The sequence below is a fragment of the Burkholderia sp. D-99 genome, from assembly GCF_011605345.1.
Taxonomy (GTDB): Bacteria; Pseudomonadota; Gammaproteobacteria; order Burkholderiales; family Burkholderiaceae; genus Burkholderia.
This window is the reverse complement of the sequence record NZ_JAAOXM010000012.1, coordinates 170,402-227,369: the sequence shown is the minus strand read 5'-3', so window position 1 is coordinate 227,369 and position 56,968 is coordinate 170,402. Positions and strand designations below refer to the sequence as shown.

Below are 56,968 nucleotides of genomic sequence, written 5' to 3'. Positions count from 1 at the left end.
CCCTCCGGCCGCGCCCCGCACGGCCGGCGTCGCACGCCCACCTTTCCGCCAGCGAGCCGTAATGGCCGGTAAACCGGCCGCTCGCGCCGGTAACACATTCCTGTCGCCGCGCACCGTACCCTTGGGGCTGCGCAGCTTCCCCGCCGTCAGTTACCATTTGTCCGCCAGCGGCACGACGACCGCATCGCGCGACGCCGCTCGCCAGACCTCGCGCCCAGACAGGAAAATCACCATGCCGTACGCCTCCCTCCCGCGCGCCCTTCGCCCGCTGAGCGCCGCCGTCGCCGTCGCGACGGCCGTGCTGCTCGCCGGCTGCGCCGTCGGGCCCGACTATCATCGGCCCGACACGTCGATCCCCGCCGCGTACAAGGAAGCGCCGGCCGGCTGGAAGGTCGCGCAACCCGCCGACCGCACCGATCGCGGCCCGTGGTGGACGGTCTACAACGATCCGCAGCTCGATGCGCTGATCGGCAAGCTCAACGCCTCGAACCAGACCATCGCGCAATCGGCGGCCGCATACCGGCAGGCGCGTGCGCTCGTTACCGAGGCACGTGCCGCGTATTTCCCGACTGTCGGCTTCACGGGTTCGGCCACGCGCTCGCGCTCCGCGGTGTCGTCGGCGGCCGCCAGCAGCGGCATCAATAGCGGCCCGATCAGCACGAACTACAACATCGGCCTCGACGCGTCGTGGGAACCCGACCTGTGGGGCAAGGTGAGCCGGACCGTCAGCGCGCAGCGCGCCGGCGAAGCGGCCGCCGCGGCCGATCTCGCGAACGCGCGGCTGTCGCAGCAGGCGCTGCTCGCGCAAACCTATTTCCAGCTGCGCACGTCCGATGCGCTGCAGAAGCTGCTCGACGACACCGTGAAGTCGTACCAGCAGTCGCTGACGCTCACGCAGAACCAGTACGCGCAGGGCGTCGCCGCGCGCGCGGACGTGATCCAGGCGCAGACGCAACTGCAGAGCGCGCATGCGTCCGCGATCGACAATGGCGTCGCACGCGCGCAGTACGAGCATGCGATCGCGACGTTGATCGGCGAACCGGCGTCGACCTTCTCGCTGCCGCCGAATCCGCTCGCGGCCGAGCCGCCGATCACGCCGGTCGACGTGCCGTCCGCAATCCTCGAACGCCGGCCCGACATCGCGGCGGCCGAACGGCGTGCGGCGTCCGCAAACGAGCAGATCGGCGTCGCGATCTCGGCGTTCTTCCCAACCCTCACGCTGTCTGCCACGGGTGGCTTCCAGAGCTCGGTGTGGTCGCAGCTGTTCACGCTGCCGGCGCGTTTCTGGACGGTCGGCCCGCAGCTCGCGGCCACGCTGTTCGACGCAGGGTTGCGCGCCGCGCAGACCGACGCCGCGCGTGCGACCTACGACCAGGACGTCGCCGCGTACCGCCTCGCGGTACTCACCGCGTTCCAGGACGTCGAGGACAACCTCGCGTCGCAACGCATCCTCGCGCAGGAAATCGACGTGCAGCGGCAGGCCGTCGACAGCGCCGAGCACGCGCTCGCGATCGTCACGAACCAGTACAAGGCCGGCACGGTCGCCTACCTGAACGTGCTGACCGCGCAGACCACCGCGTTCACCGCGCAGCAGAAACTCTCGACGATCGCCGGACAGCGGATGGTGTCGTCGGTCGGGCTCGTGAAGGCGCTCGGCGGCGGCTGGAATGTCTCGGAGATGGCGCGCGAGAACGGCGACATGGCGGCGCCGGCACCTGTGCCGGCGTCCGGTGCGGCCGCGCCGGCGGCCACCGCACCGTCGGTCGCCACACCGCTCGCGCAGAAGTAGGAAGGGCGGGGCGACGCGCGCGTCAGCGCTGCGCGTCGCCGAAGATCAGCGAAACCTCGTTGTTCCCGATCGGGTGGCCGAGCAGGTTCAGGAGCCCCGCGAGGTTCGCCTGCTGCTCGGGCGCCGAATGCGCGGTGCCGCGGAACGATCCCTGGCTGGGGCCGAAGTTGCCGTGGCCGTCGAGAAACAACGGGCCCTGCGTGGTCGACAGGTCGAGATCGGCGCCGGCCCCCTTCGCCTGCAACACCGCGCGGTACGAACCGAGCGGCTTCACGCGCGAGACACGCGAACTCATCGAATCGATCGTCACCGTCAGCTGGCCGAACGCGTTGTTGCCGATCAGGCGCCAGTCGCTCCAGCCGAGCCGCACGTCGCCTTGCAGGTCGAGCGTGTTGAACGGCGTGCCGAGCCCCGCGAGCAGCGACGCGGGCACGGCCATCGTGCCCGCCGACAACACCGCGCCGCGCCACGTCGCATCGAGCGTGACCGCATCCGGCATCGCTTCGGTCTGCCGCATGCGCATCCGCACGCGCCCGGTCAGGAGCGGCCAGAAGCCCGTGGTCCATTCGACCCGGCCCGGCAGCAGCGTCGCCGCGCTCTGGTCGGCCCCCGGCGCGAGCATCAGCGTGCCCGAACCGTGCCATAACGATCCATCCGGATCGACGAGATTCACATGCCCGCCGGTCGCGCGCGCGAACTGCGGCGCGATCCACGCGGCCGGCGCGAGCGCGACGAGCGTCACCGCCGTCGCCAGTCCGCCCGCCAGTACCCACGGCAATGCGGTGGCGAGCCGCTTCATCCCCGGCCTCATCGGCCGACCGCCACTTGCGTCATCCACTGCGTCATTTCTGCGTTGACGGTTGCATCACGGCCGTCAGGTCGACCTGGCCGTCGTCCTTCAGCGCAGTTGCATGCGCCTCGCCGACCTGCACCTTGAACTGCCGGCGCGCATCGTCGAGCCACTGCGTCCACGCCGGGAACGACACGTTCTTCATCTGGACCTGCACGCCGTTGCCGACGATCTGTACCTGCGCACCCTGCATTCCGTGATCGGACAGCGACGCGGTCAGCGCGTCCTTCAGTGCGAGGCCGGTCGGCGCCACGCCCTGCGCGGCGACCGTCAGCGACTTCGCCTCGTTCGCCTGCGCGGTCATCTGCGCAAGCTCGAGGCGCATCGTCGGCAGTTCGCGCTGGATCCGCGCGCGGCCTTCCTGCGCGGGCGACCACAGCACCGAATATGCGATCGCGACCGCCAGCACGGCGCTGCCCCAGCCGAGCAGCATTTTTTCGCGTGGCGAGCGCTCGCCCCAGAACTGGGCCAGCGTCTGGTTCAGCTGGTTGAGTTGTTCCGTTTTCATGAGCGGCTCCGGATCGTCCATTTGCCCGTGTTGCTGTCGACTTCGCCGGACAGTCCGTTACGCGCGAGGCGCTGCGTGAAATCGGGATCGACCTTGACCTCCGGCTTGAAGGCGACGTCGAGCCGCCGGTCGTGATAGTCGAGCGACGCGATGCCGTTCAGCGGCAGCGCGCCCATCGAACGCGACAGCCCGCTCGACAGCGCGAGGAAATCGTTCGGCGACAGCTCGCCGGCCGCCAGGCGCAACTGGTCGAGCTGGCGCTGCATCTGCGCGGGCGGATCGAGCACCGTCGTCGTCTTCGGGAACGCGGACAGCAGCGTCTCGGTGATCTGCGCCGACAGCGCATCGCGCTCGCGCGACAGCTTCCACCAGTGCAGGTTCATCCCGATCACCGCCACGCCGAGCGTCACCGCGGCGAGTGCGAGCGGCACGCGCAGGCGCTTCACCGTCGCGCGGTCGAAGCGCCACGGCTGCGATTCGAATTCGAACTGGCACAGGTCGAACTTCTCGGTCAGCGCGCGCCGCGCGAACGCGTCGAACGACAGCGGCACGGCACCCGGCAGCAGCGGGCCGTCGGCGCGGCCGACCGACGCGAGCCGCGGCTCCGCGCCCGGTTCGCCGAGTTCGTACAGCTCGACGTCGCCACCGCCCGCGAGCGCAGCCAGCGTGCCGGCCGCGCGCGACGCGGGTGCCGCGAAGCCTTCGCCGAGCGCACCGCGCGCGACCGCGAGTTCGAGGCGCGGCGCACCGGCCGCCGCCGGCAGCGCGCCGGCCTCGACGAGCACCGGTTCGACCGATGCCGCGAGGCCGAGTACCGCGGCCACCGTCGTCGGGCGGGCCGGCGGCGCGTCGACGGCGTCCGCGGCAACCGCGGCCGCATCGACCTCGGTGTCGGCCGGCGCGGCGCTTGCGTGCGGCGCCGGCAGGCAGCGGGTCGCGGGCACCGCGCTCAGGTGCCGGTGGCCGGCCGCCGTGAACGCCTCGCAGATCGTGCGGAACCACGCGCGATCGACGACGGCCAGCACGCGGCGCCCGTCGGGCAGCGCGTCCGGATCGAGCGCGATATGACAGCCGAGCGGATCCTGGATCAGCTGATCCTCGACGATGTTGGGCAGCGCCTGGCGCAGCTTCGGTCCCTTGAGCGGCGGCACGGTCGCGGCCAGCAGCAGCACGTCGCGCGCGGCGACGATCAGCACCGTCGCATTCGCGCGCGGCAGCAGCGCGAGCGCGGCGCGGCCGGCGCGCTGCACATGGCCGGCCTTGTCGACGAGCGTGAACGGCAGCTCGGGCCACTGCCATTCCTGCAACGGCACGGCAGGCTCGCGCGGCGGCAAAGAAACAATCAACGTGCTCACAAGAGCTCCTCTCCCGATTGGCGTCGTTATAGCTGGTCGCGGATGCGCACGACCCGTGTCGAGTGCGTGGTCGGATCACGATACACGAGCGAAGTGCGATCGACCTCCGCGCGTTCGTGCTGGATCCGGCCATGCACGATGAAATAGCTCGAATTGACGTCGACGAGGCTCGAATCGAGCGTCACGTTCGGCGGCGCACCGGCGCCGCGCAGCGCGAGCTGCACGTCGGCGGTGTTGCGGAAAAACACGGTCTCGCGGCGCGACACGAGCGCCTGCGCGGACGACACGCTCATCCCCGGCATCAGCGCCGCGATCACCTCGGCCGGCGCGGTGTTCATGTTCACCGGCGTCGTGGTCGGCAGCACGGTGACGAACGGGCGCAGCCGCGCGACCATCTCGGGCGTCACGCCGTCGACGTCGAGCAGGCTGTCGACACCCGTCATCATCAGCGGCGCGGGCCCGCGATCGCCGCCCGTCATGCCCGGATCGTCGGTAAAGCCGCCGCCACCCTGCTGATCGGTCGTCACCGGCGCGGTGACTGGCGGCGCCGTGCCGCCACCCGGCAGCGTCGGCATCTGGAAACGCGTCGCCGAATTCAGCAGGCCCGCGCGCACCTGCAGTGCGATGCGCTTCGCGAACGCGCCGTCGTAGCCGAGCGTCGTCAACAGGCGCTGGAACGCCTGGACCTGCGTGACGTTCAATTGCAGCACGCCGGGCGCCGGCGACGCCACGAGGTTGCGCAGGTTGAACTTCGCCTGGGCGTCCTCGATCGAGCCGGAGATATAGGTGTCTTCGCCGCCGGTGTCGTTGGGCGCGCCGATCCGGCCGAGGAAATCCGACAGTTTCGTTTTCGCGATCGGCACGCCCCAGATGCCGCCGAGATACGTGATGCCGGGCGCCGTATCGCCTTCGGAACGCAGGATCATCCGCGTCCAGTCGAGCGCGCCGCGCGCAACCCACTGCGCCTGCGCGATCTCGCGCTGGTTCTCGATGCGGCGGATCTGCACCTGCTGGCGCCACAGCATTCCCGAGACGAGGATTGCCGACAGCGCGACGACGAGCAGCGCGGTGATGATCGCCGCGCCGCGCTGGCGGCCGCGCGCCCGTGCGTGACCGGCAGCACGGGCGGCAGGCAATGAACGGTGAGGGTGCGCGCGCATCGTCATTCCCCGACGAGGAAGATGCGCGTGACCGGCACGCGCAGCGACGTCGCACCGATGCTGACCTGCAGCCCCGTCACCGCACGGGTGGGCGGCGCGTTGCCGATCTGCGGCACCTTGAGCGCATCGTTGTTCTGCGCGAGCGCGTCGTCGGCCGTCTGCAGGTTGGTGGTCCAGCCCACGCGCGGCACGTACAGCTTCGCGTCGATCGCGCCGACGCCGCCCATCAGCGCGACCCAGCTCCAGCCTTCGACGCTGCTGTCCTTCAGCGTGCTGCGCAGCCGGTTCGCGTCGTCGATCGGGGGCGACGCATAGCGCACGACGCGCCCGCCGGCGATCCGGTAGCGGACCACCTGCAGCCGCGGCGCGACGCCCGGCACCTCGAGTTCGCGGACGATCTGCAGCGTATTGCCGGCAACGCCGATCGCCGGCTGGCCGGCCTCGTCGTCGGTCGCGGCGAGCCGCGCGTCGATGCGCATCTGGTCGAACATCTGCGCGAATACGCGCTCGTCTTCCATCGCGGCCGCGACCTTGTCGCGACCGCGCATGATCTGGTCGAGCCCGCGCCACGCGAGGATCGCGACCACCGCGAGGATCGCGATCGCGATCATCAGCTCGATCAGCGTGAAGCCGCGGGCGGGGCGGGCGAGCGGGCGTCGCATCGGCGCGTCAGAGCGGACGGCTGGTTTCATTCGCGACCACCGTCACCATCTGCGCGAGCACGCCGGTATGCCCCGGCATGCTCACCGAAATCCGGACGCGCCGGAACACCGGGTTGGGCGTGGTGCTCACGCGCTGCGTGCAGACGAGCTGCACGTTGCCTTGCGAGCAGTCGAAACTCTGTTCGCCGATCTCCGGCCACGCATGCGTGAGCCGCATCTGCGCGAGCGCGTTGTCGGCGCTCCAGCCGGCAAGCAGCCGGCGATGAAGATCGGAGGCGTTGGTCGCCATCGTACCGACCGCACGGATCGACGCGGCAAGCGCAACCGCGATGATCGCGAGCGCGACCAGCACCTCGATCATCGTGAAACCGCGCGCCGAAGCAAGCCCAGCTGGGGCGCGCGCCCCGACGAGGCCGGCCGCAGGCCGGGCGCCCGAGGACGCACTCCCGGGGCGCCCCGAAGGAAGCCCGCTCGGGGAATGACGCTGCGATGAAGCAACGGGGAAGGGCAGGCGACGACGCATCGTCATTGCACCTCGTAACGGCCGTTGCCGGTGCCGACGATCGTCGCGCTGCCGGCGGCCGAATGCAGCGTCACGCGCACCGGCGTGTCGATGCTCTCGGTGCCGAACACGACGCGGCTCGCGTGCGTGTCGGACCCCGGATAGTCGATGTCGGCACCCGTGACGCCACCGTCCCAGTCTCGCGGGCGCAACAGGTCGTCACGCAGCGTGCGCCAGCCGTCGGGCGAGCTCACGTCGAAACGGAAGCCGTGCGCGGTTGGTTGCCACGCGATCGGCCGGGCGCGCACCTGCGCTTCGTCGCCGGCGGTCTCGAACAGCAGCGCGATGCGCTGCGCTTCCTCGCGCAGGTCGGTGCGCGGATTGCGCGTGAGCGACAGCGACGCGAGCGACACGAGCAGCCCCGCGATCACGAGCACGACCAGCATTTCGAGCAGCGTGAAGCCGCGTGCGCGAAGACGCCGCGCACCGTGCTTCGCCCGCACGGACGAAGCCGCGCCGCGACGCACACGGCAATCGCGGCCGCAGCGGGAGGTCGTGCGAATGGCGAGCATGAAGAACGGGAACGGAGCGTCGATCCGATCAGCGGCGGCTTACTGCCACGAACCGATGTCGCTGTCGCTGCCTTCGCCGCCTTCCTTGCCGTCGGCGCCGTAGCTGAACACATCGATCTCGCCGTGCACGCCCGGGTTCAGGTACTTGTACCCGTTGCCCCACGGATCGTTCGGCAGGCGCTCGAGGTAGCCGCCGTCCTTCCAGTTATTCGGGATCGGATCGTTGGACGGCTTCTGGATCAGCGCGTTCAGGCCCTGCTCCTGGGTCGGATAGCGGCCGTTGTCGAGACGGTACAGCTTGAGCGCCTGCATGATCGTGCCGATGTCCTGCTTCGCGGCGATGCGGCGCGCCTCGTCCGGCCGGCTCATGATCTTCGGCACGATCAGCGCCGCCAGGATCCCGAGGATCGCGACCACCACCATGATCTCGATCAGCGTGAAACCGCGCTGACGACGCACGGCCGCGTTGCGGCGAGTGATCCACGTTTGCATGACTGACTACCTCTTTCCAAAAAATGTCGTTGGTTGAGTGACGCACCCGGCGCACCGGACGATTGCCTGACGGCAACCTTCCGGGCCCGCGGGCGCGGAGCACGCATTGTAAGGCGCGCATTGCCGAGGGCTTTCACCCAACGCAAATTTCATATACATCCGTACAATAGCGCGCATGAACGCGCTCTCGATCCGGATCCTTTCCCTAGCCCTCTTCGCGGGTTTGTGCGCGACGGCCACCTACTGGGTCGTCACGCTGTCCGCTCGCGAAGCGCCGCTGCCCGCCGCCGCCGCGCGGCTGCCGATCCGCACCGAGGACGCCGCGGCGCTCTTCGGCGGTCAGCTCGACAAGAATCCCGTGCAGGACATCCACCTGTTCGGCATTCTCTCGCTCGACCGCGGTGCCGCCGCGATCGTCGGCATCGGCGGCGAGCCGCCACGCGCGGTGTCGCTCGGCGCGGACGTCACGCCCGGCGCGAAGCTCGCCGAAGTCCGCCCCCGCTCGATCATCGTCGACCGCAACGGCGCCCGCGCCGAAATCCAGCTGCCGGCGAACACGCCGTCCCCCGCGATCTACATGCGCTGAACGGTAGCGGCCTGACCGACTGTCAGGCCGTTACTGCACCATGTTGTTCAGCTCGATGATCGGCAGCATCACGGCCAGCACGATCACGAGCACGATGCCGCCCATCGCCAGGATCAGGAGCGGCTCGAGCAGGCTTGTCAGGAACATCGTGCGACGCTCGAGCTCGCGCGCTTCGCCTTCGGCCGCGCGATCCAGCATCGTCGTCACGTCACCCGTCGCTTCGCCGGAACGGATCAGGTGCACGAGCACCGGCGGAAACGTCTTCACGTTGTTCAGCGCGCGCGACAGCGCGGAGCCTTCGCGCACGCGCACGATCGCGTCGTCGATGTTCGCGCGCATCGCGCGGTTCGACAGCGTCTCGCCGGCCGCCTGCAACGCGCGCAGGATCGGCACGCCCGCCGCGGTGAGAATGCCGAGCGTGCTCGCGAACCGCACCGTGTTGTAGCCGCGCACGAGCTTGCCCGCGAGCGGCGCGGTCAGCACCCAGCGATCGAAGCGCAGCCGTGGCCCGTCGCGCGACAGCGTCGCCTTCACGAACCACACGACGAGCGCGACCGCGATCAGGATCGCCCACCACCAGTGCCGCACGAAATCCGACAGCGCCATCATCACGATCGTCAGCACGGGCAGTTGCTGCTTCGTGCTCGCGAACACGTTGACGACCTGCGGCACGACATAACTCAGCAGGAACGTGACGATGCCGAACGCGATCAGCGTGACGATCCCCGGATACGTGAATGCCAGCAGGATCTTCTGCTTCAGCGCGTTGCTCTGCTCGATGTAGTCGGCCAGGCGCGACAGCACGATGCCGAGCTTGCCGGTGTGCTCGCCCGCCGCGACGAGCGCGCGGTAGATTTCCGGGAAGTCGCGCGGATGCTGGCCCAGCGCATTCGCAAGCGAATGGCCGCCCAGCACCTCGGCGCGGATCGCGGCCATCAGTTCGCGGATGTAGTCGCGCTCGGCCTGCTCGGTCAGCACGCCGAGCGCCTCGTCGAGCGGCAGCCCCGCGATCAGCAGGCTCGCAAGCTGGCGCGTCAGGATCGCCTGTTCGCGCTGCGACAGCTTGCGGCCGAACGCGAGCCGCTGCGACCGCGCCCCGCGCGTCGCGCTGGCGGCCGGCTCGACGACGAGCGGCGTAAGACCCTGCGTACGCAGCTGGCCGCGCGCGGCACGCGCGCTATCGGCATCGATGACGCCTTTCTGCGCGCGTCCCGCCGAATCGATTGCTTCGAAACGGAATGCCGGCATCGCGCTATGCGCCTCCCGTCACGCGCAACACTTCCTCGAGCGACGTTGCGCCGGACGCGAGCCAGCGCTCGGCGTCGTCGCGCAGCGTGCGCATCCCGTCCGCACGACCGGCGGCGAGAATCTCCGCGTCGGCCGCGTTGCGGTGGATCAGTGCGCGGATCGGCTCGTCGACCAGCAGCAGTTCGTATACACCGCGCCGGCCCGCGTAGCCCGAATGCCCGCACTTGTCGCAGCCCACCGGATGCCACACGGTGCGGCCTTCTTCCTGGCGTTCTTCCTTGCAGACGGAGCAGAGCTGCCGCACGAGCCGCTGCGCGAGCACGCCGAGCAAAGACGATGCGAGCAGGTAGGGCTCGACGCCCATGTCGGTCAGGCGCGTGACGGCCGATGCCGCATCGTTCGTGTGCAGCGTCGCGAGCACGAGGTGGCCCGTCAGCGACGCCTGCACCGCGATCTGCGCGGTTTCGAGGTCGCGGATTTCGCCGATCATGATCACGTCCGGATCCTGGCGCAGGATCGAGCGCAGCGCACGGGCAAAGGTCATCCCGATCCGCTCGTTCACCTGCGTCTGGCCGATGCCGCCGAGGTCGTATTCGATCGGGTCCTCGACGGTCATGATGTTGGTCGTCGCGGTTTCGAGCCGCGACATCGACGCATACAGCGTGGTCGTCTTGCCCGAACCGGTCGGGCCCGTGACGAGCACGATGCCGTGCGGGCGTGCGATCAGCTTGTCGAACTGCGCGAGCGTGTCGCGGCCCATCCCGAGCGCTTCGAGGTTCAGCCGCTGCGCATCCTTTTCCAGCAGACGCAGCACCGCACGCTCGCCGTGCCCGGTCGGCAGCGTCGACACGCGCACGTCGACCGGCCGGCCGCCGACTCGCAGCGTGATGCGGCCGTCCTGCGGCAGGCGCTTCTCCGCGATGTCGAGCTGCGCCATGATCTTGATCCGCGAGATCAGCGCACCGTGCAGCGCCTTCTTCGGCCGCACGACATCACGCAGGGTGCCGTCGACGCGAAAGCGCACGACCGACGCGTTCTCGAACGGCTCGATGTGAATGTCCGACGCCTGTTCGCGCGCCGCTTGCGTGAGCAGCGCGTTGATCATCCGGATGATCGGCGCATCGTCTTCCGATTCGAGCAGATCCTCGACTTCGGGGATGTCCTGCATCAGCCGCGACAGGTCGACTTCGCCTTCGACCTCACCGACCACCTGCGCCGCGCTGCCGTCGTGACGCGAGTACGCCTGGTTGATCGCCTGCGCGAGCTCGTCGGCCGGCACGCGATGCACGGAGATCGAGCCGAAGTTGCGCGCGATCTCCGCGAGCGCGGCATCGCTCGTGCGTTCGCTGATCCACACCTCGAGCGTGTCGTCGAGCTGGTGCGCGATCAGCACCTGGCCGCTCTTCGCGAAGCCGTACGGCAGCAGCCGCGCGGCGAGCGGCGACGGCGGCTGGCGTTCGCCCGGCGCGCCGTCGTGGGCGGAAGACGCGAGCACGTCGCTCACTGCGACGCTCCCGGCGTGGCGGTCAGCGGCTGTTGCGGCACGGCCTGCTGGGGCACGCTCTGCGGCTGCGCGGGCGTTGCCTCCGGCAACGGCTGGGCCGGGACCGGCGCCACCTGGCGCTGCTGCTGCTGGCGACGCATCTTGTCGAGGTCGAACAGGTTGCCGGCCGGCGTGCCGCCCTGGCTCGGTCCCAACGGCATCGGCGGGACGACCGGATCGTCCTTGTCGCGCATCACGTTGTTGTCCGACTTGTACGCACCCGTCACGCCCTGGATGTAGTCGTAACGGTTAGCCGTGACTTCCTGCGCGACACTGCGATCGTTGATGATCACCGGGCGCAGGAAAACCATCAGGTTGGTCTTCTGGCGGTTCTTCGATTCCGAGCGGAACAACTGGCCGATCCACGGGATGTCGCCCAGCAGCGGCACCTTGCTGTTCGTCACGTTGTAGTTGTCCTGCATCAAGCCGCCGAGCACGATGATCTCGCCGTTATCCGCGAGGATCGTCGACTGGATCGAGCGCTTGGTGAAGGTCGGACCGTTGACTGCGGTCGCAGTGGAGGTCACGACCGCCGAATCCTCGGTGTAGAGCTGCAGCTTCAGAATCCCGCCATCGGTGATCTGCGGCTTCACGTGCAGCGTGAGACCGACGTCGCGACGATCGTAGGTATTGAATGCGTTGTTCGTATTGCCGCTCGTCAGGTTCGAATACGAACCCGTCGGAATCGGCACGTTCTGGCCGACGACGATTTTCGCTTCTTCATTGTCGAGCGTGATGAGGTTCGGCGTCGACAGCACGTTCGCGTCACTCACGCCCGCGAAGTAATTGAGCAGCCCGCCGAGGCCCTGTACGCCGAACATGTTGTGCAGCCAGCCGACGTTGAGGCCCGGCAGGAGAGTCTGCCCCAACGCGCCGAGACCCGTCGCACCGCCGGCTGCAACCGCGCCCGACACTCCGAGGATGTTGCCGGTGGGCGTACCGGGCGCGCTGAAGTTCGTGCCGCCGAGAAACTGGCCCTGAGCGATCTGCCACTGAATGCCGAGGTTGCCGGACGTATTCGAGTTCAGCTCGACGATCAGCGCCTCGATATAGACCTGCGCGCGCCGCGCGTCGAGCTGGTCGATCACCGAGCGCAGGTTCCGGTAAACCGGATCCGACGCGGTGATGATCAGCGAGTTGGTCGCTGCATCAGCCTGGATCATCCCGCCGGGCTGGTTGTCGTCGCCCTTGTCCTTGTCGCCGCCGAGCAGGCCGCCGCTGCCGAGACCGCCGCCGCTGCCCGACGAACCGCCGTACCCCGACGAGGACGACGAACCACCGAGGCCGCCCGACGGCAGCGGCGGGGTGCCGGACGTGCCGGTCGAGAAGTTGCCGCTCGACGACGAGCCGCCGTTCTGGTTGAAGCTGTTCGCATCGTTGGACGACGCGGACGAGCCGCTGTCGCTGCCGCTCCCCTTGCCGAGCATTCCGCGCAGCGTCTTCGCGAGCTTCACCGCATCGGCATTGCGCAGCGCGACGACGTGCATGTTGCCGGGCACCGCGCTCGGTGCGTCGAGCTGCTGCACGAGCCGCTTCGCGGCCGCGAGGCGCGACGCGCTCGATGCGCGCAGCATCAGCGAGTTGGTCCGCGGGTCGGCCGTGACCGACACCTTCAGCGTCGCGTCGCTGTTGCCGATCGCACCCGGGTCGAGCATTTTCTGCAGCTGTGCGGCGAGGTCGATCGCGTTCGCGTTGCGCAGCGGAACGATCTGCACCTGCGCGCCCGCGGCGCTGTCGACGCCCGCGATGATCTGCGCGATGCGCCGCACGTTGTCCGCGTAGTCGGTCACGACGATCGTGTTGTTCGCCGGGTAGGCAGTGACCGTATTGTTCGGCGAGATCAGCGGCCGCAGCACGGGCAGCAGGTTGTTCGCCGATTCATTGTGCAGCTCGAACACCTGCGTGATCACCTGGTCGCCGCGCGCCTGCGGCGCATTGCCGACATAGGTCGGCACGCCCTGCAGCTTCGCGTCGGCCTCGGGCACGACCTTCAGCACGCCGTGATCCTGCACGAGCGCGAAGCCCTGCATGCGCAGCGCCGACTGCAGCGTCTTCAGTGCCTGGTCTTCCGGCACCGGCCGTTCGGCCACGAGGTTGAGCTGCCCCTTCACGCGGGGGTCGACGATGATGGTCTTGCCGGTTGCGGCGCCGATCGCCTTGGCGACCTGGTCGATATCCGCGTTCACGAAGTTGAGCGTGACCTGAGCGTAGGCGGCCTGCGAGACGATGATGCCGGCGACGATCAAGGTCGTGGCGACACGCCGCATAACGAAGCGATTTCTTGTCATGGATGAATGGGTCGATGCCGGCTCAGGCCACTTCCGGCGGTAGTGCTGGGATCCAAGTCCTAAAGAGGCGACATTAGCAGTTTTTCATGTCCGAAATATCACATTGATCCGAGGACTGTCTCACATACGACATGGATCCGGCGAGTCGTATGCAATATGTAAGATTCGGCGCTATTCTCGGCATCCCGGTCATCGCCCCCGTTTCACGATGAACCGACACGGAAATGCGGTATAACCGGGCTGCCGTATTCCTGTATGTCGCAAGCTGACGGACTGTCGGTATGATACGGGCGGCACGTTTCTCGTCGCACGAATAACAGGCACGGGTTTTCCCGACCTTCGCGCAATTTATTATCGATTCCGCACCATGAACAGACGGTTCGTTTCGATCGCGTTGATTTCCGCCGGCGCAAGTTTCGCCAGCGCGAATGCTCGCGCGGACTGTTTCGATGAAGCGGCCAGATATCAGCAGGTCAATCCGCTGATCCTGCGTGCGATCGCGTGGCAGGAGTCGCGCAACCGGCCCGGCGCGCTGAACAAGAACACGAACGGTTCGGTCGACTACGGCCTGATGCAGATCAACTCGATCCATCTGCCGACGCTGTCGCGCTACGGGATCGGCCGCGACACGCTGATGGAGCCGTGCAAGAACGTCTACATCGCCGCGTGGCACCTCAAGCAGAAGATGAACCGCTACGGCAACACGTGGCAGGCCGTCGGTGCCTATCATTCGGAAACCCCGTCACTGCGTGACAAGTACGCGCGGCAGATCGCCGGCATCCTGACGCAGTGGAAGCTGCTGCCGCCCGTGCAATGACGCTGCGGCCGAGCGCGGCCTGACGCCATCCCGGCCGGCCGGCGCGCGTTTGATGCACAATGCGGATCTCACGCCGCAATTTCGCCCGTCCGCGGGACGATCGCGCCCCGGAAGGGCGCCGCGGCCGCTTTTTCAATTTTTTCCGTTGGTGCATATCGCTATGAATCCGGCAATGAACCAGCCGTTGCCCGTCACCGTGCTGTCCGGCTTCCTCGGCGCCGGCAAGACCACGCTGCTCAACCATATCCTCGCGAACCGCGCGGGCCTGAAAGTCGCCGTGATCGTCAACGATCTCGCAGCGGTCAACATCGACGCGTCGCTCGTGCGCGATGCGCAGGCGCTGTCGCACGTCGAGGAACGCCTCGTGGAAATGTCGAACGGCTGCATCTGCTGCACGCTGCGCGACGACCTGCTCGTCGAGATCCGCACGCTCGCGTCCGAAGGCCGCTTCGATGCAATCATGATCGAGTCGACCGGTATCGCGGAGCCGATGCCGATCGCCGAAACCTTCACGTTCGTCGACGACGACGGCACGTCGCTGTCGAAAATCGCGCGGCTCGACACGCTCGTCACCGTGGTCGACGCGTACAACTTCCTCCGCGACTACGGCTCGGACGACGCGCTCGCGACGCGCGGCATCGCCGCCTCGGAAGAGGACGACCGCACGCTCGTCGAGCTGCTGATCGAGCAGATCGAATTCTGCGACGTGCTGGTGATCAACAAGGCCGACCTCGTCGGCGCCGACGAACTCGCACGCCTGCAGCACATCCTCGCGCGACTCAACCCGCGCGCGCACCAGGTCGTGTCGACGTTCGGCAACGTACCGCTCGACGAAGTGCTGAACACGGGCCGCTTCGATTTCGACGAAGCCGCGAACGCGCCGGGCTGGCTCGCCTCGCTCGATCACGATCATACGCATTGCGACGACCCGGACTGCCACGACGAACATCATGCGCACGTGCACGGTGAAGCCGACGAATTCGGAATCGGCAATTTTGTTTACCGCGCGCGCAGGCCGTTTCATCCGGCACGACTCTGGGCGCTGCTGCATCAGGAGTGGCCGGGCGTGCTGCGCAGCAAGGGCTTCTTCTGGCTCGCGACGCGCAACGACATCGCGGCCTCGCTGTCGCAGGCGGGCGGCGTATGCCGGCATGGCCCGGCGGGTCTCTGGTGGGCCGCACAGGATCGCGCGGAATGGCCGGACGACGACGAACTGCTCGGTGAAATCCGCGCCGAATGGCACGGCGATCTTGACGATCGCGCAGTGGGCGATCGCCGGCAGGAACTCGTGCTGATCGGCATCGCGCTCGACGCGGATGCATGGCGCGCAAAACTCGACGCGTGCCTGCTGACCGATGCGGAATTCGCGCTCGGCGCGGCGGGATGGCACGCGTTCAACGATCCGTTCCCGGCGTGGGATGTCGATTCGCACGACGACGACGATCACGGCGACACCCAGATCGTGCACGCGTAACGCGTTGTAAAAACAACCGTTAAATCTTGCAAGAGGGCGACGGACTGTGGCGAAAATGCTGCGCGCGCCCAACAAAAAACCCGCCGAAAGGCGGGTTTTTCTTGGAACAGGCGCTGGTTTAACGCTTGTTGACGGCGTCCTTGAACGCCTTGCCAGCCGTGAACTTGACCGTCTTGGCTGCCGGGATCTTGATGGTCTCGCCGGTCTTCGGGTTGCGGCCCGTACGTGCTGCGCGCTTGCCCGAACCGAAGCTGCCGAAGCCGATCAGCTGAACCGCATCACCCTTCGACACGGCCTTCTTGATGACTTCGAGCAGCGTGTCCAGCGTTTCGCCGGTTTGAGCCTTGCTGGCGCCCGTTTGGGCGGCGACGGCGTCGATCAGTTCCTGTTTGTTCATTAAGGTTCCTTTATCAGGTTAGGTTGACACGAACAGCGCGAACGCGCCGATTATACGTGCGCGAACCGTGCCGTCGAGAGTCAGACTCCGACGACACAGCGCCGAATCCTGGCCCGCGCGACGCGCCCTCCGGCTTGCCGGTGGCCACCCCGCGGTACGGCGTTGCTATGATAGCGCAGCGCAAACCCAATAACGACAAGGGTTTCAAAGATTTTCATCGGTATTTCGCCGAATGAATCATCGACTGCCCGTTTTTTGACCAGCGCCAACCGGACAGGATACGCAGCGCGGTCCGCCCGTGCGCCGCCCCGTTGGCTTTTTCCAACGGCCGGACGGACGGCCCCGCGCAATCCCTTGCCAGGCTTGGCTGCCACGATTTTTGTTTCGCATGACCGACCGACTTGTTCCCGCCACGCTCGCGCTTTGCGACGACGGCACACTCGTGTCGCCCGAGTTCGGCGATCTCCATCGCGGCGCGTCAGGCGCGCTTGCGCATCGCCGGTTCGTCACGGGCAACGGGCTGCCGGCGCGCTGGCAGGGCCGCCGTACGTTCACGATCGTCGCGACGGAATTCGGCGCGGGCGGCAGCTTCCTCGCGGCCTGGGCCGCGTGGCGCGACGATCCCGCACGCTGCGAGCGGCTGCATTTTGTCGCAGTCGAACCGCATCCTTTCTCGCGCGACGACCTGCGCCGCGCAGCTTCACATATCGTTGCGGATACAACCATATCGACGAACGTCGATGCACTTGTCGACGCGTGGCCGATCCTCGTACCGGGCCTGCACCGGCTCGAATTCGATGAAGGGCGCGTGGTGCTCACGCTCGCGTTCGGCGACGCGATCGACATGCTGGGGAAGATCGTCGCGCGCGCCGACGCATTCTGTCTCGACGGCATTGCGTCATCGAGCGACGCGGATCACCGATCGACCGACGTGGTCCGCGCATTCTCGAAAATGGCCGGAGAACACGCGACATTTGCAACGCATGCGAATTCCGATGCGTTGAAGCACGCACTCGGCAAAGCAGGTTTCACGTATCGCGAGGTCGACGATCTGCTCGTCGGCGAATATGCGCCGCGCTGGCGCGCGCGCCGGCACGAGCCGCCGCTCGCATTGCCCGTGGCGACACGCCGCGCGATCGTGATCGGCGCGGGCCTGGCGGGCTGCGCGGTCGTCGAACGCCTGGCCGCGCGCGGCTGGGAAGTCACGCTGATCGAGCGGCACGACCGGATCGCGAGCGAGGCGTCGGGCAATCCGGCCGGCGTATTTCATCCGCTGATGACACGCGACGACAACGTCGCGAGCCGGCTCACGCGCGGCGGCTTCCTGCACGCGATCGCACGCTGGCGCGCACTCGAACGCGCGGGCCATGCATTCGCGCGCAGCACGCACGGGATGATCCATCTCGCCGAATCGGCCGACGACTTCGCACGGATGCGCGATGCTTTCGACGCATTCGGCGCACCGTCCGACTATGTGTCGCTGCTCGACGCCGATGCCGCGCGCGCCCATCTGAACCTGCCGGTCGCGCAGGGCGGCCTGCTGTTTCCGCAGGGCGGCGCCGTCTGGCCAGCCGGCCTTTGCGCGGCCCAATGCGAGGCGGCCGGCGAGCGCGTGCGCTTGCTCGCCTCCACCGGCGTTGCACGACTCGAACGGCGGGGCGACGCATGGCATGCACTCGACGATGCGGGCGGCACGCTGGCCGAAGCGCCCGTCGTCGTGCTCGCGAACGCCGGCGACGCCGCGCGTCTCGCCGGGCTGCAGCATGTCGCGCTGCAACCGGTGCGCGGCCAGCTCACGTTGCTGCCGCCCGGCAGCACGGCACCGCTGCCGTGCCCGGCGATCGGTGACGGTTACGCGGTACCGCTCGACGACGGCACGCTGCTGATCGGCGCGACGTTCGAACCCGACGACGTCGATCCCGCGATGCGCGCGGCCGGCCACCTCGAAAATCTCGAGCGCGTGCGGCATCTGCTGCCGGGCCTGATTGGCGACCTGCCGGATCCCGACACACTGCGCGGCCGCGTGGCGTTCCGCTGGGTCGTCGGCGACCGTCTGCCGCTCATCGGCCCGCTCGCCGACGAAGCGGGAGCCGTCGCACATGCACGCGCGCTGAGCGGTGCGCAGGCGCGCGACCTGCCACGCCTGCCCGGACTCTACGGCGCATTCGGCTTCGGTTCGCGCGGCCTCGTATGGGCTGCACTCGGCGCCGAACTGATCGCATCGCAACTCGAAGGCGAGCCGTGGCCGCTCGAACGCGAACTCGCCGATGCCGTCGACCCCGCACGCTTCCTGATCCGCGCATTGCGCGCGCGCCGCGTCAGTCAGCCCGGCTGACCGGCCACCCGAACCGCTCACAGTTTCCCGATTTTTCCGCGCAAGGTTATCCACTCGACACTGTGGATAACCTTGCCGAATCCGCACGCACTTCGTGTGTAATCACAGTGGACGTAAACTGGGCAACTCGGCACAGCTGTGAGAAGGCCCCAAAGTTGCTCATCTCAAACTTCTGTGCACGAACAGCCTGTGCAACGGGTTATGGGCTCTCCAACACCTTGATCTGTCGACGTAAACCGAAGTTATCCACAGAACTGTGCGTCCTTTGTTAACTTCTACTACGTATATATACAGGTAAACCTTTGAAACCAAAGACCTGCGGTGCCGCACAGCGCCGCGAGTCGAATCAATGGGTTCCGGAACGAAAAAGCTGTGGCACAATCGGTTTCCTTCGCGTTCATCCGGCCAGGCGCCGGACATGCTTCAATGGAACGGTCGGCACGATTTCGAATCTGAATCTTCGAGACTGCGCAGTCCGTTCACACACCAGGCCGACAATCCAGATCGGCAATCTGTGCGACGTTCCGCCGAGTGGCGGAACAGGCGGATCCCATGTCCTGCCGTCGTCGACCACAACAATCAAATTCGGGGCGACACCCAGCCGGCGCGCATCCATTTCTGACGTTTGACCCTGCGTCGCTGGCGGTTGCTTCCAAAGGAGAAGTCACCACGATGAAGTCGGCGTTCTCATTTCTGCCCAACTGGCCGCTTGCGCCGGATGCCGTGTTCTGGGCCGGGCTCGCGTTGTTCGCGGCCGGCCTGTGCGGCGAGCTGTGCTATCGCGCGTGGCGCCTGCCGCGCATTACCGGCTATGCGGTGATCGGTCTGATCGCCGGTTCGTTCGGTTTCGGCGTGATCGACGCGAGCACCGACGAAACCTCCCGCCTGCTGATCGACGTCGCGCTCGGCCTGCTGCTGTTCGAGCTCGGCAGCCGCCTCGACCTGCGCTGGATCCGGCGCAATCCGTGGCTCATCGCGTCGAGCCTCGCCGAAGCCACGTTGACGTTCGTGCTCGTGCTGTTCGTGATGCTCGCGCTCGGCGTGTCGGGAATGGTCGCGCTCGTGCTGTCGGCGATCGCGATCGCGACGTCGCCGTCGATGGTGATCCAGCTCAAGACCGAATTGCGCGCGGAAGGGCAGGTGTCGCAGCGCCTCATCACGCTCACCGCGCTAAACAGCGTGTACGCGATCGTGCTGACCAAGCTCGTGACCAGCTGGCTCCACCAGGAAGCGTACGGCAACGTTTTCGCGACGATCCTGCAGCCGCTCTACCTGATCGCCGGCTCGTTCATCGTCGCGTACCTGGTTGCGCGTTCGTGCAATTTCCTGTTCCGCCACATGACGTCGACGATGCGCGACGAGCATTCGTTCGTCGCACTGTTCGGGCTCGTGATGCTTGCGATTGCGGTGGCACAGGCGCTGAAACTGTCGACGCTGCTCACGCTGCTGCTGGCCGGCATCATCGTGAAGAACCTCGAAGCGCGTCCGCAGCTGTGGCCCGAGCACTTCGGCACGGCCGGCTGGCTGCTGACGGTGGTCCTGTTCGTGCTGACGCTCACGTCGTTCACGTGGGGTGATCTCGCACTCGGCGGGCTGCTCGCGATCGTGCTGATCGTCACGCGGCTCGTCGCGAAGCTGGCCGGCGTTGTCGCGTTCGCGAAGCCGAGCGGCATCGGGATGAAGCAGGGCGTCGCGCTCGGCATCGCGCTCACGCCGATGTCCGCGCTGTCGTACCTGCTCGTCGACGACACCTACCAGCTCTATCCGAATTTCGACCCGCACCTGCGCGCGATCGTGATGTGCACGATCGTGGTCCTGCAGCTCGTCAGCCCGTTCATCGTGTACCGCTGCCTGTCGGCGGTCGGTGAACGCAGCGACAGCAACTGATTCCGGAACCTGCCATGGCACTCGAAACCTTCGTCAATTCCGAGCCGTTCACGTTTGGCGTCGAACTGGAGATCCAGGTCGTCAACACGCACAACTACGACCTGACCAAAGCGGCATCCGACCTGATGCGCCTGATTCAGGGCGAGACCTTTCCGGGCAACATCACGCCGGAAATCACCGAAAGCATGATCGAGCTGTCGACCGGCATCTGCCATTCGCACGAGCAGGCGGTCAGCGAGCTGCATGCGATTCGCGACGTGCTCGTGAAGGCGGCCGACCAGCTCAACGTCGGGCTCGCCGGCGGCGGCACGCACGCGTTCCAGCAATGGAGCGACCGGCAGATCTACGATGCGCCGCGTTTCCAGTACATCTCCGAGCTGTACGGTTATCTGGCCAAACAGTTCACCGTGTTCGGCCAGCACGTGCACATCGGCTGCCCGGACCCGGACAGCGCGCTGTTCCTGCTGCACTCGATGTCGCGCTTCATTCCGCACTTCATCGCGCTGTCCGCGTCGTCGCCGTTCGTGCAGAACGTCGACACCGGCTTCCAGTCGGCACGCCTGAATTCGGTGTTCGCGTTCCCGCTGTCGGGCCGCGCGCCGTTCGTGCTGACCTGGGACAGCTTCGAGGAGTACTTCACGAAGATGGTGAACACCGGCGTCGTCAACTCGATGAAGGACTTTTACTGGGACATCCGCCCGAAGCCCGGCTTCGGGACGATCGAGGTGCGCGTGATGGACACGCCGCTGTCGGTCGACCGCGCGGCGGCGATCGCCTGCTACATCCAGACGCTTGCGCGCTACCTGCTGACCGACCGGCCGCTGAAGCTGTCGGAGGACGATTACCTCGTCTACACGTTCAACCGTTTCGAGGCATGCCGCTTCGGGCTCGAGGGCACCTGCGTGAATCCTCAGACGGGTGAGCGCCGCACGATCGCGGAAGACATCCTCGACACGCTCGACCGGATCGCGCCGCATGCGGCCGCGCTCGGTTCGCGCGCGGCGCTCGACGAGATCGGCGCGCTGGCCAAGGCGCGTGTGAACGACGCATCGTGGTTGAGAACCGTTTTCAAACAGGAAAAATCGCTCAATGAGACGGTCCGCCAGCAGTGCTTACGTTGGCGCGAGTGAAAAAATGTTTTGCAGATTACGGGCTCGACCGAGTCGCGATTCACTGAACGACGGGCGGCGCCGATTGATGCCGAAATCGTTGCCGGTTGTCCTGAAAATCTGTGGATAACCCGATATTCCGCTGCAAAGTCAACGATCTGTGCGCGGGATAACCCGGTGGATCATTGTGGTCGGCCCGATGGCCGATCCGAACAGGAAAATGTCCGTGCGCCCCGTTGCGCGGGCATTCGGCATTGCAGGCACTACGAAAAATTTTGGTTATCCAGTGATTTTCCACAGAATGAAGGGGATAACTTAGCTGTGCGATTTTCCGCTCTCGCTTAGAATGTCGGCTTTGCGGACACCGGAACGACGCGTGTCTTACCGGTCGCCGCAAACGCGACCGCCGCGTGTGCCCTCGCGACGGCCGTGCTGACGCACTCGCAAGAGCGTGTCTGTTTTGAGATAGACATTCGATCTCCACACTACGGCTGCTCGGCAAACCGGGCGGCGGCAAAGCGAAAAGACTATGAGCGAAGGCGTTTACGGGAATCAGGCTTCGGGACGTGTGACCCACAGCCTGCTGCGGTTGAGTACGGCCATGCGAAGCGAGGCATGGGATTGGGCGGAAGGCGCTGGCCTCACGCCGACGCAGGGCGAGATTCTCGTGCTGCTGCTGCAGCGCAAGGGCCCGATGCGGCTCGGCGAGATCGCGCGCGAGACGCAGCTGACCGCGGCGACCACGAGCGATGCAGTCAGCACGCTCGAGACGAAGGGTCTCGTCGAGAAGCGCCGTGCGCTGGACGACGGTCGCGCACTGGCGGTGCGCCTGTCGGCCCGTGGCCGGACGGCCGCGAAGAAGGCGCTGCAATGGCCTGAATTCCTGACGAAAGCCGTCGGCAAGCTCGGCGCGGACGAGCAGGGCGCACTGTATCGCGCGCTGCTGAAGACGCTGCGCGAACTGCAGGTGGCCGGTGCGACGCCGCCGCAGCGCATGTGCGTGACGTGCGCCCACTTCCAGCCGGGCAAGCTGTCGAAGAAGACCGTGCATCACTGCGCGGCGCTCGACATCTCGATGTCGGACAGCGATCTGCGCCTCGACTGCTCGGTGCAGGAAGAAGCCGACGCGGCGACGCAGAAGAAGACCTGGAAGATTTTCGCAGGCTGACGTCCGTCGATCGACCGGGAGGCCGATGATGAACGCTGAGGTCGTGGCGATCCGCCACGTGCATTTCGAGGATCTCGGGAGCTTCGAGCAGGTGCTCGGCGAACGGGGCCGGCGGGTGCGCTACGTCGACGTCGGGTCGTCGCGGGTCGAGGTGCTCGACGTACTCGAGCCGTCGCTCCTCGTCGTGCTCGGCGGGCCGCTCAGCGTGTACGACGATGCGCAGTATCCGACGATCGCGCCGCTCGCGGCGCTCGTGCGCAAGCGCATCGACGCCGGGCTGCCGATCCTCGGCATCTGCCTCGGCGCGCAGTTCATCGCCCGGGCGCTCGGTGCGCGCGTCTATCCGGCCGCGCAGCACGAACTCGGCTGGGCGCCGCTGACGCTCACCGATGCCGGCCGCGCATCGCCGCTGCGTCATCTCGATGGCGCGGCGACGTCGATGCTGCACTGGCACGGCGACACGTTCGACCTGCCGGGCGGCGCGATGCATCTCGCGTCGACACCGGCCTGCCGCCACCAGGCATTCGCGTGGGGCCAGCACGTGCTGGCGCTGCAATGCCATCCGGAAATCCGCACCGACCGCTTCGAACCGTGGCTGATCGCCAACGCCGGCGAAATCGCGGCGACGCCCGGCATCGACGCGCGCCAGTTGCGCGCCGATACCGCGCAGCACGGCCCCGCGCTCGAGGCGGCCGCGCGGCGCATGTTCGCGGAGTGGCTCGACAGCGTCGGGCTCTGAGCCCGCAAGCGGCGCCGCCGTTCGCCGCGAAGGTGTGGCCCGGCCCGCATCCGTTGCCGGCCGGCGCATCGCGGTATGCGCGGTGTTTGCCGCGTCGCCGGCAGCTTGCCGCGGGCCGTACCTGACCATCCGCTTACTGCCGCGTGCACCGTCAGCACGCTTGCGGCCTGCGTGCTACGCTCGTTCGCTCTTTCCCTTCCTGGCGAGCGGCCTCCATGACTGCGCTGTTTTCCCCGTTCACGCTGCGCGGCGTGACCCTTCCGAACCGGATCGTGATCTCCCCGATGTGCCAGTATTCGGCCGAACGCGGTGAAGCGACCGACTGGCACATGATTCACCTCGGCCATCTCGCGCTGTCGGGCGCGGGGCTGCTCTGCATCGAGGCGACCGCCGTGGAACCCGACGGGCGCATCACGCATGGCGACCTCGGCCTTTGGGACGACGTGACCGAAGCCGCGCTGAAGCCCGTGCTGGCCGCGATCCGCAAGCATTCGCCGATCCGTATCGCGATGCAGTTGGGGCATGCGGGGCGCAAGGCGTCGAGCGCCGTGCCGTGGGAGGGTGGCCAACTGGTATCGGTCGCCAACGGCGGCTGGTTGCCGCACGGGCCGTCGGCCGTGCCGCACAAGGACGGCGAGACGCCGCCGCTTGCACTCGATGCCGCGGGCCTGAACCGGATCCGCGAAGCGTTCGCGGCCTCGGCGAAGCGTGCCGCCCGGCTCGGCATCGATGCCATCGAGGTGCATGCGGCCCACGGCTACCTGCTGCACCAGTTCCTGTCGCCGCTCGCGAACCAGCGCACCGACGAATACGGCGGCTCGCGCGAAAACCGGATGCGTTTTCCGCTCGAGATCTTCGAGATCGTGCGCGCGGCGTTTCCGGAGGACCGGCCGGTCGGCGTGCGCGTGTCCGCGACCGACTGGGTCGAAGGCGGCTGGGAGCTCGACGATACGATCGCGTTCGCGCACGAACTGAAGCGCCGCGGTTGCGACTGGATCGACGTGTCGTCCGGCGGCGTGTCGCCGCTGCAGAAGATTCCGCTGTCGCCCGGCTACCAGGTGCCGTTCGCGCAGGCGGTGAAGCGCGCGGTCGGCATGGCGACGATCGCCGTCGGACTGATCGACGAGCCCGCGCACGCGAACCGGCTCATCGAGGCCGGCGATGCCGATTTGGTCGCGATGGCGCGCGCGATGCTGTATGACCCGCGCTGGCCGTGGCACGCGGCGGCCGAGCTCGGCGCGCAGGTGACGGCGCCGCCGCAATACTGGCGCTCGCAGCCGCGCGAACACAAGGCGTTGTTCGGCGACGTCGCATTCGGCCAGCGTTGAGCGCCGGGCGCGCAATATTGCGCGTGATGTTGAACGAAGCAATCGTGAACGTGTAGGATGCGGGTGATTCGCCGCATGCCCCGACGCGGCACCGACTGGTGCCGCGTTTTCGTTTTGCGCGACGCCAGGCCGCGATCGCGGCCGTCCTCCATTCAAGTCGTCTTCACAAGGATTCGTTCGATGAGTTCACGCAGGATCGCGGTGCGCCGCTCGGGAGTACACGGCAAGGGCGTGTTCGCCGTGGCGCCGATCAAGGCCGGCGAACGCGTAGTGGAATACAAGGGCGAGCGAATTTCGTGGAAGGAAGCGCTGCGTCGCCATCCGCACGACCCGAGCGAACCGAACCATACATTCTACTTCGCACTGGACGAGGGCGGGGTGATCGACGGCAAGATCGACGGCAACAGCGCGCGCTGGATCAACCACTCGTGCGCGCCGAACTGCGAAGCCGAGGAAGTCAAAGGCCGCGTGTTCATCCACGCGCTGCGCGACATCGGGGCGGAAGAGGAGCTGTTCTACGACTATGGCCTCGTGATCGATGCGAAGCTGACGAAGACGCTCAAGCGCGAATACGCGTGCCATTGCGGCGCGTCGTCGTGCCGCGGCACGCTGCTCGCGACGTCCGACGACGGCGGAAAGAAGAAAAAGAAGAAGGACAAGAAGGACGGCAAGTCCGAGTCCGGGTCGAAGGACAAGAAAAGCAGGAAGTGACGCAGGCGGCAGCGCATCGCGCGCTGCCGCTGCCGTTTCAGCCGACGGCTGCCGCATCGCGCAGCCGTGCTTGGCACCTTCCCCCTCCGGCGCGCGGCCCGGCCAACGGCCGCTGGCCGCGAATCGCTCAGTGCGTCGACGCGGCGGCCGGGGTTTCGCTGGCCGGCTTCTCCGGGCGCGCAGTCAGCGGCACCCTCACCACGAAGCGCGAGCCGCCTTCCGATGCATCCTCGTACGACACGGTGCCGCCATGCATCGCGATGATGTCGTGCACGATCGCAAGGCCGAGCCCGGCGCCCGTCTCGACGCCGTTGCCGCTTTGCGCGTCGCCGCGGAAGAAGCGCTTGAACAGGTCGGCCTGCTGGTTGGCGGGCACGCCGGGGCCGTTGTCCTCGACGACGATCTCGGCGGCCGGCTGGCCGTCCTCGAGCGCGCCGCGTGCTACGTTCACGGTGATCCGCGCACCGTCCGGCCGCGCGAGCGGCACATACTTCAGCGCATTGTCGAGCAGGTTAGCGATCACCTCGCGCAGCAGCACGGGGTTGCCGCGCACGACCAGCTTCTCGTCTTCAACAGGATCGTCGGAACGCTGGAAGCCGAGGTCGACGTGCGACGCGAGTGCGCGCGGCACCCATTCGGCGCCGGTCTCGAACGCCATCGCCGCGAGATCGACGTCGACGAACCGCGCGGCCTGTTCGCCCGGTTCCGCACGAGCGAGCGACAGCAACTGGTTCGACAGCCGTACCGCGCGATCGGCGGCCGCGCGCAGCTCGCGCACCGCGGTGAAGGTCTGGTGCGGGTCGCGTGCCACGGCCGCTTGCTCCGCGTGCAGCTTCACGGCCGTGAGCGGCGTGCGCAACTGGTGCGCGGCATCGGCGATGAACTTGCGCTGCGCGTCGAGCGCGGTCTTCAGGCGGCCGAGCAGGGCGTTCATCGCGCTCGTCAGCGGCCGGATTTCCAGCGGTACCTCGGTTTCGTCGACCGGTTCCAGCGACGTGTGGGTCTGCCGGTTCAGTGAATCGGCCAGATGCGTGAGCGGGCCGAGCTGCTGGTTGACGACGCGCCAGACGATGCCCCAGCCCGCGAGCAGCAGCAGCAGCAGCGGCATCATGATCGCGACGAGGAATTCGGCCGCGATCCGGTAGCGGTGCCGCACCGGCTGCGCGACCTCGACGACCATCGGCTTGCCGCCTTCGACATCGTCGACGCGCACCTGCGCGACGCGCACCGCGCGGTTGTCGTATTCGGCCTCGAACACGTACGCGTGATGCATGCGGCGCACGTTGATGCCCTGCAGCGGCAGCTTCGGATCGCCGGCGAGTTCCTGCTCACCGTCGCTGATCCGGTAGATCAGCGCCTCGGCGGGATCGGAGAACATCGCCTGCGCGAGCGGCGGCACCGTGAACGGCGCGTCGGGGCCGGCAATCTGGATCTGTTTGGAAATGGCGGTCGCGAGATCGGCGAGCGAGCGGTCGATCACGTGTTGCGTGTATTGCCACGCGAGCCAGTAGGCAATCAGGCCGCTCATCAGCGCGAGCATCGACAGCGGGGCGGCGAGGCGCCGGAGCAGCGAGCGGCGCAGGCTGGTGGTCACGGCCGGATCAGGTGACATTTCGACGGGCAAATGGATAAGCGCCGCTCACGGGGAGCGGCGCGGTCGTACGCCGGGCGGCGATGCGGGCAGGGTGGGTGCGCCGGCGGCCCAGGCCGGCCGGCGCGCCGCACCGCGGCTCAGACGCTCGCCGTCTGGCGGATTTCCTGCAGCAGGTAGCCGAAGCCGCGCACGGTGACGATTTCGACCCGGCACTGCTCGAGTTTCTTGCGCACCCGGTGCACGTAGACTTCGATCGCGGTGTCGCCGAGATCGCCGCCGAAGTGCGTGAGGTGATCCTGCAGCTGGGCCTTGCTGACGACGCGGCCGTGACGCAGCAGCAGCATCTCGAGCACCGCGAATTCACGCGGCGACAGTTCGAGCGGCTTGTCGTCGTTGAAGATGCGGCGGTCGACGCCCGACAGGCGGACGCCGCCGAGCGACACTTCCGGGCGCGGCATGTCGCTGTGCGGGCCGCTGCGGCGCATCACCGCGCGGATGCGCGCTTCGAGCTCGGCCGGCTCGAACGGCTTGAGCATGTAGTCGTCGGCGCCCGAGTTCAGGCCCTGGATCCGGTCGTTCAGTTCGTCGCGTGCGGTCAGCACGATGACGGGCGTGTGGCGGTTGGTCTGGCGGAAGCGCGTGAGCAGCGTCATCCCGTCGATGCCCGGCAGGCCGAGGTCGAGGATCACGAGTTCGTGGCGGTTCTGTGCCAGCGCCTGTTCGGCAAAAATGCCGTCATGCACCATGTCGACGGTGAAGCCAGCCTGCTCGAGGCTGCTCTGGATACCGCGTGCGATGGGGCGGTCGTCTTCGATCAGAAGGAGTCGCATGAAGTTCGCTCAAGTACAATGGGTTGGCGGTTCAGGCACGCGGACAGCACGACGCCGTTTCCACAGGGGCGCCGCAACACCTGACATCAAGCATGGCGGCCAGCGAACGATTAAATCCAATCATGTCCGATATTTCGATCCACGACCTAGAAGCCGCGATCAATTTCTGGCGCGCCCGCTCGCCGTCGAGCGGCGACGAACTCAAACTCTGCGAAGAGGCCAGCGCGCTTTCCAAGCCGTATGCGCTGCTGATTGTACAGCGCCAAAGCGCGCTGCAACTGGAAGGTTTGGACCCCAAGGCACGGAATGCATACGAGACTTACGTGCGCCTTAAGGATGGCTTGGAAAGCTGAAGGCTTTCGCTGACTACATCCTAGAAAACGTTCATCGAAATGAAAAGTTGACGCGCCGCGCATCGAAAGACGCGCGGCGGTAGAGGAAGGCTTCAGGCGGCCGGTTTCGCGTGCGCGCCGGCACGGTCGATGAACAGCGCGAGTTCGATGTCGCGTTCGGTCAGGCCGTCGGCGTCGTGGGTCGACAGCGTGATGTCGACGCGGTTGTACACGTTGAACCATTCCGGATGGTGGTTCATTTCCTGCGCCTTGATCGCGACGCGCGTCATGAAGCCGAACGCTTCGTTGAAATCGGCGAAGCGCAGGCTGCGCTGGATCGCGTCACGGCCCGGTACGGCCGACCAGAGCGGCAGGCCTTCGAGCCGGGTCTTGCGTTCTTCTGATGTGAGCTTGTGGATCATCTTGCACCTCTCGTTCGGTAACGGCGCCCGCGCGCGGCTGCGCCGCGCGGCGCAGCCGGCACCGGTCATTGTTTCATAGTTGTGCGACGGGCATCCGGGGACGGCCATCCGGGCACAGCCATCCGGGGACCATCGGCGCGCCTTTGCGCGCTCGCGCGTCACGCGTCGGCGTCGTCGGACCAACCTGCGCCGGTGCCGCGATGCAGCACGCGATCGGTATCGAGCACCGCGCCGGCCGCGAACTCGGGCAGGGCCGCCAGCCGGTCGGCCAGCGCGCGGCCGTCGACGTCGGCGAGCGCGAACAGTTGCGCGAAATCGTCGATCACGAAGTAGGTCTTCTGGAACGTGTCGATCCGGTACTTCGTGCGCATCACGCGCTCGAGGTCGAAGCCGAGCCGGTTCGGCGCCGCGCTTTCGAGGCTGTACAGGCTTTCGCCCTTGCTCGACACGATCCCGGCGCCGTAGATCGACAGCCCGTTCGTGCCGCGCGGATCGCGGATCAGCCCGAATTCCACCGTATACCAGTAGAGCCGCGCGAGGCGCGCCAGCGCCGCTTCGTCGTCGGCGACCGCGAGCGCGGTGCGGCCGTACGCCTGCATGTAGTCGGCGAATACCGGGTCGATCAGCAGCGGCACGTGGCCGAACAGGTCGTGGAAGCAGTCGGGTTCCTGCAGGTAGTCGAGCTGGTCGGGGCGGCGCATCCACCAGGTGACCGGGAAGCGCCGGTTCGCGAGGTGCTCGAAGAACACGCGATCGGGCACGAGGCCCGGCACCGCGACGATCTCCCAGCCCGTCGCCGGCTTCAACTGGCGGTTCACGTCGGCGAACGACGGCACGCGATCGGCCGGGAGGTCGATCTTCCCGAGCCCCGCGACGAACGCGTCGCATGCGCGCCCGCGCAGCAGCGCCGACTGGCGTGCATAGAGCTGCTTCCACACCGCGTGGTCGACCTGGCCGTAACGCGCGAGCGGCTGGTCGATGGTGAAATCGGCGCGGGTTTCGAGGCCCGCATCGAACTGCTCCTGCAGTTTCGCGGTGACGACGGTGGACATGATCTGGCTCTGCACGTGGCGGTTGGGAATCATGCAAGTGTAGAGCGGGCTGCGCGCGGAATGGGCGTAATATTGGCGTTGATTCGCTTGATGATGCGATAATCGCGCATCAATTCAAGGATCAATGCGGAGAATGCTCATGGTGGAACTCGATCACTTCGATCTCGCGCTGCTGGACGTGCTGCAGCGCTTCGGCCGTGCGACGCATCAGCAACTCGGCGAGGAGGTGCCGCTGTCGCCGTCGCAGATCGGCCGACGGCTGCAGCGGCTCGAGGCGGCCGGCGTGATCGAAGGCTACCGCGTGATGCTCCGGCCCGAAAAGCTCGGGCTCGGCGTCACCGCGTTCACGAGCCTGAAGCTCAAGCACCATGGCGATTCGATCATCGAGCAGTTCCAGCAGCAGATCGACGTGCTGCCCGAAGTGCTCGAATGCCATGCGGTGGTGGGCGACGCGGACTACCTGCTGCGGATCGTCGCGCCCGACCTGAACGCGCTGTCGCAGTTCGTGATGAAGAAGCTGATGCGCGTGCCGGGCGTCGACAGCGTGCGCTCGAACATCGTGCTGACGACCTTCAAGCGCAACGGCGCGCTGCCGCTCGCGCACCTGGCGCCCGGCGCTGCATAAGGCGGCGACAGGGCAGCGGCAGGGTTGACGGCGGCGCGGGTTGCGCCGCCGCGGCGCAGGGCCGGATCAGGCCGTTTCGTGCGGCGTGTCGGCGTTCAGCAGGTCGACGTACGCGACCGCGACAAGATCGTCCTGCGACACGCCGAGCTTCGCGAACACGTCGTGCGCTTCGGCTTCGCCGCCGGCTTCGTCGTCGTCGGGGCCGAGCACGACTTCCAGTTCGATGAAATCGCCGAGGCCGTCGACGCGGTCGAGATGGATGCGCGTGCGGCCCGCGAGGTACACGTGCCGTTCCTTCGTCACGATCCCGCGCGTGGTCAGCGCGGTGGCGAGCAGCGCGTGCATCGCGTCGGGGTTCGTCACCGGGCTGCGCGTGTAGTACGACGCCTTCGGACCGTCGCGGTCGTCGCGCTGGTAGAAGATCAGTTCGGCCGGCGTGCCGTCCTCGAAGCGGCGCAGCTTCAGCCGGCCGCGCGGCACGTCATAGAAGAAATCCTGCTGGCGATAGAACAGCGGCGCTTCGGTCGCGAGCTTGGCCGCCTGTTCGCGCAGCTGGTCGAATTCGCGGGCGCGGGCTTTGATCTCGATGTTGCGGGCCATGCGGGTCTCCTTCAATCGGGGTCTCGCGGTGTGCGAACGCACAATCTAGCAAAAACGCGGAGACGGTGGCGTGACGGCAGGGGCGAGGTGCGGCGCGATGACGCGTGTCGTGCCCGGCAGCGGGATGCCCAACGCCCAACGCCCAACGCCCAACGCCCGACGCCCGACGCCCGGCATGCGCACCTTCATCAGTACCGCTCATATCGCCCACTGGGATTCGATCAGCCGCAGCGCGGCCGCGATCGCCGGTTCGTCGCGCCGTTCGGCAAGCGTCACGAAGGTGAGCTCGGTCGGCACCGTCACGCGCTCGACGATCGTCAGCGCGTGCGCGTGCGCTTCGGCCAGCGCGGTCGAGTCGCGCGCGAGCGTCAATCCGATGCCCGATTTGACGAGGTCGAGCATCGACTGCTCCTGGTCGACCTCGGCAACCTTGAGCGGCTGCGCGCCGGCGTCGGCGAAGCGCCGCGACAGCAGCCGGTGGTGCGCGGACGCCGGCGGCGTCCAGATCCACGGCAGCGTGGCAAGCGAGCGCCAGTCGTGTGCGCGCTGCACGCGCTCCTTCCAGCCGGCCGGTGCGAGCACGCGGTACTGGAAATGCGTGAGCGTGACGGTGTGGAACAGCGCGCCGTCGAGCGGATCGTCCTCGCCCGGCCGGCCGATGTAGTAGCCGACGTCGAGCGCCTGCGTGCGCACCTGTTCGATGACCCAACCCGACATCCCGTGCCGCAGTGCCGTCTCGATCTGCGGGTGGGTTTCGACGAGTGCGCGCAGGAAGCCGCCGAGCCGCAGGAAGCCCGGATCGAGGATCGTGCCGATCCGCAGCCGGCCGCGCACCTCGTGCCGAAGCGCAGCAGCAGCGCGCTGCACGTCGGCGGCCGCGGCGAGCGCACGTTCCGCATGCGGCAGCAGGGTCTGGCCATCGCGCGTGAGCGCGAGCCCGCGCGACGTGCGCGTGAACAGCGTGACGCCGAGCGTTTCCTGCAGATGCTTGATCTGCAGGCTGACGGCCGGCTGCGTCAGGTGCAGCTGCGCGGCGGCGCGCGTCAGGTTGCCTTCGCGCGCGACCGTCGCGAACGCGCGGAGCAGGGTGAGATCCATCGTCGTGATATGAGCGCAGCTTATAACGCAGTTCAGCATAACTCATTGGATCGGCGGTCGGAGGCGGGAGTACGCTTTACCGGTCGCGTCGTGCGGGGCGGTCTGGATAAGGTCCGCGCGCGAAGGGCGCGACGCACTATGCTGGAAATGACACACGGCATCGCGCCGTGTGGCGAACAACAAGCGCTTTGAATGTGGCCGGCGCAAGCACGGAAGCGTCAGCGTTGGTCGACCGCGAAGCACGGGACCGGAGACACACAGTGAATACTCAACGCACGCTAGAAGGCGAATTTGACTACGTGATCGTCGGCGCGGGCACTGCGGGCTGCGTGCTCGCGAACCGCCTGACCGAAGATCCCGACATCCACGTGCTACTGCTCGAAGCAGGCGGCAAGGACGACTATCACTGGATCCACATCCCGGTCGGCTATCTGTATTGCATCGGCAACCCGCGCACCGACTGGCTGTACAAGACGCAACCCGAAGCGGCGCTCAACGGCCGGGTGCTGTCGTATCCGCGCGGCCGCGTGCTCGGCGGCTGCTCGTCGATCAACGGGATGATCTACATGCGCGGCCAGCGCGAGGATTACGACAGCTGGGCACAGGAAACCGGTGACGCCGGCTGGTCGTGGGACAGCGTGCTGCCGATCTTCAAGCGCAGCGAGGATCACCACGCGGGCGAGAGCGACGCGCACGGCGCGGGCGGCTACTGGCGCGTCGAGAAGCAGCGGCTGCGCTGGGAGATCCTCGAATCGTTCGCGCACGCCGCGCAGCAGACGGGCATCCCGGCAACCGACGATTTCAACCGCGGCGACAATTCCGGGGTCGGCTATTTCGAGGTGAACCAGAAGCGCGGTGTGCGCTGGAATACGTCGAAGGCGTTCCTGCGGCCGGCGATGGCGCGCCCGAACCTGACCGTGATCACCGGCGCGCACGCGCAGCGCGTGATTTTCGACGGGCGGCGCGCGGTCGGCGTCGAATATCACGGCGGCGGCACCGATTACGTTGCACGGGCGCGCTCGGAGGTGCTGCTGACCTCCGGCGCCGTGAATTCGCCGCAGCTGCTCGAACTGTCGGGCATCGGCGATGGCCGGCGGCTGCAGGCGCTCGGCATCGACGTCGTGCAGGATCTGCCGGGCGTCGGCGAAAACCTGCAGGATCACCTGCAATTGCGGATGGCGTTTCGTGTCGAGGGCGTGCGCACGCTCAACACGCTGTCCGCGCACTGGTGGGGCAAGCTGATGATCGGCGCCGAATATGCGTTGCTGCAGCGCGGGCCGATGTCGATGGCGCCGTCGCAGCTCGGCGCGTTCGCGAAATCCGATCCCGACGATCCGGCACTCACGCGCCCCGATCTCGAATATCACGTGCAGCCGCTGTCGCTCGAACGGTTCGGCGAGCCGCTGCACAGCTTCAACGCGTTTACGGCGTCCGTGTGCCATCTGCGGCCGACGTCGCGCGGCAGCGTGCATATCGCGAGTGCCGATCCGGGTGTCGCGCCCGCGATCGCGCCGAACTATCTGTCGACCGATCACGATCGCCACGTCGCCGCGAACGCGCTGCGCCTCACGCGCCGGATCGCGTCCGCGCCGGCGCTCGCGCGCTATCGTCCCGAGGAAATCCTGCCGGGCGTGCAGTACCGGAGCGAAGCAGAGCTGATCGAGGCGGCCGGCGCCGTCGGCACGACGATCTTCCATCCGGTCGGCACCTGCCGGATGGGGCGAGCCGACGACGAACGCGCGGTGGTCGACAGCCGGCTGCGCGTACGCGGCATCGCCGGGCTGCGGATCGTCGATGCGTCGGTGATGCCGTTCATTACCTCGGGCAATACCAATTCGCCGACGCTGATGATTGCCGAGCGCGCGAGCGACATGATCCGTGCCGATCGCCGCGCGGCGCGCGAAGCGACGCCGGTGCGAACGGAGGCCGCGGCGACGGCCGCGTGACGGAACGCTGACACGCCCGACAGCTGGCCGTCATGATGACGCCCGCTGATTCGCTATGCGAAACAAGCTGCCGTTGCCGCCCCCGTGCTACCGGCAAGATCCATGCAAGCCGTGCAGCCGCACGGCTTTTTTGTTGCGCGCTTGCCGGGCCGTGCGCAGAGGCAACGGACGATGATGCACGTGTCAAAAAAACATGGCGAAAAACCGTGCACACCCGCGCGCGAGATGGCGGCCAGCCCTATAAGTGCAAATCCCGATGATTGCACTGCACCAACGGCGAGACAATGTGGCGCAGTGTGCATACGCGTCGGCGCGGGAGACCACCCTCGAGGCGTAACACGGCGCCCGGGGCAGCCTGCTCACCCGCTGACCTGTTTCGCGGCCGCTTCTCGCGAATCTTCCCGGTGCTTCGCCTGACTTCGTACGGAAGGGAACATGATTCTCGGCGACACGATTCTGGAAACACGCGGACTGACCAAGGAATTCAGGGGTTTCACGGCCGTCAACGGCGTGAACCTGCGTGTGCGTCGCGGTGCGATCCATGCGTTGATCGGACCGAACGGCGCGGGCAAGACGACCTGCTTCAACCTCCTCACCAAATTCCTGACGCCGACGGCCGGCCAGATCGTCTTCAACGGGATCGACATCACCGACGAGCGGCCCGCGCAGGTTGCGCGGCGCGGCATCATCCGCTCGTTCCAGATCTCGGCCGTCTTTCCGCACCTGACCGCGCTGCAGAACGTGCGCATCGGCCTGCAGCGCGCGCTCGGCACCGAATTCCATTTCTGGCGCAGCGAACGCACGCTCAAGCGGCTCGACGACCGTGCGATGGATCTGCTCACGCAGGTCGGCCTCACCGATTTCGCGCAGGTGCCGACCGTCGAACTGGCGTACGGCCGCAAGCGCGCGCTGGAGATCGCGACCACGCTCGCGATGGAGCCCGAACTGATGCTGCTCGACGAGCCCACGCAAGGGATGGGCCACGAGGACGTCGATCGCGTGACCGCGCTGATCAAGAAGGTTGCGAGCGGCCGCACGATCCTGATGGTCGAGCACAACATGAACGTGATCGCGGGCATCTCCGACACGATCACCGTCCTGCAGCGCGGCGAGGTGCTGGCCGAAGGCTCGTATGCGGAAGTGTCGAAGAATCCGCTCGTCATCGAGGCCTACATGGGCAGCGCCGACGCGGCGCTCGCGGGGGCGCACGCATGAAGCACAGCGAACGGGAGGAACGCGAATTGAGCGGCGTCGAGAGCGGTACGCCCGCGCTGGAGATCACGGGCCTGGAGGCCTGGTACGGGGAATCCCACATATTGCACGGCGTCGACCTGACGGTGCATCGCGGCGAGGTCGTCACGCTGCTCGGCCGCAACGGCGCGGGCCGCACGACCACGCTGCGCGCGATCATGGGCCTCACGGGCCGCCGCAGTGGGTCGATCAAGGTTGCGGGCAACGAGACGATCGGCCTCGCGACGCACCGCATCGCGCATTTCGGTGTCGGCTACTGCCCGGAGGAGCGCGGGATCTTCTCGAGCCTGTCGTGCGAGGAGAACCTGATGCTGCCGCCGCCGATCGGGCCACGCGATCACGCGATGTCGATCGACGAGATCTACGCGATGTTCCCGAATCTCGCGTCGCGCCGGCAGAGCCAGGGCACCCGGCTGTCCGGCGGCGAGCAGCAGATGCTCGCGGTCGCGCGGATCCTGCGCACCGGCGCGAACCTGCTGCTGCTCGACGAGATTTCCGAAGGTCTCGCGCCGGTGATCGTGCAGGCGCTGGCGCGGATGATCGTCGCGCTGAAGGCACGCGGCTACACGATCGTGATGGTCGAACAGAATTTCCGCTTCGCGGCGCCGCTCGCCGACCGGTTCTACGTGATGGAGCACGGCAGCATCGTCGAACATTTCCAGGCGGCCGAACTGGAGAGCAAGATGCCGACCCTGCACGACCTGCTCGGGGTGTGACGCTGCCCCGTCTCTCTTGCCGCTAGCCGTGGCGGCCTCGAATAACCACAACGCATCAGAACAACAGGAGACGTCCATGAAAATGAAGACCCTCGCACACGCCTGTCTCGCGCTCGCGAGCGCCGCGTTCACCGCCGGCGCCGCGCAAGCCGCGGATACCGTGAAGATCGGCTTCATCACCGACATGTCGGGGCTTTACGCGGATATCGACGGGCAGGGCGGCCTCGAGGCGATCCGCATGGCGGTCGCCGATTTCGGCGGCAAGGTGCTCGGCAAGCCGATCGAGGTCGTCTATGCCGATCACCAGAACAAGGCCGACATCGCCGCGTCGAAGGCGCGCGAATGGATGGACCGCGGCGGGCTCGACCTGCTGGTCGGCGGCACGAACTCCGCCACCGCGCTGTCGATGAACCAGGTCGCGGGCGAGAAGAAGAAGGTCTACATCAACATCGGCGCAGGCGCCGACACGCTGACGAACGAGCAGTGCACGCCGTACACGGTCCACTACGCGTACGACACGATGGCGCTCGCGAAGGGCACCGGTTCAGCGGTGGTGAAGCAGGGCGGCAAGTCGTGGTTCTTCCTGACCGCCGACTACGCGTTCGGCAAGGCGCTCGAGAAGAACACGTCGGATGTCGTGAAGGCGAACGGCGGCCAGGTGCTCGGCACGGTGCGTCACCCGCTGTCCGCGTCGGATTTCTCGTCGTTCCTGCTGCAGGCGCAGGCATCGAAGGCGCAGATCCTCGGCCTCGCGAACGCGGGCGGCGACACGATCAACGCGATCAAGGCCGCGAAGGAGTTCGGCATTACGAAGACGATGAAGCTCGCCGCGCTGCTGATGTTCATCGACGACGTGCACAGCCTCGGCCTCGAGACGACGCAGGGCCTCGTGCTGACCGACAGCTGGTACTGGAACCGCGATGCCGCGTCGCGCCAGTGGGCGCAGCGCTACTTCGGCAAGATGAAGAAGATGCCGTCGAGCCTGCAGGCGGCCGACTACTCGTCGGTGACGACTTACCTGAAGGCCGTCCAGGCTGCCGGTACGACCGACTCCGACAAGGTGATGGCCGAGCTGAAGAAGATCAAGATCAACGACTTCTACGCGAAGGGCTACATCCGTACGGACGGCAGCATGATCCACGACATGTACCTGATGGAAGTGAAGAAGCCGTCGGAATCGAAGGAGCCGTGGGACTACTACAAGGTGCTCGCGACGATTCCGGGCGAACAGGCGTTCGGGACCAAGCAGGAAACGCGCTGCGCGCTTTGGAAGTAAGCGCGGCGTAGCGGCGCGCGCAGGCGCGCCGCACGGTGGCGACCGCAGCGATGTGCCCCGCTGCGCCGCCCGCGTGCGCATCCCACGAAAGTTGCGCGCGCAACGAAACTCATACTGACGGCTAAGTCGATGGAAATCTTTGGCATTCCGTTACCGGCGATGCTGAGCCAGTTGCTGCTCGGGCTCGTCAACGGCTCGTTCTACGCGATCCTGAGCCTCGGGCTCGCGGTGATCTTCGGGCTGCTCAACGTGATCAATTTCGCGCACGGCGCGCTGTTCATGCTGGGCGCGATGCTCGCGTGGATGGGCCTGTCGTACTTCGGGCTGCCGTACTGGGCGATGCTCGTGATCGCGCCGCTGGTGGTCGGCGCGTTCGGGATCCTGATCGAACGCTCGATGCTGCGCTGGCTGTACAAGCTCGATCACCTGTACGGGCTGCTGCTCACGTTCGGGCTCACGCTGGTCGTCGAAGGCGTGTTCCGGTCGATCTACGGCTCGTCCGGCCAGCCGTACGACGTGCCGTCGCAGCTGTCCGGCGCCACCAACCTCGGTTTCATGTTCCTGCCGAACTACCGTGCATGGGTGGTCGTCGCGTCGCTCGCGGTATGTCTCGCGACGTGGTTCGTGATCGAGAAGACGCGCCTCGGCGCCTACCTGCGGGCGGGTACCGAGAACCCGAAGCTCGTCGAGGCATTCGGCGTGAACGTGCCGATGATGATCACGCTTACCTACGGCTTCGGCGTCGCGCTCGCCGCGTTCGCGGGCGTGCTGGCCGCGCCGGTGATCCAGGTGTCGCCGCTGATGGGCCAGCCGATGATCATCACCGTGTTCGCGGTGGTCGTGATCGGCGGGATGGGCTCGATCCTCGGCTCGATCGTCACGGGCCTGCTGCTCGGCGTGATCGAGGGCTTCACGCGCGTGTTCTACCCCGAAGCGTCGGCCACCGTCGTGTTCGTGATCATGGCGATCGTGCTGCTGTTCCGCCCGGCGGGCCTCTTCGGCAAGGAAAAATGATGCAGAGAAAAGTGCTCTACGGCGTGCTGCTCGCCGCACTGCTTGCCGCGCCGTTCATCGGCGCGTATCCGGTGTTCGTGATGAAGGTGCTCACGTTCGCGCTGTTCGCGGCCGCGTTCAACCTGCTGATCGGCTATACGGGGCTGCTGTCGTTCGGCCATGCGATGTTTCTCGCGACCGCCGGCTATGCGACCGGTTATTCGATGCAGACGCTCGGCTTCACGCCGGAGCTCGGGGTGCTCGTCGGTACCGTTGCCGCGACGCTGCTCGGGCTCGTCGTCGGGCTGTTCGCGATCCGCCGGCAGGGCATCTACTTCGCGATGATCACGCTCGCGTTCGCGCAGATGGTCTACTTCATCTATCTGCAGGCGCCGTTCACGCACGGCGAGGACGGGTTGCAGGGCGTGCCGCGCGGCCACCTGTTCGGGCTGCTCGACCTGTCGAACGACGTCGCGCTGTACTACGTCGTGCTGGCGGTGGTGGTCGCCGCGTGCGCGTTCATCGTGCGGGTCGTTCATTCGCCGTTCGGCCAGGTGCTCGTCGCGATCAAGGAGAACGAAGCGCGCGCGATCTCGCTCGGCTACGACACCGACCGCTTCAAGCTGCTCGCGTTCATCCTGTCGGCGGGCATCGCGGGGCTGGCCGGCTCGCTGAAGGTGCTCGTGCTCGGCTTCGAGACGCTGTCGGACGCGTACTGGACGATGTCGGGCCTCGTCGTGCTGATGACGCTCGTCGGCGGGATGGGCACGCTGTTCGGGCCGCTGCTGGGCGCGGCGCTGATCGTCGCACTGGAAGACCGGCTCGGCGACATCGGCGAATGGCTCGCATCGACGACGGGCGTCGCGTGGTTCCATTCGCTCGGCGAATCGGCGACGATCGTCACGGGGCTGATCTTCATCGCGTGCGTGCTCGCATTCCGGCGCGGCATCGTCGGCGAAATGGTCGCGCGGATCAAGCCGCTCAGGGCGTCCTGAATGCGTGCGGCGCGCGTCACCGGGCGTTGATGCGAAGCACCATCCGGCACGCTCCGGAAGCGCGTCGCAGCGGGCTCGGGCCGGCACCGCGCGGCTGGCTGCTGCCCCATTTTCGTGCGGCGATGCACCATAGGGGTAAATGCTAAGTTGTCGCAGTGTGAAAGGTAATTTAATCTTCGTCTCAGTTCTGATGCACCGCGAAACGAATTTGCAGGTGGAGAACGAGGAGACAATCGAGGCACAAAGTGCCCGGACCCCAAAGCGCTGTTGGACGGAATCCAACAGCGCTTTTTCATTTGGTGCGCGAATTTCCATCGATGGTGCAGGCGAGCGGCGCCGCGTTCCGCGCGCCCGTATTCTGCCTCGCGTCACTCGCGCGTCATCCCGTCCCCCCGATTTCGTCCCTTCCTGCCAGTCGATCGCCGTCGGCGCGCAGCCGTGCGCATGCCGTCCGGGCTTACCCGGTTGGCGTGCGCAAAAAGCGTCCGTTACACTCAGCTTTCGCCGACCGTGCGGTCGGGGAAACGGTCGGCAGTTCTCCTACAAGCACAATGCAGAAGAGGGAGTACGGTTGGATGAGAAGCGCGGGACAAAGGATCGGGGTACGAGGGGCGGCTGGCGCCGCTCGTTCGGGGGCGGAGGGGCCTGGGTATGCCCCGGCTTTCACGAGCCGTCCTGTGGCCGGTATGCGCGTTCCGATGCAATTTGCCGGCACGGTGGTCTGTCCGGTCGTTGCGTTCGCATCCGACGCGTCGTTCGCATTTGCATTCGCATGAGCGGCCGCTTTTCCGATCTCGCACCGCCCGCGTGCGGAGCCGAAGCAGGCTCGGCCCGACCTTCCGGCGATCGTTGCGTCCGCATCGATCGCGTCTCGCGTAGCGCTACCTTTCTCCGTTCTCTTCATCCTGACGACATTGCTGCCGCGCATCGTGGCGGTCGAACGACCGTTTCGGAACGCGCTGCGGCGCGTGGGTGCGCGCTATCGCCGGGGCGCGATTGCGGTACCGGTGTTTCACGGGAAAACGAGCGTAGGCGTGGCAAGGCGAGATAGTTAAATTATTAACTTGTTTTGGGGACCGGGAGCCGCCCGAGCGACCCGTGGCTTTTTCGAGCAGCGTTTGGAGACAACGTAAATGAAGATGAATCGATGGATGGAGGCCGTGCTCGCCGCGGGCCTCGTGTGCGCGGCGGCCACGGCGTCGGCGCAGGTGAAGATCGGCGTGACGCTGTCGGCCACCGGGCCGGCCGCGTCGCTCGGGATTCCGGAAAAGAACACGATCGCGCTGCTGCCGAAGGAAATCGCGGGCAAGAGCGTGCAGTACATTGTGCTCGACGACGCATCCGACACGAGCCGCGCAGTGCAGAACGTGCGCAAGCTGATCGATGAAGATCACGTCGACGCGATCATCGGGTCGTCCGTCACGCCGAACTCGCTCGCGATGCTCGACCCTGTGTCGCAGGGCAAGACGCCGACGATCTCGCTCGCGGCGAGCGCGCAGATCATCGCGCCGATGGATGCGAAGCGCGCATGGATGTTCAAGGTGCCGCAGAACGACCAGTTGATGGCCGATGCGATCGCCGGCTACATGGCGAAGCACGGCGTGAAGACGGTCGGCTTCATCGGCTTCGCCGATGCGTACGGCGACAGCTGGTACAACACGTTCAACGCGGCGGCCGCGAAGAACGGCCTGAAGGTCGTGTCGAACGAGCGCTTCAATCGTACCGACGCGTCGGTGATGGGGCAGGTGCTGAAGCTGATGGGCTCGAATCCCGATGCGGTGCTGATCGCCGGCTCGGGCACGCCGGCGGCGCTGCCGGCCAAGACGCTGAAGGAGCGCGGCTACAAGGGCAAGGTGTACCAGACGCACGGCGTCGCGAACAACGACTTCCTGCGGGTGTGCGGCAAGGATTGCGAAGGCGAGATCCTGCCGGCCGGCCCGGTGCTCGTGACCGACCAGCTGCCCGATTCGAATCCGGTGAAGAAGCCGGCGCTCGGCTACAAGGCTGCGTACGAGAAGGCCTACGGCGCGGGCTCGCTGGCGACGTTCGGCGGCCATGCGTGGGATGCGGGGCTGCTGCTGCAGCGTGCGATTCCCGAGGCGCTGAAGAAGGGCCAGCCGGGCACCGAAGCGTTCCGCGAAGCGCTGCGCGCGTCGCTCGAAAACGTGAAGGATCTGCCCGTGTCGCATGGCGTGATCAACATGACGCCGACCGATCACAACGGCTTCGACACGCGTGCGCGCGTGATGGTGCAGATCGTCGACGGCAAGTGGAAGCTGCAGGCCGAGTAAGCATCACGTGAAACCGGCGGGGGCGGCGCGAACAGCGCCGTGCGCGCCGTCGGCAGGGCGCCGGGCCTGACGGGCCGCGCCCGTGCCGCATGGAACCACCGAGGCACGCCGTGTGGCGCTCCGATCTTGCTGTCCATGCGCTCCGGCCGTTCCCGTCTTTCGTTTCTCCGCAGCATTCTCGATACACGAAACGTATGGATCTCTCGATTGCGGCGATCCTCGCGCAAGACGGCATCACGACCGGCGCCATTTATGCATTGTTGTCGCTGGCGCTCGTACTGGTGTTTTCCGTCACGCGGGTGATCTTCATTCCCCAGGGCGAATTCGTCGCCTACGGTGCGCTGACGCTTGCCGCGTTGCAGGCGCAGAAATTTCCCGCTACCTGCTGGCTGCTGTTCGTGATGGGCATCGCGTGCTTCCTGCTCGAAGTCGGCGGCCTGGTCCGGCATCGCGAACGCCGCCATCAGCTCGGCCGCACGCTCGCAACGCTTGGCAGCCGCTACATCCTGCTGCCGCTCGCGGTGTTCGCGATCACGCGCAGCTTTGCCACGCAGCCGCTGCCGATGCTCGCGCAGATCGCACTGACGCTCGCGATCGTCGTGCCGATGGGGCCGTTCATCTACCGGCTCGTGTACCAGCCGATCGCCGAAGGCACGACGCTGCTGCTGCTGATCGTGTCGGTCGCCGTCCACTTCGCGATGGTCGGCCTCGGGCTCGTGATGTTCGGCGCGGAAGGCTCGCGCACCAACGGGTTCTCGGATGCGTCGCTGTCGATCGGCAGCATGACCGTGTCGGTGCAGAGCATCCTGGTTGTCGTGACGGCGCTCGTGCTGATCGGCGCGCTCTATGTGTACTTCGGCCGCACGATCGCCGGCAAGGCGCTGCGCGCGACGTCGGTGAACCGGCTTGGCGCGCGGCTCGTCGGCATCGGCACGACCGAGGCAGGGCGGCTCGCGTTCACGTTCGCGGCAGGGCTCGGCGTGCTGTCCGGGATCCTCGTCGGCCCGCTGACGACGATCTACTACGACTCGGGCTTCCTGATCGGCCTGAAGGGTTTCGTCGGCGCGATCATCGGCGGGCTCGTCAGCTATCCGCTTGCGGCCGCCGGCTCGCTGCTCGTCGGCGTGCTCGAATCGTATTCGTCGTTCTGGGCGAGCGCATACAAGGAGGTGATCGTGTTCACGCTGATCATTCCGGTGCTGCTGTGGCGGAGCTTCGCCACGCCGCACGTGGAAGAGGAAGAGGAGTGACACGATGAAGACGATGGTACGCAACAAGACCTTCTGGGTGTTTCTCGTGGTGCTGTTCGCGCTGCCGGTGCTGCCTGGCGCGCTGCAGGTGCCTGAATACTGGATCACGCTGCTGAACTACATCGGCCTCTACGCGATCGTCGCGATCGGGCTCGTGCTGCTGACGGGCGTCGGCGGGATGACGAGCTTCGGGCAGGCCGCGTTCGTCGGCATCGGTGCCTATGCGACCGCGTTCCTGACGACGCGATACGGCGTGTCGCCGTGGCTCGCGCTGATCGTCGGCGTCGTGCTGACGGCGCTCGTCGCGCTCGTGCTTGGCGCGGTCACGATGCGGCTGTCCGGCCACTTCCTGCCGCTCGGCACGATCGCGTGGGGCCTTGCGCTGTTCTACCTGTTCGGCAACCTCGAACTGCTCGGCAAGTACGACGGGATCAACGGGATTCCGGCGCTGAACCTGTTCGGTATCGAACTCGAAAGCGGCCGCAGCCTGTATTTCCTGATCTGGGCCGTCGTGCTGGCCGCGATCGTGTCGGTGCAGAACCTGCTGAACAGCCGCCCGGGCCGTGCGATCCGCGCGCTGCGCGGCGGCGGCGTGATGGCCGAGGCGATGGGCGTGAACACCGCGTGGATGCGCGTCGTGATCTTCGTCTATGCGGCCGTGCTTGCGGCCGTATCGGGCTTCCTGTACGCACACCTGCAGCGCGCGGTGAACCCGACGCCGTTCGGGCTGAATCACGGGATCGAGTTCCTGTTCATGGCCGTGGTCGGCGGCGTGGCGCACGTGTGGGGGGCGGTGCTCGGCGCGGCGATCCTGACCGTGCTGCAGGACTACCTGCAGACGCTGCTGCCGAAGCTGCTCGGCTCGGAAGGCAACTTCGAGATCATCGTGTTCGGCGTGCTGATGGTGCTGCTGCTGCAGTACGCACGCCAGGGCGTGTGGCCGTTCTTCGCGAGGCTGTTCCCGCGCGGGCCGCGCGCGCATGTGCCCGAGCACGCCGATCCGTTGCCGCAGCGCGCGAAGCCGACGGCCGGCGAGCCGCTGCTCGTCGTCGACAACGCGCGCAAGCAGTTCGGCGGGCTCGTGGCCGTCAACGACGTCAGCTTCGACGTGAAGGCGGGGCAGATCATCGGGCTGATCGGCCCGAACGGCGCCGGCAAGTCGACCACGTTCAACCTCGTGACGGGTGTGCTGAAGCCGACGGGCGGCACGATCACGTTCCGTGGCGAGCGCATCGACGGGCTCACATCGCGCCAGATCGTCCGCCGCGGCATCGGCCGGACGTTCCAGCACGTGAAGCTGTTGCCGGCGATGACGGTGCTCGAGAACGTCGCGATCGGTGCGCACCTGCGCGGCCATACGGGCGTGTGGCGCAGCGTCGCGCGGCTCAATGCCCATGAGGAAGCGCAGTTGCTGGCCGAGGCCGCACGCCAGATCCGACGCGTCGGGCTCGAAAAGCACATGTACGACGAGGCGGGGAGTCTCGCGTTGGGCCAGCAGCGGATTCTCGAAATCGCGCGGGCGCTGTGCTGCGATCCGACGCTGCTGTTGCTCGATGAGCCGGCCGCCGGGCTGCGTTACCAGGAGAAGCAGCAACTCGCCGACCTGCTGAGGCGGCTGAAGGCGGAAGGCATGAGCGTGTTGCTCGTGGAACACGACATGGATTTTGTGATGAATCTCACCGATCGTTTGGTGGTGATGGAGTTCGGCACACGGATCGCGGAAGGGCTGCCGCAGGACGTGCAGCAGGATCCGGCGGTGCTGGAAGCGTATCTGGGCGGGGTGGAGTGATGACGGACACGACGATGCCGATTCTCGAGGTACGCGGGCTGGCGGTCCGATACGGGAAGGTGGAGGCGCTGCACGGCGCGGCGATCAAGGTTGGTGCGGGGCAGATCGTCAGCGTGATCGGCCCGAATGGAGCCGGCAAATCGACGCTGCTGAACGCGATCATGGGCGCGCTTCCGGTGACCGGGCATGCGTCGGGCGCGGTCGTGTACCGCGGCCACGACGTCGGTGCATTGCCGGTCGAGCAGCGCGTCGCGCGCGGGATGTGCCTCGTACCGGAAAAGCGAGAGCTGTTCAGCACGATGACGGTCGAAGACAACCTCGTATTGGGTGCGTATCGACGCAAGCAGGCCGGTGAAGCGAACTTCCTCGACCAGCTCGATCATGTGTTTGCACTGTTTCCGCGACTGAAGGAGCGCCGCAAGCAGGCGGCTGGCACGCTATCCGGCGGCGAGCGGCAGATGCTTGCAGTTGGCCGCGCGCTGATGGGCAAGCCTGACCTGCTGATGCTCGACGAGCCGAGCCTCGGGCTGGCGCCGCTGATCGTGAAGGAGATCTTTCATATCATCAGCGCGTTGCGCGGGACGGGCGTGGCGACGCTGCTGATCGAACAGAACGCACGGGCTGCGCTGCAGATCTCCGACTACGGCTATGTGCTGGAGACAGGCGAGTTTGCGCTGGAAGGGCCGGCGGCCGAACTTGCGCAGAATCCGCGCGTGATCGAAACGTACCTCGGGCTGGCGAAGAAAACGGCCTGATCTACGGCGCGGTTGGCGGGAAACGGGCGGCGTGTTTCACGTGAAACACGCCGTTTTTGTTTTTGGGGTGCCGATACACGACGGCTAGTGGCTAGGGGATAAGTGCCAGGGAAACAGTCTGAAGTTCTGTGCAATAGCGATGGGCGGGGCGTTCACAGCGCGGATGACGGTTCGAAGCATCGTTCGCGGAGGGCTGCCGCTTGTTCCGCAGGCCGAGGATGTGCCGGGTCACAGAGGATAAGTGTCGGGCGAACCGTCAGAAAATCTGTGGGGAAGAGGGCGGGCGCGGTCGCACAGGATGTACCGTCCGGGTTGTCGTGCGGGGCACGGGCATTGTGGTGACCGGGGGATAAGTGCCAGAGAAACAGTCGGAAGTTCTGTGTAATAACGCTGTTCGACGCGCCCTCGGCGCGGATGACGGCCCGACGCATCGTTCGTGGAGGGCTGCCGCTTGTTCCACAGAACGAGGATCCGCCAGGTCACAGGGGATAAGTGTCGGGCGAACCGTCGGAAAATCTGTGGGGAAGAGGGCGGGCTCGGTTGCACAGGATGTTCCGTCCGGGTTGTCGTGCGGGGCACAGGCATTGTGGTGACCGGGGGTAAGTGCCAGAGAAACAGTCGGAAGTTCTGTGTAATAGCGCTGGTCGAGGCGCCCGCAGCGCGGATGGCTGTTCGGTGCATCGTTCGCGGAGGGGTGCCGCTTGTTCCACAGGCCGAGGATGTGCCGGGTCACAGGGGATAAGTGTCGGGCGAACCGTCAGAAAATCTGTGGGGAAGAGGGCGGGCGCGGTCGCACAGGATGTTCCGTTCGGGTTGTCGTGCAGGGCACGGGCATTGTAGTGACCGGGGGATAAGTGCCAGAGAAACAGTCGGAAGTTCTGTGTAATAACGCTATTCGAGGCGCCCTCGGCACGGATGACGGCTCGAAGCATCGTTCACGGAGGGCTGCCGCTTGCTCCACAGAACGAGGATGCGCCAGGTCACAGGGGATAAGTGTCGGGCGAACCGTCGGAAAATCTGTGGGGAAGAGGGCGGGCGCGGTTACACAGAATGTCTCGTTCGTGTTGTCGTGCGGGGCCCAGGCATCGAATGGGTATCTGTTCCACGTGGAACTTCCCGGCAAGCGAATCTTTGCACAGGCGCAACGATGTGCTGCCGGCAGGCCGAAAGCATTGCTGGAGCAGGCTCTGCGCCATGGATTCATCGGCCGATCACAGAAAAATCGTCGAAATGCACAGACCCTACCATTCGGACGGCCTTCGGGTGAAAAGCGAACCCGCTATAATTCGGCCCATACATTTCTCAGATAGGTTCGTGCGCAGTCCTGCGTACGGAATCCACCATGCTTTTTCCCACAGAATTTGACGTCATCGTCGTCGGTGGCGGTCATGCCGGCACCGAAGCTGCGCTGGCGTCCGCCCGCATGGGCGCAAAGACACTGCTGCTGACCCACAACATCGAAACACTTGGGCAGATGAGCTGCAATCCGTCGATCGGCGGCATTGGCAAGGGCCATCTGGTCAAGGAAGTAGATGCGCTGGGTGGCGCAATGGCGGCCGCGACCGACGAGAGCGGTATTCAGTTCCGGATCCTCAATTCGTCGAAGGGCCCGGCCGTGCGCGCGACGCGTGCGCAGGCCGATCGCATCCTGTACAAGGCTGCGATCCGCCACCGGCTCGAGAATCAGCCGAACCTCTGGCTGTTCCAGCAGGCCGTCGACGACCTGATGGTCGAAGGCGACCGCGTGGTGGGCGCCGTCACGCAGATCGGCATCCGCTTCCGTGCTCGTGCGGTCGTGCTGACCGCCGGGACGTTCCTCGACGGCAAGATCCACGTCGGCCTGAACAACTACACGGGCGGCCGTGCGGGCGATCCGGCGGCCGTGTCGCTGTCGTCGCGCCTGAAGGAGCTGAAGCTGCCGCAGGGCCGCCTGAAGACCGGTACGCCGCCGCGTATCGATGGCCGTTCGATCGATTTCTCGAAGCTGGCCGAACAGCCGGGCGATCTCGATCCTATCCCCGTCTTCTCGTTCCTCGGTCGCGCGGAGCAGCATCCGCAGCAGCTGCCGTGCTGGGTCACGCACACGAACGAGCGCACGCACGACATCATTCGCGGCGGCCTCGACCGTTCGCCTATGTATACAGGCGTGATCGAAGGCGTCGGGCCGCGCTATTGCCCGTCGATCGAGGACAAGATTCACCGGTTCGCGTCGAAGGAATCGCACCAGATCTTCATGGAGCCGGAAGGGCTGACGACCAACGAGTTCTACCCGAACGGGATCTCGACGAGCCTGCCGTTCGACGTCCAGCTCGAGCTCGTGCACTCGATGCTCGGCCTCGAGAACGCGCATATCCTGCGCCCCGGCTATGCGATCGAGTACGACTACTTCGACCCGCGCGCGCTGAAGGCGTCGCTCGAAACGAAGGCGATCAACGGGCTGTTTTTTGCGGGCCAGATCAACGGGACGACCGGCTATGAAGAAGCGGCCGCTCAGGGGCTGCTGGCCGGTCTCAATGCTGGCCGCTACGTGCAGGAAAAGGATGCATGGTGCCCGCGCCGTGACCAGGCCTACCTTGGCGTGCTGGTCGACGATCTCGTCACGCGTGGGGTGGCCGAGCCGTACCGGATGTTCACGAGCCGCGCCGAGTATCGCCTCAGCCTGCGTGAAGACAATGCCGACATGCGCCTGACCGAGATCGGCCGCGAACTGGGGCTCGTCGACGACGCGCGCTGGGATGCGTTCAGCCGGAAACGCGACGCTGTTTCACGTGAAACCGAACGCCTGAAGTCGACGTGGGTCACGCCGAAGACGTTGCCGCCGGAAGAAGCGACCGCGCTCCTCGGCAAGGCGATCGACCACGAATACAGCCTCGCCGAGCTGCTGCGCCGTCCGGGTATCAGCTACGACGGCGTGTGCGGACTGAAGGGCGGCGAATGCGGCCCCGCGGAGCCGCTGGCCGACGATCCGGTGCTGCTCGAGCAGATCAAGGAGCAGGTCGAGATCGGCATCAAGTATCAGGGCTATATCGAGCGCCAGGCGTCGGAGATCGAACGCAACGATGCGAACGAGAACACGCGTCTGCCCGACGGTATCGATTACCGCGAAGTCCGCGGCCTGTCGTTCGAGGTGAGCCAGAAGCTCAACGAGTTCCGGCCGGAAACGATCGGGCAGGCGTCGCGTATCTCGGGTGTCACGCCGGCGGCGATCTCGCTGCTGATGGTGCACCTGAAGCGCCGCGGCCTGGGTCGCCGGAATGGTACTGCCGAAGCGGCAACGGAGCAGGGGGACGGCGCCGTCCCGACGCAACAATGACGGCGCGTCGCGCGCCGGCGGTTAATCGGGACGTACTGGAACAGATGCTCGTCGAAGGCATGACGGCGCTCGACCTCACGCTGACGGATGCACAACGCAACCAGCTGCTCGACTACGTCGCGCTGCTCGGCAAGTGGAACGCGGTCTACAACCTGACTGCGATCCGCGACCCGAAGCAGATGCTGATCCAGCACATCCTCGATTCGCTTTCCATCGTCTCGCATCTGCGTGGCCGTGCATCGGCCCGCGTGCTCGACGTCGGCTCGGGCGGCGGGTTACCCGGTATCGTGCTGGCGATCGTCGAGCCGGATTGGCAGATCACGCTGAACGATATCGTGCACAAGAAGTCTGCATTCCAGACGCAGATGCGCGCGGAGCTGAAGCTCACGAACCTGTCGGTGGTCACGGGGCGGGTCGAATCGCTGCAGCCGGGTGTCGAAGTGCCGGAAAAATTCGACATGATCGTATCCCGCGCTTTCGCGGATCTGTCCGACTTCGTTAAACTTGCTCGACATCTGGTCGCGCCGGGCGGATCGATCTGGGCAATGAAGGGCGTTCATCCGGAGGACGAGATTGCGCGGTTGCCCGAAGGCAGCCGGGTGAAGCAGACGATACGGCTGGCGGTGCCAATGCTCGATGCCGAACGGCATCTGATCGAAGTGGCCGTCGACGAGGCGAATTGAAGGGCAGGCGCGTGATAGCGCGCCTTTGTTTGAAGGTAAAGGGAACACACCAACGATGGCAAAGATCTTCTGCGTTGCGAACCAGAAGGGGGGCGTCGGCAAGACGACGACATCGGTCAATCTCGCCGCAAGCCTTGCAGCGCAGGAGCAACGAGTCCTGCTGATCGATCTCGACCCGCAGGGTAACGCGACGATGGGCAGCGGGATCGACAAGTCTGCTTGCGAAGCGACCGTGTACGAGGTGCTGGTCGACGGCGTGTCGGTGACCGATGCGCGCATTCGGCCGGACGGCGTCACTTACGACGTGCTGCCCGCGAACCGCGAGCTGTCCGGTGCCGAGATCGAACTGATCAGCATTGACAACCGCGAGCGCCGGCTGAAGGCCGCGCTCGAGCACGTGGCCGACGACTACGATTTCGTGCTGATCGATTGCCCGCCGACGCTGTCGCTGCTGACGCTGAACGGGCTGTGCGCGGCGCATGGCGTCGTGATCCCGATGCAGTGCGAGTACTTCGCTCTGGAGGGGTTGTCGGACCTCGTCAACACGATCAAGCAGGTTCACGCGAACATGAACCGCGACCTGAAGATCATCGGCTTGCTGCGCGTGATGTTCGATCCGCGCATCACGCTGCAGCAGCAAGTCTCCGATCAACTGAAAGCGCACTTCGGCGACAAGGTGTTCGACGCGGTGATTCCGCGCAACGTGCGCCTGGCGGAAGCGCCGAGTTACGGGCTGCCGGGCGTCGTGTTCGACCGCAGCTCGCGCGGTGCGCAAGCGTATCTCCAGTTCGGTGCCGAGATGATCGACCGCGTTCGCGCGTTCGAGGTGTCGTGATCCGGACATGAGCGAAGCGAGGAAGAAAGACATGAACGCGGTACCAAAGAAGAAGGGCTTGGGACGTGGCCTCGAAGCGCTGCTCGGCGGCAGTGCCGATATCACCGAAGCGGTGAAGATCGAAGGGGCACCGAACACGCTCGCGCTCGGCAAGCTGCAGGCCGGCAAGTACCAGCCGCGGACGCGGATGGACGAAGGCAGCCTGCAGGAGCTCGCGGCGAGCATTCGCGCACAGGGCGTGATGCAGCCGATCCTGGTACGGCCCATTTCATCAGACAAATACGAGATCATCGCAGGCGAGCGCCGTTTCCGCGCGGCGCGCCTGGCGGGCCTCGATGAAGTGCCGGTGCTCGTGAAGGATGTGTCCGACCAGGCCGCCGCGGCGATGGCGCTGATCGAGAACATCCAGCGCGAGGATCTGAACCCGCTTGAAGAAGCGCACGGTATCCAGCGCCTGCTCGACGAGTTCGATTTCACGCACGAACAGGCAGCCGAATCGGTCGGCCGTTCGCGCAGCGCGGTGTCGAACCTGCTGCGCCTGCTGAACCTGGCTTCGCCGGTGCAGACGATGCTGCTGGCGGGCGATCTCGACATGGGGCACGCGCGCGCGCTGCTCGCCGTCGATGCGGCCACGCAGATCACGCTCGCCCACCAGGTCGTCAACAAGCGAATGTCGGTTCGTGAGACCGAGAAGCTCGTCGCGCACACGACGAAGGAAGTGCCGGCCGTGAAGGCGCGTGCGAAGGACGACGGCGGCCGCGATACGCGCCGTCTCGAGGAGGAGTTGTCCGACCTGCTCGCGTCGACGGTGAAGATCAAGCTCGGCCGCCGCGGGCGAGGGCAGGTCACGGTCGACTTCGGTAGCCTCGACGCGCTCGAGGGCATTCTCGCGCGGCTGCGCGGCAACGTCGCGACCGAAGAGTAACGCGGTGCCGATGGAGGAGACGGGCGCACCGGCGCCGCGCCGGTGGCTCGGATGGTTTGCGCAGGAGCCGGTGCTGTCGGTCCTTGTGCTTGGCCTGATCGTGCTGCAATGGGTGCGTCCGCAACCATTTTCCGTATTGGCCGATCGCGTCGACTGGCAGACGGTCGCGACGCTCGCGGGCCTGCTGATGCTGACCAAGGCGCTCGAGTTGTCCGGTTGCCTGATGTGGCTCGCGCACCGCATCGTGCATCACGTGCATTCCGAACGCGGGCTCGCGATGCTGCTCGTCGGGTTCGCCGCGTTGCTGTCGATGTGGCTCACCAACGACGTCGCGCTGTTCGTCGTCGTGCCGTTGATGGTGTCGCTGCGTGCGCTGACGCCACTGCCGTTCCGGCGGCTCGTGATCGTCGTCGCGCTGGCCGTCAACGCGGGGTCCGTCGCGACGCCGCTCGGCAATCCCCAGAATCTTTTCCTGTGGCAATTGAGCGGCGTATCGTTCGGCCGCTTCGTGGTCACGCTCGGGCCGCTCGCGATCGCGCTGATGGCGCTGCTGCTCGTGCTGACCGCATGCGTGTTTCGCGCGAAGCCGCTCGACCTGTCCGGCGACGCCACTGCGTTGCCCGTACAACGCATGCACGCGCTGATCGCGGCGGTGCTGTTCGCTGCGTTCGTGCTGCTCGCCGATGCGCATCATCCGCTGCCCGGTCTCGTCGGTGTCGCGATCGTGCTACTCGCCGTCAAACGCGACGCAGTCCTGAAGATCGACTGGCTGTTGCTGCTGATCTTCGTACTGATGTTCGTCGTGCTGCGTACGGCGGCTGCGCTGCCCGTCGTGCACGACACGATTGCGAATGCGCAACTCGATTCGCCGCTGCGCGTCTATGCGGCCGGCGCGCTGCTGTCACAGGTAATCAGCAACGTGCCGGCCGCGATCCTGCTGTCGGAGTTCACGCATGACTGGCGTGCGCTCGCGTTCGGCGTATCGGTCGGCGGTTTCGGTTTCGCGATCGGCTCGCTTGCGAACCTGATCGCGGTGCGTCTCGCGAAGGAGCCGCGCATGTGGCTGCCGTTCCACCTGGTTTCAATCCCGTTCGCACTCGCAAGCGCGGCACTCGGCGCGTGGCTGCTCGTTCACGGTTGAGCCATGCGGGTACGCGTGGCACAGGCGTGCCGTTCGGGTGGTGGGGAGGGTGCACAGTATTCGCGCTGGTTGCGGGGCTGTTGATAAGTGCCGCAATCCACAGTCAATTACCTGTGGTGGCATGACAACTGATTGGATGATTCGATGCGCCGGCGTCGGTCCGGATTTCACGCATCCGATGCGGCTGGGTGACCGCCGTGTTTCACCTGTCCGGAGCGTCGCTCCGGGTGTGGGCCCGGGGCCGCGTCACAGCGTGGATTCCGGGTGGCGTGCGTGCCGTCCCGCCAGCGCCCGCACCAGGCATCGTTTCCCCGCCATTTCATCGTCGCCGGATTTTTTCGGGCAAGAAATACCGGTGCCAAAAAGCGACCTTACAACTGTCATCGTACGTCGTCGAATCGCGTGTTTTTTCACATGATGAGGCGTCGTTTTACGCAGGTTTTTGTCGCGTCTAAAGCCTTGAATCACTTGCAACTATCGCTTACAATCGCCCGGATTTGTTAGCTAGGCACCCCTGAAAGCTTTCAGAAAGTTTGGGGTCGGGTTCAAGGATTTTGCGGAAGATTGCGATGGCGGGTCAGGCGCCGAACGACAGGCACGATGATCAGCGCACGCAACGCACCGCTTCGGCGGCCGGCGAGCGGCGCGAATCCGATGATGACTGGGATGCCGAGCAGCAGGATAACAACATCGTTCCGCTCACACGGGTAGAAGCCGAGAAGCTGTTCGGCCCGGACGTGAGCAAGCCCTCGCGCGTGACCCCCTATAAGGTGGTATTCGCGCAAGTGGTTCTGTCCCTGGTTGCAACGCTGGCGTGGTGGCTGTTTTCAAAGTCGCCGGGCGCCGCTGCGCAATCCGCGTTTCTGGGCGGAGCGATTGGCTGGGTGCCCAGTGCGGTATTCGTGGCACGACTGAAGGCAGGTGGTTCGGCCACCGTGATGAGCTGGGTGATGGGCGAAGCCCTGAAGCTCGCTCTGACGATCGGGATGTTCACTGCAGTGGCGTTCGGCTGGGCCGGCGTGCACTGGGTGCCGTTCCTCGTCACGTACCTCGTCGTGCTGAAGACGTACTGGATCGCGCTGGCCTGGCGGTAAGGAACAAGCAGCGTGCGGTTTCGACAATGAACCGCACCGGCCCGTTCCCGCAATAGCGTGTTGCGGAACTGGCAAAACGATTTTCGACAATTTGGGTGGCATTAACGATATGGCAGCTAGCGAAGGCACGCGCGGTCCGGATCCGTCCGAGTACATTGCGCACCACTTGCAGAATTTCTCCACCTCGCATCAGACGTCGATTTTCGACATTCACGTCTGGAATATCGACACGCTGTTCTGGTCGATCGTTTGCGGCATCGTGACGTTCGTCCTGCTGCGTCTGGCTGCCCGCAAGGCGACGTCGGGCGTGCCGGGCCGTTTCCAGTGCGCAATCGAGATGCTTGTCGAAATGGTCGAAGACCAGTCGAAGGCCATCGTCCACGGCAATCGTACCTTCATCGCTCCGCTCGCCCTCACGGTGTTCGTGTGGGTCGCGCTGATGAACTCCCTCGACTTTCTCCCGGTTGACCTGCCGGGCCGCGTGATCGGCCTGCTCGGTCTGTCGGACGTGATTTCCCACCATCGCATCGTCCCGACGGCCGACCTGAACGGCACGCTCGGCATCGCGCTCGGCGTGTTCGTCCTGATGATCTACTACAGCATCAAGATCAAGGGCGCGGGCGGCTTTGTGCATGAGCTGCTGTCGGCCCCGTTCGGTGCCCACCCGCTGCTGTGGATCCCTAACCTCGCGCTCAACATCGTCGAATATCTCGCCAAGACCGTCTCCCTCGGTATGCGGCTGTTCGGCAACATGTACGCGGGTGAGCTGTTGTTCCTGTTGATCGCCCTGCTCGGCAGCATGTGGAGCTTCGGTGGCGACGCAACGTTCCTCGGCTTCGTTGGCCACGTGATCGCGGGCAGCGTCTGGGCAATCTTCCACATCCTGATTGTTCTGTTGCAGGCATTCATTTTCATGATGCTGACGCTGGTGTATCTCGGCCAGGCGCACGACAAGCACTAAGCGCGGCGTGCAAAAAAGAGTTTCCGTTTTAGTTTTTTAAATCTCAGTTCCAAGTCTTTTCACAAAGGAGTGATCATGCAAGCTTACATCGCCAACATCCAGGGTCTGACCGCCATCGGTATCGGCATCATCATCGGCCTGGGTGCAATCGGCGCCTGTATCGGTATCGCGCTGATGGGTGGTAAGTACATCGAAGCCTGCGCACGTCAGCCGGAACTCATCAACCCGCTGCAAACGAAGATGTTCCTGCTGGCTGGTCTGATCGACGCGGCATTCCTGATCGGCGTGGGTGTTGCAATGCTGTTCGCGTTCGCGAACCCGCTCCTGTCGAAGCTCGCAGGCTAAGGTTCCTCGGAAATATGCGTCCGGCGCAAGCCGGCGCAGGGCGGAACGGAGACTTGGGGCGCTGATCGAATGCAACTCGATGAGCGCCTTACCGTTTCATTTTTCCGGAATAGCAGATAAGGAAACACCGTGAATCTCAACGCAACTCTGTTTGCGCAAATGGTCGTGTTCCTGGTCCTCGCGTGGTTCACGATGAAATTCGTGTGGCCGCCGTTGATCAACGCCCTCGACGAACGTTCGAAGAAGATCGCCGACGGCCTCGCCGCCGCCGAAAAGGGCAAGGCGGAACTCGACGCAGCGCACAAGCGCGTGGACCAGGAACTCGCGCAGGCCCGCAATGACGGCCAGCAGCGCATCGCCGACGCTGAAAAGCGTGCCCAGGCGGTCGCCGAGGAAATCAAGGCCAACGCCCAGGCTGAAGCCGCCCGCATCGTCGCCCAGGCGAAGGCGGAAGCAGAACAGCAAATTGTGAAGGCGCGCGAAGCGCTGCGTGGCGAAGTCGCTACGCTGGCCGTGAAGGGCGCCGAGCAGATCCTGAAGCGCGAAGTCGATCAAACGGCCCACGCCCAACTGCTGAATCAACTGAAAGCCGAGCTCTGATCATGGCCGAACTTGCAACCATCGCCCGCCCTTACGCAGAAGCGCTGTTCCGCGTGGCCGAGGGCGGTGACATCGCCGCCTGGTCCACGCTCGTGCAAGAGCTGGCCCAGGTTGCGCGTCTGCCGGAAGTACTGTCGGTCGCGTCGAGCCCGAAGGTGACGCGCACGCAAGTAGCCGAGTTGCTGCTTGCTGCGGTGAAGTCGCCGCTCGCGGCCGGCGCCGAAGCAAAGAACTTCGTGCAGATGCTGGTCGACAATCATCGCATCGCGCTGCTGCCGGAAATCGCCGTGCAGTTCGAGGCGCTCAAGAACGAACGTGAAGGTGCCGCCGACGCCGAGATCGTAAGCGCGTTCCCGCTGAACGGCGCGGATCTCGACAGTCTCGTCTCGGGCCTCGAACGCAAGTTCAAGCGCAAGCTGAAACCGACGGTCGAAGTCGATTCGTCGCTGATCGGCGGCGTGCGCGTGACGGTCGGCGACGAAGTGCTCGACACCTCGGTTCGCGCGCGCCTCGCATCGATGCAGGCTGCCTTGACCGCCTGAGCGCCACGCCGGCACGCAACAGAATTGACTATCAGGAGCGAATAATGCAACTCAATCCCTCTGAGATCAGCGAGCTGATCAAGAGCCGGATCCAGGGCCTTGAAGCGAGCGCAGACGTTCGCAACCAGGGCACCGTGATCTCCGTGACCGACGGTATCGTGCGTATCCACGGCCTGTCGGACGTGATGCAGGGCGAAATGCTCGAGTTTCCGGGCAACACGTTCGGCCTCGCGCTGAACCTCGAGCGCGACTCGGTCGGCGCGGTGATTCTCGGCGAATACGAACACATCTCGGAAGGCGACATCGTCAAGACGACGGGCCGCATTCTCGAAGTCCCGGTTGGTCCGGAACTCGTCGGCCGCGTGGTCGATGCGCTCGGCAACCCGATCGACGGCAAGGGCCCGGTCAACGCCAAGCTGACCGACGCGATCGAAAAGATCGCCCCGGGCGTGATCTGGCGTAAGTCGGTGTCGCAGCCGGTGCAGACGGGCATCAAGTCGATCGACGCGATGGTGCCGATCGGCCGTGGCCAGCGTGAGCTGATCATCGGCGACCGTCAGTGCGGCAAGACCGCAGTGGCGCTCGACGCGATCATCAACCAGAAGGGCAAGGACCTGATCTGTATCTACGTCGCGATCGGCCAGAAGGCTTCGTCGATCATGAACGTGGTTCGCAAGCTCGAAGAAACGGGCGCGATGGAATACACGATCGTCGTCGCCGCTTCGGCTTCGGATTCGGCAGCGATGCAGTACCTCGCACCGTACGCCGGCTGCACGATGGGCGAATACTTCCGCGATCGTGGCCAAGACGCGCTGATCATCTATGACGACTTGACCAAGCAAGCCTGGGCATACCGTCAGATCTCGCTGCTGCTGCGCCGCCCGCCGGGCCGTGAAGCGTACCCGGGCGACGTGTTCTATCTGCACTCGCGTCTGCTCGAGCGTGCGGCTCGCGTGTCGGAAGAGTACGTCGAGAAGTTCACGAACGGCGAAGTGAAGGGCAAGAGCGGTTCGCTGACGGCACTGCCGGTCATCGAAACGCAGGCTGGCGACGTGACCGCGTTCGTTCCGACGAACGTGATCTCGATTACCGACGGCCAGATCTTCCTGGAAACCGACCTGTTCAACGCAGGCATCCGCCCGGCAATCAACGCCGGCGTGTCGGTGTCGCGAGTCGGTGGCGCCGCTCAGACGA

At 66.0% G+C, this 56,968-nt stretch carries 52 protein-coding genes (1 of these 52 only partly in view); 34 read left to right on the top strand and 18 right to left on the bottom strand.

Annotated features, from left to right (window positions below; all coding sequences use genetic code 11):
• The first annotated feature begins 232 nt into the window (after nt 1-232).
• A complete protein-coding gene (locus tag HAV18_RS31870; RefSeq protein WP_166963971.1) occupies nt 233-1,789 on the top strand; it encodes an efflux transporter outer membrane subunit in 1,557 nt (518 codons plus the stop codon).
• A gap of 22 nt (nt 1,790-1,811) precedes the next feature.
• Here HAV18_RS31870 and HAV18_RS31865 read toward each other — a convergent pair whose 3' ends face one another.
• The 8 genes from HAV18_RS31865 to gspG are packed head-to-tail and all read right to left on the bottom strand — an operon-like array spanning nt 1,812 to nt 7,890.
• Complete coding sequence (locus HAV18_RS31865) at nt 1,812-2,600, bottom strand: type II secretion system protein N (protein WP_166963969.1); 789 nt, start codon at nt 2,598-2,600, stop codon at nt 1,812-1,814.
• A 31-nt stretch (nt 2,601-2,631) separates the two neighbouring features.
• On the bottom strand, nt 2,632-3,147 hold the full coding sequence (gene gspM, locus HAV18_RS31860; RefSeq protein ID WP_166963967.1) for a type II secretion system protein GspM: 516 nt from the start codon (nt 3,145-3,147) through the stop codon (nt 2,632-2,634).
• Entirely contained in the window at nt 3,144-4,502 is a 1,359-nt protein-coding gene (gene gspL / locus HAV18_RS31855) for a type II secretion system protein GspL (protein WP_166963965.1), read from the bottom strand. The genes gspM and gspL overlap by 4 nt, the downstream gene beginning before the upstream one ends.
• Nucleotides 4,503-4,528: 26 nt before the next feature.
• The gene (gspK, locus tag HAV18_RS31850; protein WP_166963963.1) at nt 4,529-5,662 is read right to left on the bottom strand and encodes a type II secretion system minor pseudopilin GspK; all 1,134 of its coding nucleotides are present in this window, start codon (nt 5,660-5,662) and stop codon (nt 4,529-4,531) included.
• A 2-nt stretch (nt 5,663-5,664) separates the two neighbouring features.
• A complete protein-coding gene (locus HAV18_RS31845) occupies nt 5,665-6,324 on the bottom strand; it encodes a type II secretion system protein J (RefSeq protein ID WP_407062446.1) in 660 nt (219 codons plus the stop codon).
• Between the two features lie 7 nt (nt 6,325-6,331).
• On the bottom strand, nt 6,332-6,835 hold the full coding sequence (gene gspI / locus HAV18_RS31840; RefSeq protein WP_407062447.1) for a type II secretion system minor pseudopilin GspI: 504 nt from the start codon (nt 6,833-6,835) through the stop codon (nt 6,332-6,334).
• Nucleotides 6,836-6,849: 14 nt separating this feature from the next.
• The gene (locus HAV18_RS31835; protein WP_166963957.1) at nt 6,850-7,398 is read right to left on the bottom strand and encodes a GspH/FimT family pseudopilin; all 549 of its coding nucleotides are present in this window, start codon (nt 7,396-7,398) and stop codon (nt 6,850-6,852) included.
• A gap of 39 nt (nt 7,399-7,437) precedes the next feature.
• Complete coding sequence (gene gspG, locus HAV18_RS31830; protein ID WP_166963955.1) at nt 7,438-7,890, bottom strand: type II secretion system major pseudopilin GspG; 453 nt, start codon at nt 7,888-7,890, stop codon at nt 7,438-7,440.
• 175 nt (nt 7,891-8,065) lie between these two features.
• Here gspG and HAV18_RS31825 point away from each other — a divergent pair, with 175 nt between their 5' ends.
• A complete protein-coding gene (locus HAV18_RS31825) occupies nt 8,066-8,476 on the top strand; it encodes a general secretion pathway protein GspC (RefSeq protein ID WP_048247967.1) in 411 nt (136 codons plus the stop codon).
• Nucleotides 8,477-8,506: 30 nt separating this feature from the next.
• Here HAV18_RS31825 and gspF read toward each other — a convergent pair whose 3' ends face one another.
• The 3 genes from gspF to gspD are packed head-to-tail and all read right to left on the bottom strand — an operon-like array spanning nt 8,507 to nt 13,555.
• On the bottom strand, nt 8,507-9,724 hold the full coding sequence (gene gspF / locus HAV18_RS31820) for a type II secretion system inner membrane protein GspF (protein WP_166963953.1): 1,218 nt from the start codon (nt 9,722-9,724) through the stop codon (nt 8,507-8,509).
• Between the two features lie 4 nt (nt 9,725-9,728).
• A complete protein-coding gene (gene gspE / locus HAV18_RS31815) occupies nt 9,729-11,228 on the bottom strand; it encodes a type II secretion system ATPase GspE (protein WP_166963951.1) in 1,500 nt (499 codons plus the stop codon).
• Nucleotides 11,225-13,555: a type II secretion system secretin GspD gene (gene gspD / locus HAV18_RS31810; protein WP_166963949.1), complete on the bottom strand. Its 2,331-nt coding sequence runs from the start codon at nt 13,553-13,555 to the stop codon at nt 11,225-11,227. Before gspD ends, gspE begins: the two co-directional genes overlap by 4 nt.
• 367 nt (nt 13,556-13,922) lie before the next feature.
• On the opposite strand from gspD, the gene HAV18_RS31805 reads away from it, so the two are divergent.
• Nucleotides 13,923-14,372 (top strand): lytic transglycosylase domain-containing protein, encoded by a 450-nt coding sequence (locus tag HAV18_RS31805; protein ID WP_166963947.1) that lies wholly within the window; start codon nt 13,923-13,925, stop codon nt 14,370-14,372.
• 160 nt (nt 14,373-14,532) lie between these two features.
• Complete coding sequence (locus HAV18_RS31800; protein WP_166963945.1) at nt 14,533-15,846, top strand: GTP-binding protein; 1,314 nt, start codon at nt 14,533-14,535, stop codon at nt 15,844-15,846.
• Nucleotides 15,847-15,964: 118 nt separating this feature from the next.
• Here HAV18_RS31800 and HAV18_RS31795 read toward each other — a convergent pair whose 3' ends face one another.
• Nucleotides 15,965-16,243 (bottom strand): HU family DNA-binding protein, encoded by a 279-nt coding sequence (locus HAV18_RS31795; protein ID WP_006401505.1) that lies wholly within the window; start codon nt 16,241-16,243, stop codon nt 15,965-15,967.
• 388 nt (nt 16,244-16,631) lie between these two features.
• Between HAV18_RS31795 and mnmC the strand changes: the two genes are divergently transcribed.
• From mnmC to HAV18_RS31760, 7 genes are all read left to right on the top strand, one after another.
• On the top strand, nt 16,632-18,578 hold the full coding sequence (mnmC, locus tag HAV18_RS31790) for a bifunctional tRNA (5-methylaminomethyl-2-thiouridine)(34)-methyltransferase MnmD/FAD-dependent 5-carboxymethylaminomethyl-2-thiouridine(34) oxidoreductase MnmC (protein WP_166963943.1): 1,947 nt from the start codon (nt 16,632-16,634) through the stop codon (nt 18,576-18,578).
• A gap of 672 nt (nt 18,579-19,250) precedes the next feature.
• Complete coding sequence (locus HAV18_RS31785; protein WP_166963941.1) at nt 19,251-20,465, top strand: cation:proton antiporter; 1,215 nt, start codon at nt 19,251-19,253, stop codon at nt 20,463-20,465.
• Nucleotides 20,466-20,479: 14 nt separating this feature from the next.
• Nucleotides 20,480-21,595 (top strand): YbdK family carboxylate-amine ligase, encoded by a 1,116-nt coding sequence (locus HAV18_RS31780; protein ID WP_166963940.1) that lies wholly within the window; start codon nt 20,480-20,482, stop codon nt 21,593-21,595.
• A gap of 508 nt (nt 21,596-22,103) precedes the next feature.
• Complete coding sequence (locus HAV18_RS31775; RefSeq protein ID WP_069746359.1) at nt 22,104-22,742, top strand: MarR family winged helix-turn-helix transcriptional regulator; 639 nt, start codon at nt 22,104-22,106, stop codon at nt 22,740-22,742.
• Nucleotides 22,743-22,770: 28 nt separating this feature from the next.
• Complete coding sequence (locus tag HAV18_RS31770) at nt 22,771-23,481, top strand: glutamine amidotransferase (protein WP_166963938.1); 711 nt, start codon at nt 22,771-22,773, stop codon at nt 23,479-23,481.
• Nucleotides 23,482-23,696: 215 nt separating this feature from the next.
• Nucleotides 23,697-24,809 (top strand): NADH:flavin oxidoreductase/NADH oxidase, encoded by a 1,113-nt coding sequence (locus HAV18_RS31765; RefSeq protein WP_166963936.1) that lies wholly within the window; start codon nt 23,697-23,699, stop codon nt 24,807-24,809.
• Between the two features lie 180 nt (nt 24,810-24,989).
• Complete coding sequence (locus HAV18_RS31760) at nt 24,990-25,520, top strand: SET domain-containing protein (protein WP_166963934.1); 531 nt, start codon at nt 24,990-24,992, stop codon at nt 25,518-25,520.
• A 127-nt stretch (nt 25,521-25,647) separates the two neighbouring features.
• Here the strand turns inward: HAV18_RS31760 and HAV18_RS31755 are convergent, their stop codons facing one another.
• Complete coding sequence (locus tag HAV18_RS31755; RefSeq protein WP_166963932.1) at nt 25,648-27,132, bottom strand: sensor histidine kinase; 1,485 nt, start codon at nt 27,130-27,132, stop codon at nt 25,648-25,650.
• A 119-nt stretch (nt 27,133-27,251) separates the two neighbouring features.
• Entirely contained in the window at nt 27,252-27,944 is a 693-nt protein-coding gene (locus HAV18_RS31750) for a response regulator transcription factor (protein WP_006401494.1), read from the bottom strand.
• A gap of 122 nt (nt 27,945-28,066) precedes the next feature.
• Between HAV18_RS31750 and HAV18_RS31745 the strand changes: the two genes are divergently transcribed.
• On the top strand, nt 28,067-28,297 hold the full coding sequence (locus HAV18_RS31745) for a DUF3717 domain-containing protein (RefSeq protein ID WP_166964047.1): 231 nt from the start codon (nt 28,067-28,069) through the stop codon (nt 28,295-28,297).
• 92 nt (nt 28,298-28,389) lie between these two features.
• Here HAV18_RS31745 and HAV18_RS31740 read toward each other — a convergent pair whose 3' ends face one another.
• Nucleotides 28,390-28,767 carry a 4a-hydroxytetrahydrobiopterin dehydratase gene (locus HAV18_RS31740; protein WP_279573960.1) on the bottom strand — a complete coding sequence of 126 codons (378 nt, stop codon included), beginning with the start codon at nt 28,765-28,767 and terminating at the stop codon, nt 28,390-28,392.
• Nucleotides 28,768-28,856: 89 nt separating this feature from the next.
• Nucleotides 28,857-29,750 (bottom strand): phenylalanine 4-monooxygenase, encoded by an 894-nt coding sequence (phhA, locus tag HAV18_RS31735; protein WP_243771803.1) that lies wholly within the window; start codon nt 29,748-29,750, stop codon nt 28,857-28,859.
• Between the two features lie 139 nt (nt 29,751-29,889).
• On the opposite strand from phhA, the gene HAV18_RS31730 reads away from it, so the two are divergent.
• Nucleotides 29,890-30,375: an Lrp/AsnC family transcriptional regulator gene (locus tag HAV18_RS31730; RefSeq protein WP_060310246.1), complete on the top strand. Its 486-nt coding sequence runs from the start codon at nt 29,890-29,892 to the stop codon at nt 30,373-30,375.
• Nucleotides 30,376-30,441: 66 nt separating this feature from the next.
• Here the strand turns inward: HAV18_RS31730 and HAV18_RS31725 are convergent, their stop codons facing one another.
• On the bottom strand, nt 30,442-30,975 hold the full coding sequence (locus tag HAV18_RS31725; protein WP_166963926.1) for a class IV adenylate cyclase: 534 nt from the start codon (nt 30,973-30,975) through the stop codon (nt 30,442-30,444).
• Nucleotides 30,976-31,173: 198 nt separating this feature from the next.
• Nucleotides 31,174-32,073 carry a LysR family transcriptional regulator gene (locus tag HAV18_RS31720; RefSeq protein ID WP_166963924.1) on the bottom strand — a complete coding sequence of 300 codons (900 nt, stop codon included), beginning with the start codon at nt 32,071-32,073 and terminating at the stop codon, nt 31,174-31,176.
• Nucleotides 32,074-32,333: 260 nt separating this feature from the next.
• Between HAV18_RS31720 and HAV18_RS31715 the strand changes: the two genes are divergently transcribed.
• The 21 genes from HAV18_RS31715 to atpA all read left to right on the top strand — a co-directional run.
• Nucleotides 32,334-34,019 (top strand): GMC family oxidoreductase N-terminal domain-containing protein, encoded by a 1,686-nt coding sequence (locus HAV18_RS31715; RefSeq protein ID WP_166963921.1) that lies wholly within the window; start codon nt 32,334-32,336, stop codon nt 34,017-34,019.
• A gap of 435 nt (nt 34,020-34,454) precedes the next feature.
• On the top strand, nt 34,455-35,234 hold the full coding sequence (locus HAV18_RS31710; protein ID WP_021160426.1) for an ABC transporter ATP-binding protein: 780 nt from the start codon (nt 34,455-34,457) through the stop codon (nt 35,232-35,234).
• Nucleotides 35,231-35,986 (top strand): ABC transporter ATP-binding protein, encoded by a 756-nt coding sequence (locus HAV18_RS31705; RefSeq protein WP_166963919.1) that lies wholly within the window; start codon nt 35,231-35,233, stop codon nt 35,984-35,986. The genes HAV18_RS31710 and HAV18_RS31705 overlap by 4 nt, the downstream gene beginning before the upstream one ends.
• Before the next feature lie 76 nt (nt 35,987-36,062).
• Nucleotides 36,063-37,262, top strand: coding sequence for an ABC transporter substrate-binding protein (locus HAV18_RS31700; protein WP_166963917.1), 1,200 nt, complete (start codon nt 36,063-36,065; stop codon nt 37,260-37,262).
• 129 nt (nt 37,263-37,391) lie between these two features.
• Nucleotides 37,392-38,276, top strand: coding sequence for a branched-chain amino acid ABC transporter permease (locus HAV18_RS31695; RefSeq protein WP_011350508.1), 885 nt, complete (start codon nt 37,392-37,394; stop codon nt 38,274-38,276).
• Nucleotides 38,276-39,250, top strand: a complete 975-nt coding sequence (locus tag HAV18_RS31690) for a branched-chain amino acid ABC transporter permease (protein WP_039351467.1) — start codon at nt 38,276-38,278, stop codon at nt 39,248-39,250. Before HAV18_RS31695 ends, HAV18_RS31690 begins: the two co-directional genes overlap by 1 nt.
• A gap of 1,133 nt (nt 39,251-40,383) precedes the next feature.
• Nucleotides 40,384-41,541 (top strand): ABC transporter substrate-binding protein, encoded by a 1,158-nt coding sequence (locus HAV18_RS31685; RefSeq protein WP_166963915.1) that lies wholly within the window; start codon nt 40,384-40,386, stop codon nt 41,539-41,541.
• Between the two features lie 194 nt (nt 41,542-41,735).
• Nucleotides 41,736-42,791, top strand: coding sequence for a branched-chain amino acid ABC transporter permease (locus tag HAV18_RS31680; protein WP_166963913.1), 1,056 nt, complete (start codon nt 41,736-41,738; stop codon nt 42,789-42,791).
• Nucleotides 42,792-42,795: 4 nt separating this feature from the next.
• Nucleotides 42,796-44,580 (top strand): ABC transporter permease subunit, encoded by a 1,785-nt coding sequence (locus HAV18_RS31675; RefSeq protein ID WP_166963911.1) that lies wholly within the window; start codon nt 42,796-42,798, stop codon nt 44,578-44,580.
• The gene (locus HAV18_RS31670) at nt 44,580-45,335 is read left to right on the top strand and encodes an ABC transporter ATP-binding protein (RefSeq protein WP_059650005.1); all 756 of its coding nucleotides are present in this window, start codon (nt 44,580-44,582) and stop codon (nt 45,333-45,335) included. Before HAV18_RS31675 ends, HAV18_RS31670 begins: the two co-directional genes overlap by 1 nt.
• A gap of 1,342 nt (nt 45,336-46,677) precedes the next feature.
• Nucleotides 46,678-48,648, top strand: a complete 1,971-nt coding sequence (mnmG, locus tag HAV18_RS31665) for a tRNA uridine-5-carboxymethylaminomethyl(34) synthesis enzyme MnmG (RefSeq protein ID WP_166963909.1) — start codon at nt 46,678-46,680, stop codon at nt 48,646-48,648.
• On the top strand, nt 48,645-49,331 hold the full coding sequence (rsmG, locus tag HAV18_RS31660) for a 16S rRNA (guanine(527)-N(7))-methyltransferase RsmG (RefSeq protein WP_166963907.1): 687 nt from the start codon (nt 48,645-48,647) through the stop codon (nt 49,329-49,331). Before mnmG ends, rsmG begins: the two co-directional genes overlap by 4 nt.
• A 55-nt stretch (nt 49,332-49,386) precedes the next feature.
• Complete coding sequence (locus HAV18_RS31655) at nt 49,387-50,166, top strand: ParA family protein (protein ID WP_166963905.1); 780 nt, start codon at nt 49,387-49,389, stop codon at nt 50,164-50,166.
• A gap of 31 nt (nt 50,167-50,197) precedes the next feature.
• Complete coding sequence (locus tag HAV18_RS31650; RefSeq protein ID WP_166963903.1) at nt 50,198-51,091, top strand: ParB/RepB/Spo0J family partition protein; 894 nt, start codon at nt 50,198-50,200, stop codon at nt 51,089-51,091.
• Nucleotides 51,092-51,101: 10 nt separating this feature from the next.
• Nucleotides 51,102-52,232 carry an SLC13 family permease gene (locus HAV18_RS31645; protein ID WP_166964045.1) on the top strand — a complete coding sequence of 377 codons (1,131 nt, stop codon included), beginning with the start codon at nt 51,102-51,104 and terminating at the stop codon, nt 52,230-52,232.
• Nucleotides 52,233-52,801: 569 nt separating this feature from the next.
• The gene (locus tag HAV18_RS31640) at nt 52,802-53,326 is read left to right on the top strand and encodes an ATP synthase subunit I (RefSeq protein ID WP_166963901.1); all 525 of its coding nucleotides are present in this window, start codon (nt 52,802-52,804) and stop codon (nt 53,324-53,326) included.
• Between the two features lie 109 nt (nt 53,327-53,435).
• On the top strand, nt 53,436-54,287 hold the full coding sequence (gene atpB / locus HAV18_RS31635; RefSeq protein ID WP_166963899.1) for a F0F1 ATP synthase subunit A: 852 nt from the start codon (nt 53,436-53,438) through the stop codon (nt 54,285-54,287).
• A gap of 75 nt (nt 54,288-54,362) precedes the next feature.
• Complete coding sequence (gene atpE, locus HAV18_RS31630; RefSeq protein WP_006482730.1) at nt 54,363-54,632, top strand: F0F1 ATP synthase subunit C; 270 nt, start codon at nt 54,363-54,365, stop codon at nt 54,630-54,632.
• Between the two features lie 129 nt (nt 54,633-54,761).
• Nucleotides 54,762-55,232 carry a F0F1 ATP synthase subunit B gene (locus HAV18_RS31625; protein WP_021160443.1) on the top strand — a complete coding sequence of 157 codons (471 nt, stop codon included), beginning with the start codon at nt 54,762-54,764 and terminating at the stop codon, nt 55,230-55,232.
• A 2-nt stretch (nt 55,233-55,234) separates the two neighbouring features.
• A complete protein-coding gene (locus tag HAV18_RS31620; RefSeq protein ID WP_166963897.1) occupies nt 55,235-55,774 on the top strand; it encodes a F0F1 ATP synthase subunit delta in 540 nt (179 codons plus the stop codon).
• Nucleotides 55,775-55,818: 44 nt separating this feature from the next.
• Nucleotides 55,819-56,968 carry the 5' portion of a F0F1 ATP synthase subunit alpha gene (gene atpA / locus HAV18_RS31615; protein ID WP_021160444.1) on the top strand. The gene runs 392 nt beyond the window's last position, so 1,150 of the gene's 1,542 nt are visible here — the first part of the coding sequence; the start codon lies at nt 55,819-55,821; its stop codon lies off the right edge, out of view.

Bases quoted from the DNA above. Each gene is read 5' to 3' on its own strand.
- HAV18_RS31720 (WP_166963924.1), bottom strand. From the start codon at position 32,073: ATGGATCTCACCCTGCTCCGCGCGTTCGCGACGGTCGCGCGCGAAGGC.
- HAV18_RS31765 (WP_166963936.1), top strand. From the start codon at position 23,697: ATGACTGCGCTGTTTTCCCCGTTCACGCTGCGCGGCGTGACCCTTCCG.
- HAV18_RS31770 (WP_166963938.1), top strand. From the start codon at position 22,771: ATGAACGCTGAGGTCGTGGCGATCCGCCACGTGCATTTCGAGGATCTC.
- HAV18_RS31835 (WP_166963957.1), bottom strand. From the start codon at position 7,398: ATGCTCGCCATTCGCACGACCTCCCGCTGCGGCCGCGATTGCCGTGTG.
- HAV18_RS31805 (WP_166963947.1), top strand. From the start codon at position 13,923: ATGAACAGACGGTTCGTTTCGATCGCGTTGATTTCCGCCGGCGCAAGT.
- HAV18_RS31800 (WP_166963945.1), top strand. From the start codon at position 14,533: ATGAATCCGGCAATGAACCAGCCGTTGCCCGTCACCGTGCTGTCCGGC.
- HAV18_RS31680 (WP_166963913.1), top strand. From the start codon at position 41,736: ATGGATCTCTCGATTGCGGCGATCCTCGCGCAAGACGGCATCACGACC.
- HAV18_RS31670 (WP_059650005.1), top strand. From the start codon at position 44,580: ATGACGGACACGACGATGCCGATTCTCGAGGTACGCGGGCTGGCGGTC.
- HAV18_RS31730 (WP_060310246.1), top strand. From the start codon at position 29,890: ATGGTGGAACTCGATCACTTCGATCTCGCGCTGCTGGACGTGCTGCAG.
- HAV18_RS31845 (WP_407062446.1), bottom strand. From the start codon at position 6,324: ATGCGACGCCCGCTCGCCCGCCCCGCCCGCGGCTTCACGCTGATCGAG.
- mnmG (WP_166963909.1), top strand. From the start codon at position 46,678: ATGCTTTTTCCCACAGAATTTGACGTCATCGTCGTCGGTGGCGGTCAT.
- HAV18_RS31655 (WP_166963905.1), top strand. From the start codon at position 49,387: ATGGCAAAGATCTTCTGCGTTGCGAACCAGAAGGGGGGCGTCGGCAAG.
- HAV18_RS31745 (WP_166964047.1), top strand. From the start codon at position 28,067: ATGTCCGATATTTCGATCCACGACCTAGAAGCCGCGATCAATTTCTGG.
- HAV18_RS31825 (WP_048247967.1), top strand. From the start codon at position 8,066: ATGAACGCGCTCTCGATCCGGATCCTTTCCCTAGCCCTCTTCGCGGGT.
- HAV18_RS31675 (WP_166963911.1), top strand. From the start codon at position 42,796: ATGAAGACGATGGTACGCAACAAGACCTTCTGGGTGTTTCTCGTGGTG.
- HAV18_RS31700 (WP_166963917.1), top strand. From the start codon at position 36,063: ATGAAAATGAAGACCCTCGCACACGCCTGTCTCGCGCTCGCGAGCGCC.
- HAV18_RS31785 (WP_166963941.1), top strand. From the start codon at position 19,251: ATGAAGTCGGCGTTCTCATTTCTGCCCAACTGGCCGCTTGCGCCGGAT.
- atpE (WP_006482730.1), top strand. From the start codon at position 54,363: ATGCAAGCTTACATCGCCAACATCCAGGGTCTGACCGCCATCGGTATC.
- HAV18_RS31690 (WP_039351467.1), top strand. From the start codon at position 38,276: ATGCAGAGAAAAGTGCTCTACGGCGTGCTGCTCGCCGCACTGCTTGCC.
- gspG (WP_166963955.1), bottom strand. From the start codon at position 7,890: ATGCAAACGTGGATCACTCGCCGCAACGCGGCCGTGCGTCGTCAGCGC.
- HAV18_RS31650 (WP_166963903.1), top strand. From the start codon at position 50,198: ATGAACGCGGTACCAAAGAAGAAGGGCTTGGGACGTGGCCTCGAAGCG.
- HAV18_RS31865 (WP_166963969.1), bottom strand. From the start codon at position 2,600: ATGAGGCCGGGGATGAAGCGGCTCGCCACCGCATTGCCGTGGGTACTG.
- rsmG (WP_166963907.1), top strand. From the start codon at position 48,645: ATGACGGCGCGTCGCGCGCCGGCGGTTAATCGGGACGTACTGGAACAG.
- atpB (WP_166963899.1), top strand. From the start codon at position 53,436: ATGGCAGCTAGCGAAGGCACGCGCGGTCCGGATCCGTCCGAGTACATT.
- HAV18_RS31695 (WP_011350508.1), top strand. From the start codon at position 37,392: ATGGAAATCTTTGGCATTCCGTTACCGGCGATGCTGAGCCAGTTGCTG.
- HAV18_RS31750 (WP_006401494.1), bottom strand. From the start codon at position 27,944: ATGCGACTCCTTCTGATCGAAGACGACCGCCCCATCGCACGCGGTATC.
- gspD (WP_166963949.1), bottom strand. From the start codon at position 13,555: ATGACAAGAAATCGCTTCGTTATGCGGCGTGTCGCCACGACCTTGATC.
- gspM (WP_166963967.1), bottom strand. From the start codon at position 3,147: ATGAAAACGGAACAACTCAACCAGCTGAACCAGACGCTGGCCCAGTTC.
- gspK (WP_166963963.1), bottom strand. From the start codon at position 5,662: ATGCGCGCGCACCCTCACCGTTCATTGCCTGCCGCCCGTGCTGCCGGT.
- phhA (WP_243771803.1), bottom strand. From the start codon at position 29,750: ATGTCCACCGTCGTCACCGCGAAACTGCAGGAGCAGTTCGATGCGGGC.
- HAV18_RS31705 (WP_166963919.1), top strand. From the start codon at position 35,231: ATGAAGCACAGCGAACGGGAGGAACGCGAATTGAGCGGCGTCGAGAGC.
- HAV18_RS31760 (WP_166963934.1), top strand. From the start codon at position 24,990: ATGAGTTCACGCAGGATCGCGGTGCGCCGCTCGGGAGTACACGGCAAG.
- HAV18_RS31640 (WP_166963901.1), top strand. From the start codon at position 52,802: ATGGCGGGTCAGGCGCCGAACGACAGGCACGATGATCAGCGCACGCAA.
- HAV18_RS31710 (WP_021160426.1), top strand. From the start codon at position 34,455: ATGATTCTCGGCGACACGATTCTGGAAACACGCGGACTGACCAAGGAA.
- HAV18_RS31775 (WP_069746359.1), top strand. From the start codon at position 22,104: ATGAGCGAAGGCGTTTACGGGAATCAGGCTTCGGGACGTGTGACCCAC.
- HAV18_RS31780 (WP_166963940.1), top strand. From the start codon at position 20,480: ATGGCACTCGAAACCTTCGTCAATTCCGAGCCGTTCACGTTTGGCGTC.
- HAV18_RS31725 (WP_166963926.1), bottom strand. From the start codon at position 30,975: ATGGCCCGCAACATCGAGATCAAAGCCCGCGCCCGCGAATTCGACCAG.
- HAV18_RS31795 (WP_006401505.1), bottom strand. From the start codon at position 16,243: ATGAACAAACAGGAACTGATCGACGCCGTCGCCGCCCAAACGGGCGCC.
- HAV18_RS31755 (WP_166963932.1), bottom strand. From the start codon at position 27,132: ATGTCACCTGATCCGGCCGTGACCACCAGCCTGCGCCGCTCGCTGCTC.
- gspF (WP_166963953.1), bottom strand. From the start codon at position 9,724: ATGCCGGCATTCCGTTTCGAAGCAATCGATTCGGCGGGACGCGCGCAG.
- HAV18_RS31645 (WP_166964045.1), top strand. From the start codon at position 51,102: ATGGAGGAGACGGGCGCACCGGCGCCGCGCCGGTGGCTCGGATGGTTT.
- HAV18_RS31740 (WP_279573960.1), bottom strand. From the start codon at position 28,767: ATGACCGGTGCCGGCTGCGCCGCGCGGCGCAGCCGCGCGCGGGCGCCG.
- HAV18_RS31870 (WP_166963971.1), top strand. From the start codon at position 233: ATGCCGTACGCCTCCCTCCCGCGCGCCCTTCGCCCGCTGAGCGCCGCC.
- HAV18_RS31620 (WP_166963897.1), top strand. From the start codon at position 55,235: ATGGCCGAACTTGCAACCATCGCCCGCCCTTACGCAGAAGCGCTGTTC.
- HAV18_RS31685 (WP_166963915.1), top strand. From the start codon at position 40,384: ATGAAGATGAATCGATGGATGGAGGCCGTGCTCGCCGCGGGCCTCGTG.
- mnmC (WP_166963943.1), top strand. From the start codon at position 16,632: ATGACCGACCGACTTGTTCCCGCCACGCTCGCGCTTTGCGACGACGGC.